Genomic DNA, 42,853 nt, shown 5'->3' with positions numbered 1-42,853 from the left:
AGCGGCGCCACCGGCCAGCGCGCCACCGGCTGCGAGCACGGTTCCCGCTGCGGCCCCTGCGCCAAGCGCCGGGCCGCCGGAGACGATGCCATTGGCGATCGACGGGCCGAAGATGCCGAGCCCGAGCAGGCAGAGCGAGGCAAGCGCGACCGCCATCGCGTCCTCGATGCTCGGCTGCGCGCCGCCGAATCCGGCGCGGAACTCGTCGAACAAGGTCGAGCCGATGCCGACGATGACGGCGAGCACCAACACCTTGATGCCCGACGAGATCACTAGGCCAAGCACGCGCTCGGCCATGAAGGCGGTCTTGCCGAACAGGCCGAACGGGATCAGCACGAAGCCGGCGAGCGTCGCCAGCTTGAACTCTATCAGCGTCACGAAAAGCTGGATCGCCAGAATGAAGAAGGCGAGGATGACCAGCAGCCAGGCAATCAGCAGCACCGCGATCTGGATGAAGTTCTCGAAGAACGCGACCCAGCCCATAAGGTCGGAGATCGACTGGAGGATGGGTTCGCCGGCCTCCAGCCCGACTTGCGCGACGCGGCCCGGCTGGAGCAGCTCGGCGGCGGTGAAGCCGGTGCCGGACGCTTTCAGTCCGAGCCCGGCGAAGCTCTCGAAGACGATGCGCGCCAGGCTGTTCCAGTTGCCGATGATGTAGGCGAAGACGCCGACGAACAGGGTCTTCTTGACGAGGCGCGCAATGATGTCGTCGCCTTCACCCCACGTCCAGAACAGCGCGGCCAGGGTCACGTCGATGACGATCAGGGTGGTGGCGATGAACGCCACCTCGCCGCCGAGCAGGCCGAACCCGCTGTCGATGTAGCGGGTGAAAACATCCAGAAAACGATCGACGACGCCGGTGCCGCCCATGTCAATTCTCCTGCGGGGTAGCGCCATCGGCGCGCGCGCCGGGCGCAAGGAACCGGCGGCGGTTCTCGGCCCAGGCGCGCAGGCAATCGGGGTCACTTGCCCCGGCCGCGCCGATTGACTGGCAGCGGCGCAGCTCGATCAGCAGCGGGTCCGTCGCCGATTTCTTGGCGACGGCCGCCGGCCCCGCGCGCGGTGATTCGGGCGCACGGCTCATCTCGATCGCCGTCATCGTGATGGCGATGGCGATGAAGATGACGGCGCCGATGCGCGCGAGGAGCTTGCTGTCCATGACGATCAGTCGTGGAACATGCGGGCGTTGCCCGGCTGATAGCCGGTGGACCGGGTGAGGAAACGGCGGAGCCGCTCGCGGCTTTCGGCTTCGACGGCGGCGTTGCGCGCCGAATCCAGCGCCTGAGCCCGACCCTGCGCGGCGAGCAGCGCCGTCAGGTCTGCGAGCTGCTGCGATTGCAGCGCGAGAAGTTGATTGCCGGCCTGCGCGGCCTGAAGCGCGCCCGTCGCCGACTGGCTCGACGTGACCAGGCCGTCCATCGTCGTGCGCGCGCCGTCGATATTGCCGACGACGCCGGCCTGAACGCGAAGCGCGTCCTCGAACGCGCCGACGCTATCCTCCCAACGCGCATTGGCGTTGGCGACCATCTCCGCATGGGTGCCGGTGAGCGCCGCGCCCTTGTAGCGGCCGTTGAAGACCTGCTGGACGTTCTGCACATCATAGGCGATGCGCTGCGCCTCGCCGAGAAGCTGCTGGGTGCGCTGCACCTGCTGCTGCAACTGCTGGAGCGAGTTGAATGGCAGCGACGCCAGATTGCGCGCCTCGTTGATGAGGCTGGTCGCCTGCTGCTGGATTTGCTGAATCTGATTGTTGACCTGCTGGAGCGACCGCGCGGCCGTCAGCACGTTCTGCGCATAGTTGGTCGGGTCATAGACGATTCCGCCGAACTGAGCGTGCGCCGGCGTGGCGGCAGTGATGCCGATCATGCTCGACGTGGCGATGGCGCCGGCCAGCATGGCACGGCGCAGGATGGAGGTCTTCATGGGGTCATGTCCTTCAAGGCAAGGGGGAACTGGCCGGGTTCTTCCCGGCGGCCGGCCAGCGGATCGGATTGGGGATCGGGAAGAAGCTCGACCGCCCAAGCGCAGCCGCGACGACGCAGCCACTCGGCCGCGAACTCCGACTGCCCGTGGGCGGCGATGATTTCGGCGATGGCGAGCTGGTCGGTTTTGGCCGAGGCGGCGGCGAACGCCAGCGCGACCTCGCCCAGCCCTAGCTCGAACAGGCGATTGCCCCGCCGGCTCTGGCAGTAATAATCCCGCTTGGGCGTTGCCCGGCTCAGTATCTCGATCTGGCGGGCGTTGAGTCCGAACCGCTCATAGATGGCGGCGATCTGCGGCTCGGCGGCCCGCTCGTTCGGCAGGAAGATGCGCGTCGGGCAGGACTCGATGATGGCCGGCGCGATGTCGCTCGTCTCGATGTCAGCGAGGCTTTGCGTGGCGAAGACGACGCTGGCGTTCTTCTTGCGCAGCGTCTTCAACCATTCACGGAGCTGCGCGGCGAAGTCGGGGCTGTCGAGGACCAGCCAGCCCTCGTCGATGATGATAAGCGTGGGCGAGCCGTCCAGCCGATCGCCGATGCGGTGGAACAGGTAGGACAGAACCGCGGCGGCCGAGCCGGCGCCGACCAGGCCCTCGGTCTCGAACGCCTGCACGTCGGCTTCGCCGATCCGCTCGGCCTCGGCGTCGAGCAGCCGGCCCCATGTCCCGCCGATACAGTATGGCGCGAGCGCCTGCTTGAGTTGCTGGCTTTGGAGCAAGACGGCAAGGCCGGTGAGCGTCCGTTCGGTGGGCGGCGCGCTGGCGAGCGAGCCAAGTGCCGACCAAAGATGCTCCTTGGCCTGCGGATCGACCGCGACGCCTTCGGAGGCGAGGATCGCCGCCAGCCATTCCGCCGCCCAGGCGCGCTCCGCCGGATCGTCGATGCGCGCGAGCGGCTGGAGCTGCACGCCGTCGCCGGCCTCGTCGGCGAGCATCCCGCCGAGATCCTGCCAGTCGCCGCCCATGCCGATCGCGGCGGCGCGGATGCTGCCGCCGAAGTCGAAGGCGAAGACTTGGCTGCGTTCGTAGCGGCGGAACTGCATCGCCATGATCGCGAGAAGCACCGACTTGCCGGCGCCTGTCGGGCCGACGATCAGCGTGTGGCCGACGTCGCCGACGTGAAGGGAAAACCGGAACGGGGTCGAGCCTTCGGTTCTTGCGTAGAGCAAGGGGGCTGCACCGAAATGCTCGTCCCGTTCCGGCCCCGCCCATACTGCTGACAGGGGGATCAGGTGGGCGAGATTGATGGTGGAAATCGGGGACTGGCGGACGTTAGCGTAGGTGTGGCCGGGGAGACTCCCCAGCCACGCCTCGATCGCGTTCATGCCCTCGGGGATGACGGTGAAGTCGCGGCCCTGGATGACCTTCTCGACCAGCCGCAGCTTCTCGTCGGCGATGGCGGGATCGCGATCCCACACCGTCACGCTGGCGGTGACATAGGCCATGCCGGCATAGTCTGCGCCCAGCTCCTGCAGGGCGGTGTCGGCGTCGGCGGCCTTGTTCGATGCGTCGCTGTCCATAAGGGCCGACGCTTCGTTGGTCATCACCTCTTTCAAGATCGCCATGACGCTCTTGCGCTTGGCGAACCACTGACGTCGGATGCGGCTCAGCAGCTTGGTCGCGTCGGTCTTGTCGAGCATGATCGCGCGGGTTGACCAGCGATACTCGAAGGCGAGCCGGTTCAGCTCGTCAAGCAAGCCGGGAAAGGTCACGCTCGGGAAGCCAACGACAGTAAGCGTCCGCAGATGATGCTCGCCGAGCTTTGGTTCGAGCCCGCCGGTCAGCGGCTCGTCGGCCAGCAGCGCGTCGAGTTGCATCGGCGTTTCCGGCACGCGAACGCGCTGGCGGCGCGTCGAAACCGTGCTGTGCAGATAGGTCAGCGTCTCGGCATCATCGAGCCAGCGGACCTCGGGCACGAAGCCTTCGACCAGGTTGAGCACGCGGTCGCTGCGATCTGCGAAGCCCTTGAGCAGCTCGCGCGGATCGACGCCGGTGGTGGCGCGACCCTCGTAGAGCCAGCCTTCGGCGCGCGTGGCGTCCTCCGCCGGCGGCATCCACAGCAGCGTCAGGAAGTAGCGGCTCTCGAAGTGAGCCCCTTCCTCGCGGAACTGTTCGCGCCGCTCCATATCGACCAGCGCCGACACGGGATCGGGGAATGCGCCGCCGGGATAGTCAAGCGCGGGCGTGCGCTGCGCCTCGACGAAGATCGCCCAGCCCGATCCGAGCCGGCGCAGTGAATTGTTGAGCCGCGATGTTGTCGCGACCAGCTCGGCCGGCGTGGCGCTGTCGAGATCGGGACCGCGGAAGCGGGCGGTGCGCTGAAACGACCCGTCCTTGTTCAGCACGACGCCTTCGTCGACCAGCGCGGCCCAGGGCAGGAAGTCGGCAAGGTACGCCGCCTTGTTGCGGTATTCGCGCAAACTCATCATGGCCGCATCCAGCTCGGGTAACGGAGGTGGCGGCGGGCCACGTCCACGAATTGCGGGTCGCGGCGTGCGGCCCAGACGGACAGCGCATGGCCGATCACCCAGATGACCATCCCGGCGATCCATAGCCGCAGGCCGAGACCGATCGCGCCCGCCAGCGTCCCGTTGACGATGGCGAGCGAGCGCGGGGCGCCGCCGAGCAGGATCGGCTCGGTCAGCGCCCGGTGGACGGGGGCATAGAAACCCGCGATCGGCTCGCCCGCTTCCATCAGACCAGCGCTCCGCCGCCGAACGAGAAGAACGACAGGAAGAAGCTCGACGCGGCGAAGGCGATCGACAGGCCGAACACGATCTGGATGAGTTTCCGCGCACCGCCTGACGTGTCGCCGAAGGCGAGCGTCAGCCCGGTGATGATGATAATCAGCACTGCGATAATCTTCGCCACCGGCCCCTCGATGCTTTCGAGGATCGACTGGAGCGGCGCTTCCCACGGCATCGACGAACCGCCGGCATGGGCGGGAACAGCGAAGGTCAGCGCGATCACGCTGGCGGTGGCGGTAAGCATGGCGCGGTGTGCGCCATGCCGAAGGGCATGGATCATGGCAGGTCTCCGGCTTGGTGGTTGGTAAGGGGTGCGAGGCGGTAGTCGCCGGTCGCGGGGTCGAGCCCTTCGACGCGGGCCAACTCGGTGAGCCGCCGCCCGTGCGCGTCGCGGACCAGCACGGCGATGAGGTCAATGGTCTCGGCGATGAGCGCGCGCGGGACCGTCACCACGGCCTCCTGCACGAGCTGCTCCATGCGGCGGAGCGCGCCGAGCGCGGACCCGGCGTGGATCGTGCCGACGCCGCCGGGATGGCCCGTGCCCCACGCCTTGATGAGATCGAGCGCCTCGGCGCCGCGCACCTCGCCGATCGGGATGCGATCGGGGCGCAGGCGCAGCGACGAGCGCACCAACTCGGCAAGCGTCACCACGCCGTCCTTGGTCCGCATGGCGACGAGGTTGGGCGCGGCGCATTGCAGCTCGCGCGTGTCTTCGATCAGCACGATGCGATCGGTGGTCTTCGCCACCTCGGCGAGCAGCGCGTTGACCAGCGTGGTCTTGCCGGCGCCGGTGCCCCCCGCGACGAGAATGTTGGCGCGCGTCTCGACGCCGTGGCGCAGCGCCTCGGCGTGCCCCGCCGACATGATGCCGGCCGCCGCATAGTCGCCAAGCGTAAAGACGGCGACGGCGGGCTTACGGATGGCGAAGGCGGGTGCTGCGACGACGGGCGGCAACAGCCCCTCGAACCGCTCGCCTCCTTCCGGCAGCTCGGCCGACACGCGCGGGGAGCGGTCATGCACCTCGACGCCGACGTGGTGTGCGACCAGGCGAACGATGCGCTCGCCATCGGCGGCGCTCAGCGACTCGCCAGTGTCGCTGATCCCGTCACCGAGCCGATCCAGCCAAAGCCGACCGTCCGGGTTCAGCATCACTTCGATGACTGCCGGGTCGTCGAGCCAAGCCTCGATTGACGGGCCGAGCGCGGTGCGAAGCATCCGCGCGCCGCGTGACCTCGCTTCGGAACGGATCGGGTAAACGGTCAAGGATCAACCCCATAGATGGGCCGGGGCGAACCGCCGCTCGGCTGTCGGGGCACAGCAAGAGACGCAGAAATATTGGTGCAGCAATAGCTAGTTGCGGGCGTAGTAGAGAGGGCGGTAGATACGGTGCCGAAGGCGAGTTTTGTTCCGCTCGAGTGGAGTCCGCGCTTAGCTCATTCGCGCTTTATGCTGCAGTTGATTCGCCAGCGCGGCGGACGCTGCCAGCCGCGCTGAAGCGATCGATTCGTACCGAAGCGCGTTGACGATGAGGCTTGTAAGGGCCCCGATAGAAAGGATTACCCGTGAGCTTGATTATGGCGGTCGCGTTTCTTGCGGTGGGAGTTGGGGTCGTTCTTTTGATTAACCGGCGAGTATTCAACCGCCGCAATGTCGCGGGAGTTCAGGAGTTCAGCTCTTACGGTCACTCGCTTTTAGTCCGAATTTTCGAGATGATCGGCCGGATTGCGGCTTGGCTGTTCATACTGGCCGGGATAGGTGGTATCCTCTCAACATTCTTGGCTCAGCCACGCTAAGTGTCTGTTGAAGACTGCGATGAGACTTCTTCTGGAATTTCATCGAGCAAGCTCTTGCCACTGGCGAGGCGGCGGCCGAGTGTTTCCACGAAGCCCTCATAGCGCTGGCGCCCCTTCACCTGCGCTGCGGCCTGATCCTCCTCAGGTAGCGGTGGCGTCACCGCCAACCAGAATCTAACGAACAACGTCAGCGCCTCGGTCGTCAGGCCGGTGTTGCGCTCCAGGCGCTGCACCTGACGCGACAACCGATCAAGCCGGCGCGCGAATGCTGCCTCCATGCGGTCGGCGCCGTCTGGCGACAGGTATGACGACACCGCCGCCTCTACGATCGCCGACCGCGAGATGCGTCTTCGGATCGCCAACTCGTCGACCTGCTTGGCAAGCGCGGGCGGGAAATAGACGTTAAGCCGGGTTCGCATGGGCGTTGCTCCTACAGCTCGATGCCGTCGCCGGGATCGAGCGACGCCTGCCGCGCGAGCCCTTGCATCCGCCGCCGGACTGTCGCCTGACGCGCGGCGTCGTCCTGCTCGTCATCGACGATCGCAAACTCTTGGCTCGGGGGCGTCGTCTTCTCCGGCGCTATGGCGACGTGCTCGGGTAGCTCCGGCTCCCGGCGCAGTCCGCCGTTGGCGGCATCCTCCTGCGCGCGCACGATGCGCGCCACATCGGTGGGATCAGCGGCGGCGGCGCGCCCGGTCCAATCGTCGGGCCGCACCGCATCGACGGCAGGCATCGGCGCATCCATGATCCGCTCGGCGAGACGCCGATCACGGAAGTAGCGCGCCTTCTTCGCGCGGATCGGATGAACGCCCGCGACCATTACGATCTCATCGTCGGGTGGGAGCTGCATCACTTCGCCAGGGGTGAGGAGCTGCCGGGCCGTCTCCGACCGCGACACCATCAAATGCCCCAGCCACGGCGACAGGCGGTGGCCGGCATAGTTTTTCATCGCGCGCATCTCGGTCGCTGTTCCGAGCGCGTCCGACACGCGCTTGGCGGTGCGCTCGTCGTTGGTGGCGAAGCTCACGCGGACATGGCAGTTGTCGAGGATCGCGTTGTTAGGACCGTAAGCTTTCTCGATCTGATTGAGCGACTGAGCGATCAGGAATGCCTTGAGCCCGTAGCCGGCCATGAACGCCAAAGCGGACTCGAAGAAGTCGAGGCGGCCGAGCGCCGGAAACTCGTCCAACATCAACAATACGCGATAGCGGTTGCCCTTGGGGGTCAGCTCCTCAGTCAGCCGGCGCCCGATCTGGTTGAGGATGAGGCGGATCAGCGGTTTGGTGCGGGATATGTCGCTGGGCGGCACGACCAGATACAAGGTCGCCGGCCGATCGCCCTCGACCAGATCCGATATGCGCCACTGGCACGCCCGCGTCACCTGCGCGACGACGGGATCGCGGTAAAGGCCGAGGAACGACATGGCGGTCGAGAGCACGCCCGATCGCTCGTTGTCCGACTTGTTCAGAAGTTCGCGGGCGGCGCTGGCGACAACGGGATGCACGCCGGCTTCGCCCAAGTGCGGCGTGGCCATCATTGCCGCCAGCGTCTGCTCGATCGTCCGGCAGGGATCGGAGAGGAAGGAGGCGACGCCGGCGAGCGTCTTGTCGGGCTCGGCGTAGAGGACGTGCAGGATCGCGCCGACCAGCAGCGAGTGGGAGGTTTTCTCCCAGTGGTTCCGGCGCTCTAGCGAACCCTCGGGATCGACCAGCACGTCGGCGACATTTTGCACGTCGCGCACCTCCCACTGGCCGCGCCGGACCTCCAGCAGCGGATTGTAGGCGGCCGACGCGGCGTTGGTCGGATCGAACAGCAGCACGCGCCCGTGCCGGGCGCGAAAGCCGGCCGTGAGCGTCCAGTTCTCACCCTTGATGTCGTGGACGATCGCCGAGGCCGGCCAAGTCAGCAGCGACGGCACGACCAAGCCGACGCCCTTGCCGCTCCGGGTCGGCGCGAAGCACAGCACATGCTCGGGACCGTCGTGGCGCAGATAGTCGGCGGCGAGCTTGCCGAGCACTACGCCGTTCGCCCCCAGCAGCCCGGCCGCGCGCACCTCCCGCTCGGTCGCCCAGCGAGCGGAGCCGTAGGTCTCGGCGTTCTTTAATTCACGCGCGCGCCACACCGACATGCCGATGGCGACCGCGATCGACACGAACCCGCCCGACGCGGCGATGAACCCGCCGGTCTTGAAGATGTCGGGCGCATAGGCGTCGAACGAGAACCACCACCAGAAGAAGGCCGGCGGCGGATAGACCCGCCACTCGCCGAGTATGAACCAGGGCGGCCCCAGCTCGAGCTGATAAGCGAGCGCTGCGGCGGTCCACTGTGTCGCGCCCCACACGGCGGCCAGCACGATCAGGAACACGATGATGATCTGGCCCCACAATATCTTGGTCGCAGACATGGATTCTCCTGTCGTCAGAGGCCGAGGCCGCGCTTGCGGCCGAGCGTCCAGTCGACGCCGCCACCGGCGCGGACGACGCCCGCGACCTGCCGGCCGAGCTGTTGTTCGAGCGTGCTGGCCCAGGGCACGAGGCGGAAGCCTAGGCCGTCGTCGATCATCGCGAAGCGGCCCGAGGCGAGCGCGAGGCGTTGGCGGACAACGCCGGCGATCCTTTCGCCAGTGGCGGCCGGGCGGTAGGCAAGGCCGGTCTCGTCCGCGATCTTCGCGCCAACCGAGTCCAGCTCGCGCTTGCGGAGCGTGTCGAGCATCCCGCGCTCGAACACCGTCCGCTCGCCGAAGCGACGGGCGAGCCCTTCCTTGACAAGATGGTCGGTGCGCGCGTCCATCGCGCGGCGAACCTCGACGCCGAACCCGCCATCGGCGACGCTTGCGCCGCGCTCGATCAGCCGGTGGTCGAGCCACGTCGCGCCGGGCGCCCTGATCTGAGCGGCGAGGTCGAGATCCGAGCGCGCGGCGAGGATAAGGGCAGGCTTCTCCTCGCCGGCCCTTCCGATCGCGCGCAGCTCGACGATACCGCCGACCTTGGGGCTATGCTCCAGCGTCTCGATGCCGGGGAGCCGGACATGATGGGTGCGGCCATCGGTGCCGTCGATCACGGCGTAGGCCGTGCCGGTTAGCTCGTCGTGCAAGCCCTTGTCGATCAGCCTACCGGCGATCGGCTTCTCGGGCGCGCTGGTGACGACAGCGTAGCTGTCGAGCGGCCGGTCCTGCCCTCGATCCTTGAGGGCCGCGCTGATCGTGCGGATGATGTCGCTGCGCGTGCCCAGCTCGCGCAGCTTCGCCGCCGCGCCTTCGGCCACCGCCCACTGGCCGGTATCCCCTTCGGCCGCGAGCCCCATCGTTTCCAGATGCTGCAAGCGGCCGACCATCAAGCGGCGGAGCCGCGGATCGTCCGGGCCGGGCCGCTCGGGTCGTAGGTCGATGATTCCCATCTCGTCGGCGGAGCGCTGGATCTCGGTGTCGAGCCGGGTCCAGCGCTCCGCCGTCACCTCGCGGTCGAGCGCATGCTGCACCTCATGCTCGGGCTTCGGCCCAAGCTCGGCGAAGGCCAAGTCTTGCGCGCGCGAGCGGAGATTGTGGCTGATGTAGTCGCGGGAGATGACGAGATCGGCGCCCTGATCGGTAACGCCGCGCACAAGCAAGTGGACATGCGGATTGTCGGTGTTCCAGTGATCGACCGCGACCCAATCGATCCGCGTTCCCAGGTCTGTCTCCATTTGGCGCATAAGGTCGCGGGTGTATTCGCGCAGGTCGGTCAGCTCGGCGGCGTCCTCGGGCGAAACAATCACCCGGAAATGGTGCCGGTCATCCTTGCACCGCTCGGTGAAGCCGCGGTCGTCGGCGTTGTCCCCAGCCGCATCGAACATGCACGTAGGCGAGCCGTCGCGGGTAACGCCGTCGCGCTTCAAATAGGCGACGTGCGCGGACAGCGGCGCGGAGCGTCGGCCGCCCCGGTTGCGGGTGGTCACGGGTAGCATCTTGACCATGACGCGACGGCCGGAGCCGAACAGGCGGCTGCGGGCAAACGCGGTGCGTCCCCGCCCGAAGGTCGATTGCACACCCCGGCGCGCGCCGCCGGCGCCGCCACGTCGGCCGCCGCTGTGGATCGCGGCAACCCGCAGCACCTCCGCAACCAGACCGCGCGCGTTGCGGCCCTGCGACTTGCTGCGCTTGGACTTGCCTGGCCGGACGCGGAACTCGCCGTCCTCGCTCATGGCCGGGGCGCTTTCGGCCGAAAATGGCCTGTGGTGCCGTTCGAGGCGTTGATATTGCTGGCATTTCCCTTCCGCGCGGCACGCGCGCCGACCGATGCCCCCGCGTGAAGCCACGGAAAAGCCTCGGCTTTTCGGCTAAACGGGGCGCTGCTTATATCTTGCCCTCGTCTGTCCCTGCCGTATTCCTCCTCTCCAGCGCCTTTACTGCTTCGGACGGATGAAGGGAGCGACAGGCCGATCATTGCGGTCGGCCCGCGCGGGCGCGGGACACGAACAGCGTGTCGCGCGCCTCATTGGCCGGCGGATCAGCAGCGCGAACGTCGCCCGATGTCGGTCGATCGGTCGGCAGCTCGGACGCAGGTTCTTCGCCGTCCGACTGCCTGATGACAGCTTCCGAAGCGGCGCTGGCGGTGCGGACGAACAGTGTCGCATGACGCCATGCGAACGGATCAGGCTTAGCGATCGCCCTCACCTCCACCGCGCCCGATGCGCCCGTGATCGGTGCGAGCTGGGCGAGATAGCCGACCGTCTCGGGCGGCAGCGGACGGCCGCGCGACATGAAGGCGTCGTAGCGGCCCGGCCCGGCATTATAGGCCGCCAGCATCGCGCTCGCGTTGCCGTAGCGGTCGTGCATCGCGCGCAGATAGGCCGCGCCCGCCATGATGTTGTCACGCACGTCGAAGGGGTCAGCGCCAAGGCCATGCCGGATGCGAAGATCAGCCCAGGTCGCGGGCATGATCTGCATCAACCCCATCGCACCCGCGCTTGAGACGGCGCGCGCGTTGCCGCCGCTCTCGACGCGCATCACCGCCCATATCCATGCCTCGGGGATGCCGAACCGCCGCGCGGCATCGGCGACGTGGCCGGCGTAGGGATGAACCGCGGCCGATCGCGCGGCCGGCAAATCCTGCGCCGTCGCCGCGACCGGCGCAGCCCCGCCGGACAGCAGCGCGACAGCTAACGCCAACGCCGATCCGACTCCACTCCGCCGCCAGCCTGCCAGCGTGCTCGCTACGCTCAAGGGTGCGCGCGCTGCGCCGGCCTGCGGCCGCCCTTGACCTTCGCTGCGCGCCCCGGCCGGCCTGCGACCAAGCGGGACAGAGGGATGAGACGGCTTTCCCGCGAACAAAGGGATGATGGACAAGCGCACCGGATCAGTCCTGCTCGCGCGACTTCGGCTGGCGGTTCCAGCGCAGCGACCAGGCCGACTTGTCGCCGGTGTTCTGGAACAGCGCGGCGCGGAGCGGCTGCGCGAAGGCGGGATCGTCGATGCGCAGCGAGACGTAATCCCCGGCGCGTTCGCCGGTCTCGTTCCAGCCGGCACCGATCTCCGGGCCTTCACCATCGTCGCCGCGATGAACGCGCCAGTCCGGCGCCTTGTCGGCGTCGCTCGCCTCGGCCGGGACGATCGAGATGCGGATGTCGAGCGTCGCCGTCTCGATGATGCCTTCGTAGCCGCTGGCGGTGCGGAAAAAGCTGCCGATCTGCATGGGACTCTCCTTTGGGTTGGCAGAAACAAGCGGGTTCAGCGCCACGCGAGCGGCGCGTTTGGGGTGTCGCGGGTGAGCACGGGCACGGCGCGGCCGAGCACGCTCGAGGCCGGCAGCGGCCCGAAATAGCGGCCGTCCATGCTGTCTGCGTGATCGGGATTGAGCATCAGCAGCTCGCCGGCGCGCAGCGTGCGGCAGCCCTGCCAGACAGGCAGCGACCGGCCTCGTCCATCACTCGCCAAGGCGACGACGACGAGCCGTGCATCGACGCTCACCACGGCGCCGATCCGGCACACGCGCTGTCCGGCTCTTGCCGCGACATGCTTCAACAGCGGCACGCGCTCGCCGAGATAGCCGCGCTCGGCCAGCCACCGCGCCAGCGGCGCGGGCGGCGTCACGGCGACCAGCGCGCCGACTTCGGGATCGTGGTCGGGCTCGATGCGGTAGAGGCCGAGCGGCGCGCTCGCGCTGGCGTTCCAGATGACGCGCGGCAGCGGGTCGAGCACCGCGACGGTGGTGAACGACACGGCGAACAGTGGCGCGGCGAAAGCCGTCGCGATGGTCCAGCCCCGGCGCGTCATCCTTCGATCTCCCGGCGCTTGAGCCAAGCGCGATGACGCTCCAGCGTGTAGGGGCGCGGCTGATGTCCGGCGGCGATGCGGTTGGCGACATGTCGCCAATGATCGGGCGCGGCGTCGCACGGATCTACGCCTGCGGCCTCGGCCGCGTCGATTGCCGCGAGCACTTGGCTGACCTTAGGCCAGCCTTCGATCTTGAGCAGGATGTCGCCGCCGGGCCGCACGAACGGCAGCGTCGTGAACGCCTCGCCGGGCTCGACCGCACCCACGATGTCGATGCGCGAGCTGACCGTGCCGTAGTCGTTGGCGGCCCAGCGGACGAACGCGAAGATGGTGCCGGGACGGAAGCGGACGATGCGGCGGCGGCGGTCGACGATCTCGTCGACGGCGACGCGCCCGAACCTGATCCAATGCTCGACGCGCCTCTCTATCCACGTCAGTTCGACCCGGGTCATGCCGTCGTCGGACGGTTGGCGGTGGCGCATGGGAGACGGCGGGACGGTCATCGCCGGCTCCGGGCGATGACCGAATCCGCGCGCGGCATGAGGTCGTCCTGACCCGGATCGGAGGTCGAGTGCTTGATGCCGATGTCGGCCCAGGCGCGCAGGTCATCGACCGAATAGACTACCCGCCCGCCGATCCGGCGGTAGGCAGGGCCAGTCCCGAAATAGCGGTGCTTTTCGAGGGTGCGGCCAGAGAGGCCGAGGAAGCGTGCGGCTTCCGGCGTGCGCAGGAAGCGAGGCGGCAGATTGGTGGGCGTATCGGACAAGTGACGGCTCCTGCGGGCGGTGGCGGCAGGAGACGTGATTGTCAGAATGGAGGTGGCCGGGTGGGGTATGAAGATCTGCGACCGCACGGATGTGACCACCCCAGGCAGGGCGTGCGTCTCCATCGCGGCGGCCAGCCTCGCAATTCATCAGGATGCTTGGCGTGTAATGTCTAGACTGGCAAAAAAGCCGGGATGGACAGCCTCTTTTGCTTTCCGGCTGCGCGCCGAGATGACCCCGAGGTGGAGGCATGGTTCTCCCACGGCGACGCGCTTCGCGGCTTACTTGCCCCATGGTTTGCTCGGTTGTGTGCCTGTGACGACGAGGTGGGCAGCCTGATTCATGACGGGCGTCCTACCGTGTGTCTGGAAGACGTGGCCTTCGCCTACGTCGACTCTTATGCGCAGCACGCCAATATTGGATTCTTCTTCGGTGCCGATCTCGATGACCCCGCCAGCTTGCTCGAAGGGGCCGGAAAACATATTCGTCACGTCAAGTTGCGACCCAGCCGGATGCCTGATGAGGCTGCACTTGCCCGCCTAATTGCCGATGCCTATCGCGACATTTGTCGCCGGCTCGACGAAGCTCGTGAAGTGTAGCCGCGGTCAAAATTGAAAGGCGCAGCACCAACGCGGATTATTTGGATGGCTGAGATTGAACCCTTCGAGAAGCGTCACAGGAATGGTAGCATCTGGGCCGTTGGTCAGACGCTAGACGGGCAGCCCACTGGATATTGGGAGTGGTTTCGTAAAGATGGATCGAAGCTTCGATCCGGCCATTTCCGAGACGGTGAGCAAGTCGGCGAGTGGACGACCTACGATAGTGCCGGACGAGTCTACAAAGTCACCACGATTAAGCGCGCCGAGTGATGCAGGGGGGATTTCCGGCATCATCTGATGCGGAGTAGTTTTCGGTAATCGCCACCGGCCAGCGCCTTTGCGTCGCGCACCAACCGCACCACGAACGAGCGAGTTGCCGAAACCTTCCACTCGATTGCGGGTAGCTGTGCCGCTTCTTCGCGGCCTAGCTCGACGGCGATCTGGCGGTAAGTCGCGCCGCCGTCGCGCAGGTCGAGCGCCCGAAGCATTAGATCGAGCCGCGCCAGCCGGTAGGCGGTCAGGGGCCAACCGCGCGGCAATGGCCCCGCCGCTCGGCCGAGCAGGCGGCGGTGGAAGCGCAGCAGGCTGGCGATGCGGGTGATGAAATCCTTGTCGAGCGGGACGATTGCCGCGAGCGGCCTGCCCGGTGAGGGCTCGCGGAGCCACAGCCGATGCTCGCCGGCCGCATCGGCGATGATGACATGGCGACCGTCAATCCCTGCCAGGTCGGCGAGCAGCGCGCCGAGCGTGCGCGGATCAACCGGCGAAGCGCTGTCGAATCCTTCTGGTGCTGCGTCGAGGATGACCGTGACGGCGGTCAGTTCCGGGCGCCAGCTTACCGGGTCTGAAAGGTCATCCGGGGCCGTGGCGAAAGGATAACCCCCATCGCCGCGCGAAGGCCGCCTCGGCGACGCTCTGCGCGACGGCGCCGCTCGCGATGCGCTGCTGCATCTGCGTGTGTTCGGCGCGATAGGTGCGGTTTCGCCGCAGGAACTCGGCGGCTAGATCGGCGCGCCCGAGGGCGTCGGGCAGTCCGCCGGCGCGCCACTGGCGACGCCCAGGCGGCGTCGGCATTGCATCCTCCCTACCGCGCCCTGCGCGGATTTCGGAACACCGAACATCCCCGTCGCCATTCACATGCACTAGGGCGAAGATCGCGCACAATCATGCCGCGTGGGCGGGGCGATTGCCTCCAAAATCGGTCCAGACTGGAGTTGAATCTTAACGACTTAGCGGGCGCTGACAGCCGAGAAGATGAGCATAACCGACCTCGGTCATCCAGCGCGCTCGGGCCAAATGGGTGTCGTGCATCGTCTTAGCGCGATCCGGTTCGGACGCTACGTTGATGCCGAAGATTACTCCCGCAGCCTCGCGCCAATCGGCCCCATCGGCGTCGGCATCGAGCAAGCGAAGATAGTCCACTAAATGACCTTCGTCATAAGCGGTGAGCTGCTGCGATTTGGGCGCGAAATCATCGAATCCCATCTTGACCATGATGCCCCCAACTTCTCGCCCGCGTTAACCAATGGGACATTCACCCCGCATTTTCGATGCGCTTGTTCGGCATGACTTCATGCGGATTCCGCATTGCTCAACAACTGCTCGTGGGGCTGCTGGTTTGCGGTGCGCCCCCGCAAACAGCTCCTGACCCGTAGCCGGGGAGTTGGAAAACCGGAATATCTCGGTCCCTATGACCTTTAGCCCGGAAGCCTGTTGTATACGTCACAGGCTCCCCGACCATGTGGTCAAGGATGGCGGCGTCGTCACGGCCGACGCCCAACCGAATATTCAGGGGTTTCCACGCCCCAGGCCACCGCGTAGCGGCCCGCCCGCTTCATAGAGCAGCGCAGCCGTTTTTGCTACCCAGCGCGAGCCGCGCGCCCCTGCGGCCGCGCGCCCCTGCGGCCGCGCGGACCTCTGGGACGCGCGGCCGCCGCCGATCCGGGGCAGCGGATCGGCGCGAAAATGGCGAAACCGCAGGGGCGGAAGCCCGGCCCTGCGGCGTGGATGGGTCAGGCGGCCTTCAGGCGCTGCATTCCCTCGGCCAGCGTCCAGAGCGCGCGATTGAGGGTCACATTCTGATCGATACCGTTGATGGCGCGGGTCTGCGCCCGGCGGATACGGCCCTCGGCATTACGCTTGCGGCCCTGCAACCCGCCACGAACCACATTCTCCTGAATGACGTTGAACGTGGTCCACAGGCTGCGGTCCACATCCTCACGGCGGCGCGGCTCGATGATCTGCTCGGGCCGAACCGGGCTTTCGTCCTCGTCATAGCGGGCGACAAGGCTGACCTCGCCGAGCAACCGTCGCTCGTCTTCGGAAAGCTGGATGGACTTCATCGACTCGCTAGCGTCAATCAGCCGGGGGAAATCCTCGGCGACGGTGAACACGCCCTCAATAATGTCGTGCTCGATGTTGCCCTTGTGCGGCACGCGGACTTCCTCGAACCGCTCACCCGCGATCATGCTGTTGGTGCAGACGAACCGCAGCATCCCGGCGAACATCTGATAGGCGCTGGTCCCGTCATGGCTGTTGACGATGATGACTTCGGCAGCCTCCGGCTTGCCGATGCCGTCATCACGGCGCAGGCGGAGCATATGCTTGGCGTGACCGTGTCGGCTGCCGTCGCGGGGGACCGACTGGACGGCGAAGAACGGCGACCATCCCTCCCGGCGAAGCCCATCTACGATGTCGATGGTGGGGACGTAGACGTAGCGATCCGAACGGCTGTCGTGCGCCTCGCGGGCGAAGATGGACGGGACGTGCCGATACAGCGCCTCGTTGTCGAGTGGCTCCCGGCCGCTGATCTGATGGGCGTTCCGGCCGAACCGGGTGGCAAGCTGGTAGTGCATTTGGGCCTCCTTGGGCTTGGGTTTCCGCGCAGCGGAGCGCCGCGCTGAAACCCTGCCCGTCGGCGAGACCGGGGGTGCAAACGGAAGGCGGCTTCGCGGGGAACCGGCTGCACTGAGCGAAGCGAGGGAAGCTGGGCGGAAGCCGCTTGAAGTGCGCCGGGGGCTGGCCCCAAGCGCCGCGCCGCCCTGCGGCGCCCACAAACAATCCTTGCCATTTGTTCCTGTTTTGATCCAAACCGGAAGCAAGGAGTCGGTATGAGTATCACGATCAAAGGACAGCCGGGCCAGCGCATCGCTGTCGCGGGCGACATCACCAAGACGCTGCGCGTTCCCTATCACGAGGCAGAGGAACGCTTTCTGCTGGCGGCGAGCGACGGTTCGCTGATCGAAGGCCGCCTCGGAGCCGAGGAGGATCGCTTCGATTTCCGGGTCGTGGTCGACGGTGCGGGGATCTCGCATGTCGGTCCCGGTGTGCTGACGCTGGACTGGCAGGTCGAATGGGTGACGATCGCACCCTATGACGCCGGCGCGCTGCCAGAGCGCGGCCCGATGCCTCTGCCTCTGTTTGACTCACTGTCCGGCTAGTCGCCCCCTCCAACGCGAGAGGCGCCCCCGCTCCGGTGGAGCGGGGGCGCCGCGTCGGGTCAGCGGGACCAGATGAGCGCGTATTCGCCGACGGTGTCGGTTTCGGACAGGGTGGCGTAGATCGGAGCCGGGAAGGTCGGATCGTCCAGCTTGACCGAGATGTAATCGCGGCCTTCGCGGCTGGTCTTCTTCCATCCCGCGCCGCACTCGACGGAGCCGACTGCGAGACGGTAGTCGGGCGCCTTGTCGCTCTCCTTGTCGACCGGCCGGAGGGTCGCCTTCGCGTTGAGGGTCAGAGTCTTGATGGTTCCGGTGAAGGAGCCGTTGCCTGCCTGAGTGAAAGTGCCGATGGTCGCCATGTCGAAGTTCCTTTCGTTTTCGAGCCACGACCGCCGCGGCCTCGATGGCGATCGGTGAATCGGGGACGATCGGACGCGCACCGCTTGCGGCCGGAGCACAGCGGAGGATGGCGACGCGCGGCTTTTTTGCTTCGCGATGCAAAGCCGAAGGCGGCGGAAAAAAGCCGCGCGGCGGCGTTGCGCCAGGCCGAGCGAGGCGAAGCCGGCCCCGGTTAGATCAAGCCAATCGAGAGGCCGCGCGATCGTGGCTGGCGCGAGGATAAGTTATGGCGACGACGCTGCACTCACCTCAAATCCACAGCAAGCGACCTAGTACCTCAAACGCCATTTCACGACGTCGGCGCCCACTTGCCGGCGACATTTGCGACCGCAGGCGCATTAAGGACGCGGGAGTGCGTCATTGTCGCGGACGCGATGCGAAGGCCAGCGTCCGTCGCGTGAAATCCGCGAGTTCACGGTCGTTGATGGCCTCTGTCTGATAGGCTGGATTTTCGTCATGGTGATATCGGTTGCCGAAGTCTAGCAACGCTCTCAATTCAGCGGTGTCGATCGGCCCCATCACTTCATCTGCGCTACCGATCCGCTGACGGCAAATATCGGCGAACTGACCCAGCTTTCCGCCGGGCCTGAACTGCGCTGGAAAGGCAACGCGGACAAAGGTTTCGAGCATCGGGCGAAGCGACTCCGCAATTTTGCGCTCGGCGGCCGGGTCCGCCGCCTGGAGATAAGCGAGCGCATCGGCGTGCCTCTTGTCGTGCAGCGTAATCATGTCGCCAGTGACGTCCCAGCCCACCAGCGTAGAGCCTTGCTGCGCGCGCACGACCTGGAGTGAGGCGCGCGGGAGCGCGCCACACTTTTCCCAGACATTGAGAATGAACGGCTTCGAGTGCGAGAGGACGATAACCTGCCCCACAGCGCCCGCGAGGCGGTGAATCTCTTGCACAGTGTGCAGGGTGCGGTGCTCATCAAGGCTGCTCATGGGATCATCGATCACGACAATCTTCTGCGCGAGCGCCTGGTCACGTTCGAGCGTGGCGAAGAAGAAGGCGAGCGCCAAGGTGTTGCGATCGCCCGCACTCAGCGCAGTCCGGAAACTCGGTCCCTCGGCGGCGTTAAGCCCCACGGCGATATTGTTGATGAGCACGTTGTAGTTGGCGGCCGATCCGCCGCGATTGTTCACGGGAGCGACGTTGCCCAAGCGAAAGCCGGCGTTGAAACGACGCAGGTAGTCGTTCACCGCGTCTTGGTAGGCCGGGAAGACGTTCTGACGATATTGGTTCAGCGCCTCGCGGGCTTGGTCCCGCGCGGTCTCGGTCCGGCCCTTCTCATCGCGCTCGTCAACATAGGCGGTGCAGAGCGCCGCCATGTCCGGCTGATGTCGGGCCTCGACGGCGCGAAGCCGCGTTAGATCGGCAGCCAGCGCGGCGACGTTGGCCGCCCGCGCTTCTTCCTTGACGAGCGCCAGAGCCTCGTTCGCCTGCACCAAGATCGCAGCGACGCGGTCAAGGCCAAACCGCTGTTCCTCATACGTCGCGGCGGCGGCGCGCACGTCGTCGCCGAGCACCAAGGGCTCCAGCGGGGCGGCCTGCTTGGCTTTCAAACGCTCCATGATGCCGTCGCGGGCGGCTTTCCAGGCACGCGCAATTTCCGCAGTGTCGATCTGGATGGCGGGAACTTCGGTGAATGCCTGCCAAAACTCGCGGCGTTCGATCGCCTCGCGCACGGTACGCTCGAAGGCGGCGGGCACGTCGCCGGAATGGGTGGTCGTGAGGGCATGGATGGTGTTGGCGATGTCGCGCTTCAAGTCGTTGTAGGCGTCTCCGAAATAAGCGCGGTAGTGCCCGATCACAGGGGAGCCGGCGAGATCCTGGGCGCAGAACGGACAGATGGCCGCGCCTGCTGCCGCGGCATGGTCGGCGTGCGTCAGCCCTTCGCCAATCCAGCGCTCGCCGCCACGGGCAAGCAGCGCGATATGGGCCTGCACCCGCTCGGCCGCCGCCTCTTCCAGACCCGGCAAATCTCGGCCGAGAAGCCCGTCTAGGGCGTCGAGGTCGAAGGCCGGCAGGGAGAGCGCTGGGAATATCGCCGCCGCCGCGACGGCCTCGGACGACCGCGCGGCGGCCAAGCGCTTTTCTGCGTCGGCCAATTCCCGGTCGAGGTCGGGGATCGGCTGCAACGCGCAGAATGCTTCGGCATCGAGCCCGCCGCGCCGCGCGGCGGGGATCGCTTCGGCCTTGGCGCGGAGATCGCGGTTGTGCTGCTCGATCCGATCGACATGCGTTTGCACGGCGGCGTTCAACGCGACACCCTGGCTCCCGACAATCAGCTCATGCAGGTTCTGGCGATTGCCGGGAATAACCTCGATGCCCGAACACACGTTCTGCGCCACGAACTCATCGTCGAAGACGGCGACATTGGGCTCGGTTCGGGACCAGGCGCCGTTCTGGAAGACGGCGGGCGCCCCGGCGGCCAAGCCGATCACCACATGCGGGGGATTGGCGGCGCCGAGACGATGCCGATCGGTGATCGGCGCGGCGGCCCCGGTCGCAAGTGAGCGCAGGATGGCGGTCAGCGTCGTCTTCCCGCGCCCATTTTCGCCATAGACGACCGTGAGCTTCGCGAACGGAATCTGAGCACCAGCGTTCACCGAATCGAATTGGCCAATATTCCGCAGTAGTTGAATTGCCTGGACCACGCCGAATCCCCCCTTGGTCCGCCACTATACTATGGATGGCACAACCATAAGCTGCTCCGTCGCGAGGTCAGTGGTGATTCAGGTCAAAACCACCGGCCTGCGAACTTTGGGTCTGCGCTGCCCGGCCGACATCGCCAGATTGCGGGTCCGGGCCACGATTCTCAGAATAGCGGCGCCATGATGGAATTGCCGGAACGCGGCGACAACGGCCGGATCGACGAATGTCGTCGTGGTTTGGCTGTCTGCCGGGACAGTAACGGTGCCGGGGCGCACTTCATGCTGCCATCCTCGCGCGGCGCGAAAGCTCAGAACCAGTTGGCCGAACGTCGGATAGGCGTGGTCGATATGGGCCGATTCGATAGTGATAAGCTCGTCGGTCAGCTCGCAGGGGACGCGACCGAGTTCATCTCCATAAGTTTTGAAGTGTCGGGCTTTGGCGGCTTTCAAGTCTGCCGCAACCGCCGCCCGGCAGGCGTCATAGAACTCCTGGGCGTTTGATTTCGGCGCTCCACGAACGGCCGCTAGATAGCTGAAATCCGTCTCGCTGCCGTCAACGCGCCGCACCCAAAAGCCGGGTGTCGAGTAGCCGTCGCCGGTGTTCCGGCGCCGGAAGAAAGAATCCACTCCGTTGCCTATCTTCGAGGGGCCATCGACAATGACGGCGTCATAGCGTTCGAGGAGGGCGATCAGGTCGTCATGGTCGACACGGTCTTCGACCACTTCCTCATCGGAATAGCGGGCCAGCATAACCTTGAAATGAGCCAAGGCGGCGCTTTGGGTCTTCCATGCCCTGCCGTTCGACAGATTGATCGCCTTTGCCACCGTTGCCCCGTATCCTCGTTCCGCTTGCCAAGCTGGCTATCGGCGAGGATGGTTCGACGCAAGGTGACACACAACAAGGTCGGCCGCGCGCCCGCGCGCGGCCGAATTTTTCTGGGTGAGAGCAAGGCCGGGACCGCTCGCGCGGCCCCGGCCCGGTGCCGCTACTCGGCGGCGATGGCGTAGGACCTTTCGCCATTCTCCGCTTCGCACGCCTGCTCCACCGCCTCGGCGTCCTCGGCCTCGATGGACGCGGGCTGGTCCGCCTCCGGCTGCGGTGTCCGCAGCGCGGCGGGAAGCCAGCCAGTCCCGGCCAGAAGCTGCTCGGCGGCTTGCGCCATGTCCGGCTTCTTCATGTCAGCGAGACGGCGGGCGGCGTCCTCGGACACGCCCTCGGCCACTGCCTCGACGATATGCGCCTTGGTGACGCGGCCAAGATAACTGTCCACGGTCGGTGTCCAGTCCTTCGCCACGTCCAGCGCCAGCGCACTCGCCAGCCGGTCGGCGGTTTGTAGCGAACGGGGCTTGCGATCCCACGGCAGCCACAGGGAGTTGACCGTGCGAGCGGCGCAATGCGCCAGCAGCGCAATCCGCTTCTCGTCCGTTAGCCCGACGATGAAGCCCCACAGGTCCGTCACGTCGCGGGGCATCCGTTCGGCCCAAGCCTCGTGCTGCTCGCTCGACCGCGCTGCCAAGGGGGTATCCTCGATCCCGTCCGCGTGGCTTCCCAAGGGGGTCACGGTCGGGCGGACCTCAAGGCAACCCGCCTCCGCATAGCTGTAGAACAACTGCGCGGTGAGCGTGTGGGCCAGCGCGATCAACGCCGTATCCGGCTGCTCGGCCAGCGCCACGCGGAGCGCCAGCGTCCGGTAGGCGGACAGGTCGCGAGTGAGGCTGTCAGAAATGGGCTTGCCCGGCTCCTCGTCCTCTTCCTCGTTTTCCTGCACCGCTTCGTCGCCGTCCTCCGGTTGCTCGTCCTGACCGGCCTGCGGTTCGGGCGCATCACCCTCTGCCTTCGGCTCGGGCTGCGGGTCCGCCAGTGCCTCGTCCTCGGCCCGAACGAAACCGCGCTCGACCCTGACACTGCCGTCATGGTGAAGCACGACGAACGCGCCGCCATGCGCGACCACGTTGGCGTCGTAGGCGGAACGCTTCTCGGAAATGGCGTCGATCTCGTCGGACACCGCCTCCAGCTTTGCCGCCACGTCCTCGGGCATTTCGTCATAGGACGAATAGCCTTCGGCAAGCTCGTCATGCTCGGTGGACAGCGCCTCCAGCCGCGCCTCGTCCTCGTCGGACAGGGAAACGGACTGCGGATAGAAACGCCGCATCCCGTGGGCGTGGGGATAGTCGATATGCGCCTCGGCCCATTTCCACCCCTCGGCCTGCACTTGCTCGGCAACCTCCCGCAGCTTCTCGGCGGCAAGAATATCGAGCAAGCCCGCATCCTCGAAGAACCCGCCTCGGTCTTCGCTGAACAGGTCGCGGATGATATGGCCGCCCGCCTCGATATAGGCGTCGGCCCCGACGAACACCGCGCGGCGATCATCGGCAGGCACATTGCTCGCGGTCATGTCTCGCCGGATGATCCACGGTTCGCGGTTGTGATGCAGGTTGGCGAACACCTGCTCCTGCCGGTCATGGTCCTCGGTGATGGCGAAGGCCATAAGCTGGTCCAGCGTAAGCCCGTCCTCTCGATAGACCTGCAACAGCTTGGGACTGACCGCGCCGAGGCGAAGCCGCTGCTTCACCACTGCCGCCGTCTTGCCGAACCGCGCGCCGATTTCCTCCGCGCCCCAACCCTTGCCGTCCGCCAACTCGCGGAACCGCTCGAACTCGTCGGCGGGGTGCATATTGGTCCGGGTCACATTCTCGTCCAGACTGATCTCGGACGGGTCGTTGGCGGTATCGAGCCAGCAGCGCACCGGCTCGGACTTCTTGATCTGCTTACGCTTTGCGCGCAGCAGCATCGCCAGCCTGCGGCCTTCGCCAGCGGTGACGAGATAATAGCCGGTCGGCGTCCCGTCCTCCTTGGTTTCCGGCTCCACGACAAGGTTCTGGATCAGCCCCTTGTGCTGGATCGAAGCGGCCAGCGCCTCGATAGCGGCTTCCCCATGCGGCACCTTGCGGGCATTGCGCGGGGACTTCTTGAGCTTGGCGAGCGGCACGAAAATCTCGATGCCCGACACAGGCTCGGCGGCTGCGGTTTGAGTAACAGCGTTCATCACACTTCTCCGTAAAACCACACTCACCCCGGAATGGGGTGGGCGGCGAAGAAGCGACCGGCAGGCCCGCCGGCGGAGCCGGGCAGCATCCGCAGGACCGGAACGTAGAGGAGGTAAGCGCGCCTGCGCGCGTTGCGGCCCGGCGCGGCGGGCCTAAAGGGAAGCGTCGCCCACCCCATATCGGGAGTGCAACGACCAACAATGCAATCGGGCCGGCGAACGCCCTGGCCCGATCTCCGCAGCAGGAAGAATCGCAATCCGCGCCGCGGATTGACCGACGGGCGCCAGAGCGCCGTACGCCAGTCCGGTCGTCACCCGCATGGGACGAGACCCGTCAGGGGCTCGGTCGAAGCGCAGCGGAGATAGGGCGGCGGTCCCGCCGGGAGGCGCCAACCCTGATCTTGCAATTTTCATCACCATCGACTAATATGCAGTCATTGACTTATGGAGGCGCGCATGGCGGTTATGACGATTCGAAACATCGACGATGCGATCAAAAATCGGCTGAGGCTGCGCGCTGCAATGCACGGCCGTTCTATGGAGGATGAAGCCCGCGACATCTTGCGCTCGGCGCTCTCGACCGAAATCCCGCGCCCTCGCAATCTGGGCCAGGCCATCAACGAGCGCTTCGGCGAGCTGGGCGGCGTCGATCTGCCTGACGTTCCGCGCGAGGCGATCCGGCTGCCCGTGGACTTCGGCGAATGATCGTCCTCGACACCAACGTCATTTCCGAGATGATGCGACGCGAGCCTGACCCGCAAGTCATGGCGTGGATCGCCGATCAGCCTATGGCGGGCGTGTTCACGACTACGTTGACGCAGGCGGAAATCTTCTACGGGCTGGCGCTGCTTCCCGAGGGACGCCGCCGCGATGACCTGCTGGCGGCCGCGCGTCCGATGTTCGAGGTCGATCTGGCCGGGCGTGTCTTGCCGTTCGATACCGACGCGGCCAGCGCCTATCCCGAGATTGCCGCCGGGCGGAAACAGGGCGGCAAGCCGATCAGCCAGATTGACGCGCAGATTGCCGCCATCGTGCGCTCGCGCGGCGCGCGGCTGGCGACTCGCAATGTGCGTGACTTCGCCGAGTGCGGGATCACGGTCGTCGATCCGTGGGGCAAAACATGACGCCCGCCGCCGCACATCCCTATCTGCGCTACGCGGGGATGGAGCCTTTGTGCGAGGCGCAGCGGCGAGGCAGCTTGGCGGGATGGCCCTTCCTCGCAAAGTCCGTCGCCGCACGCCTCAACGCTGGGCCGAGTGCCCGGATGACCTGCACGACTACACCAACCGGGTCGCACCGCGCCGCGCTTCGCGCGGGTCGCGCAAGGATGATGGACCAATCGTCGTCACCGACGATTGGCCGGAGCAAGTTCCCATCGGCGACGCCGAGCTGCGCGCGATCGAAGGCCACATGCGGCAAGAGCTGGACAAGATGTTCGGACCGCTGCCGTGAAGTGAGGAGTGAAGCATCATGACCAGCGCCGCGTTGCGACAGGATGATCATGAGGCGCCGGTCGCCGCGACCGCCCGCGCGGCGCTCTACCTGCGCGTCTCCACCGGCCGCCAAGCCGATAGCGATCTGTCGATCCCCGACCAGCGCCGCCAGATCGAAGGCTATTGCCTGTCGCGCGGCTGGGAGGTGGCGGCGGAGTTCGTCGAGCCGGGCAACACGGCGACCGATGATCGTCGCCCCGCTTTCCAGGCGATGATCGACGCCGCGATGCAGAAGCCGTCGCCGTTCAACGTCATCCTCGTCCACAGCTTCTCGCGGTTCTTCCGCGACCAGTTTCAGTTCGAGTTCTACGTTCGCAAGCTGGCGAAGAACGGCGTTCGGCTGATCTCCATCACGCAGGATTTGGGCGACGATCCGATGAGCGTGATGATGCGTCAGATCATGACGCTGTTCGATGAGTATCAGTCGAAGGAGAACGGCAAGCACACGTTGCGGGCGATGAAGGAAAACGCCCGGCAAGGTTTCTGGAACGGCGCTCGCGCGCCCATCGGCTATCGCGTCGTTGCGGCCGGGGAGCGCGGCGCAAAGATCAAGAAGAAGCTAGAGGTCGATCCGCTCCAAGCCGAGACGGTGCGGCGTATCTACCGCATGGCGCTCAATGGCGTCGATAACCGCGGCCCGATGGGTCTCAAGTCGATCGCCACATGGCTCAACGAGAACAACATCCGCACCCGCGACGGCGGGCGTTGGGGCTTGGGCGCGGTGCATCAGGTGCTCACCCGCACGACCTATATCGGCCAGCACCGCTTCAACACCCGTGATCACAAAACGAAGACGCCGAAGCCGGAGAGCGAGCACGCCGTCATGGAAGTGCCGGCGATCGTTTCGGAAGCCGAGTTCGAGGCCGTCCAGCGTTCGCTCAAGGCGCGCAGCCCGAAGATGATGCCGCCGATGGCCGTGGGCGGCCCGACGCTGCTCACCGGCATCTGCTTCTGCGCGTGCTGCGGCGGCGCGATGACGCTGCGCACCGGCACCAGCAGCGTCGGGCGGGAGTATCGCTATTACACTTGCTCGACGAAGGCGCGGCAGGGTGCGACCGGCTGTCCCGGTATCACCGTGCCGATGGACCGGCTCAACGAGGCCGTGGTCGGTCATCTCGAAGCCCGGCTGCTCGACCCGGCGCGGCTCGAAGTTCTGATGGATCAGATCCTCGAACGGCGCGACGAGTGGGTGAACCAGCGCCGCGAGCATGTCGTCGATCTCGAACGGCGTGCGACCGAGGCGGAAGCGAAGCTCAAGCGCCTCTATGATGCGATCGAGAACGGCGTCATCGACGTGAGCGACCCATCGCTCAAGGATCGCATCGGCGAGCTGACCGCGACGCGGGATCAAGCCAAGGGCGATTCGGAGCGCGCCCTCGCCCATATCGTGAAGATCGGTCCGGCGATCACGCCGGAAAGCCTGCGCGCGTTTGCGGCGGCCCTGCGCAAGAAGTTGCGCAACGGCGACGGGACATTCGCCCGCGACCAGGTTCGCGCCGTCGCGCAGCGCGTGGAAGTCGTCAATCGGAATGAGGTCCGCATCCGTGGGCTGCGGAGCGAGCTGCTCCGAACCCTAACCGCCGCCTCTGGCGTAGAGGCGGCGGTGCTAGGCGTTCGTGCCTTTGAACCGAAATGGCGCACCCGACGGGATTCGAACCCATGGCCCTCAGATTAGGAATCTGATGCTCTATCCTGCTGAGCTACGGGTGCACGCAGCGCCGGCTCTATTATGCGCGGCGCGCGCGGTCAATTCTTCGCTTCGGGCGGAATCACCGGAAAGGGCAGTTGCGCGACATTGATGCCTTCCTCGGCCAGCGCCTTGGCCTCGGCCGGGGCGACCTCGCCATGGATGCTGCCCTTGTCCTGCTCGCCATAATGCATGGCCCGCGCCTGCTCGGCAAAGCCGCGCCCGACCCAGGTCGAGCCTTCCAGCACCTTCTTCTGCGCGTCCGCCAGCGCCTCGACCAGCGCGCGCATCTTCGCCTCGTCCGGCCCGGCCGCCACCGGTGCCGTCTCCGCTTCGGCCGCCGGCTGCTGCTGGACGATCTCGCGCCGCTGGTTGCCCTTGGCCGCCACCGCCGGCGCCATCAGCGCCTTGCCGACACGCGTATCGCCGCACAGCGGACAGGCGAGCAGGCCCCGTTCCTTCTGGTCCGCATAGTCTGCGCTGGAGCCGAACCAGGCCTCGAACACATGGCCCTGGCCCTCGCACTTAAGGTCGAAAACGATCACCTGATCTCAACATCCTGCGGTATCACGCGCCGATTGGCGATGGCGGGCACCCGCCCGCGCACCGCCTCTACGCGGGTCAGGTCAAGATCGGCAAGGGCCAGCCCCGCGCCCTCGCCCATGTCCAGCAGCACATCGCCCCACGGATCGACCACCAGGCTATGGCCATAGGTGGTGCGCCCGTCCTGATGCGCGCCCGCCTGCGCGGCAGCGATCAGGAAACAGCCCGCCTCGATCGCGCGGGCGCGCAGCAGCACATGCCAGTGCGCCTGGCCCGTGGACACGGTGAAGGCGGCCGGTGCCAGCAGCACTGTCGCCCCGGCATTGGTCAGCGCCCGATAGAGATCGGGAAAGCGCATGTCGTAGCAGATGGAAAAGCCCATCCGTGCCCAGGGCGTATCGACCGCCACCACGCTTTCCCCCGGCCCATAGACCGAGGATTCGCGCCAGCTTTCGCCCGATGCCAGGTCGACGTCGAACAGATGGATCTTGTCGTAGCGCGCCCGTATTTCGCCCTGATCGTCGATCATGAAGCTGCGATTGGCCCAGCGCCCGTCGCTGCGTGCCTCTTTCAGCGGCAGCGACCCGATATGGACCCACAGCCCCTCGCGCGCCGCCGCCTCGCGCACCGCGGCTAGCACGATATCGTCCGCCTCGCCGCGCAGCGTTTCCGCCGCGCGCTTGCGATCGCGGTCCAGATAGCCCGCCATTTCCGGGGTGAAGAGCATGTCCGCCCCCTCGCCCTTGGCGCGCGCCGCCGCCTCCTCAATCGCGGCGGCATTGGCGGCCGGGTCGATCCCGGTCGTCATCTGAAGAATCGCGGCGCGCATCGGCCCTACAGCCCCAGCAGCGGGTCGAGCTTGCCCTCGCGGTTCAGCGCGGCGAGATCGTCGCTGCCGCCGATATGCTGGCCGTCGATGAAGATTTGCGGCACGGTGGTGCGTCCGGGCGCCCGCTCCAGCATTTCCTCGCGCCTGGGGCCGCCCAGCGAGATGTCATATTCCTCGAAGGCAACACCCTTGCCCTCCAGCAGTGCCTTGGCCCGCGCGCAATAGCCGCACCAGTCCTTGGTATAGATTTCGACCTTTGCCATTATCTCGGTAAAACTCCTTTGCCCCGAAATTGGGGGGAATGCGCACTTTGTCAATCGTCGCCGGTTCTGGGTAACGCCCGCGCCCAGCACAGCAGATGCACCTCGCGCGCGCCGCCGCCCTTCAGCAGCTTCGCGCAGGCCGCCGCCGTCGCCCCGCTGGTATGGACATCGTCGACCAGCCATATCACCCGTCCCGCCAGCCCGTGCCCCTGCGCCAACGCAAAGGCGCCGCGCACCGCCTGCGCCCGCTGCTTGGGGTTCATGCCCCGCAGCGGCTGCGTCCGCTTCACCCGGCGCAAGCCATGCTTGTCCACCGCCAGCCCCGTCAGCCGCCCCAGATGATCGGCGATCAGCGCCGACTGGTTGAAGCCGCGCCCCCATAGCCGCCAGCGATGCAACGGCACCGGCACGATCAGCGCGTCCTCCATCTCCGGCCGCACATGGCGCAACATCTGCCCCGCCACCAGCCGGGCCAGGCCTATCCGCCGCCCATATTTCAACCGCAGCGCCACAGTCCGCGCGACATCGCCATAGGCCAGCACCGCCCGCGCGCTGTCGAACGGCGGCGGCTGTGCCAGGCAGGCGCCACAGGCCGCGCCCTCGCCCATCTCATGCGCGAACGGCAGGCCGCAGCGCGCGCAGCAGGGTGGCCCCAGAAACCGCATCCCGCTCCAGCAATCGAGGCAGAAACCATGGTCCGCACCGACGATCGCGCCGCATCCGGGGCAGCGTGGCGGAAGGGCATAATCCATGACCGGACGCATCACGGTCTTGAGAAGCGGGACCAGCGACATCATCTGCCTTGTCCCCGCTTCGTCCCCGATGCACAAGGCCCGCCATGACTGCCCCCGAAACCCGCCCCGACATTTTCGACCGCGCTCTGCGCGCCCGCCACCGCGACCGGATGCTCGGCACCTTTGCCGATCATGACTTCCTCCACCGCGCGATGCTGGACGAACTGCTCGAACGGCTGGCCGATGTGCAGCGCGACCTGCCCGAAGTGTTGCTGGTCGGCTGCCCGGACGGCAGCGCGAAGGCCGCGCTCGAAGCCATGGGCAAGCGCGTCGCCTGCGCCGATCCCGGCTTTCTCGCCGCGCAGCGGGCCGGCGGCGTGCAGGCGGACGAGGATGCCCTGCCCTTTGCCGACAATAGTTTCGACCTGGTCATCGCCTGCGGCACACTCGACAGCGTCAATGATCTGCCCGGCGCGCTGATCCTGATGCGCCGCGTGCTGCGGCCCGACGGGCTGATGCTCGCCGCCTTTGCCGGCGCAGGCAGCCTGCCGCGCCTCAAGTCCGCCCTGCTCGCGGCCGAAGGCGACCGCCCCGGTCAGCATGTCCATCCCCAGGTCGATGTCCGCTCGGCCGGCGACCTGCTCAGCCGCGCCGGCTTCGCCATGCCGGTGGCCGATGGCGAGACGCTCAATATCCGCTATGGCGACGTGGTCCGGCTGATGCACGATCTGCGCGGCATGGGCGCGGGCAATGCGCTCGCCACCCGCCCGCCAACCCTGTCGCGCGACGTACTGATGCGCGCCGCCGCCCATTTCGCCGATGCCGCCGATCCCGACGGCCGCACCGCCGAACAGATGGCGCTGATCTATCTCTCCGGCTGGAAACCCGACGCCAGCCAGGCCGCTCCCGCCCGCCGCGGCAGCGCCACCGTCTCGCTGGCCGCCGCCTTGAAGGGCAAGGACTGATCCTCAGGCCGCGACGCTCAGGAAGCGGGATCGCTTGCCCCGATTATAGTCGCGGTAGAAGGCCATGAACTCGTCCGCCGGCAACGCCTTGGCATAATACCAGCCCTGCGCGAACTGGACGCCGGCCTTGCGGACATAGGCATCCTGTTCGCGGGTCTCCACCCCTTCTGCGATCAGGTTCAGCTTCAGCGCCCGCCCCATCCCGATGATATGGGGCGTGACCACGCTGGCCGCCGCATCCCGGCCGATCGCATCGATGAAGCATTTGTCGATCTTGAGCGCGTCGAGCGGCAATGTCTCCAGCAGCGACAGGCTGGAATAGCCGGTGCCGAAATCGTCGATCGCCATCAGATGCCCGGCATCGCGCGCGCGGGCGATGGTCGCGCGGGCCGTGTCCGGGTTGATCAGGCTGCGCTCGGTCACCTCCAGCCAGATCTGGCCCGGCGCGATGCCGGCCTTGGCTATCTCGCGCTCCAGCACGTCCAGGAAGCGGCCGCTTTCCAGGTCGCGCGCGGAAATGTTGATCGCCACATGCACCTGCTGTTCGGCCAGCAGCATGGCGTGCAGGTCCGCCACCACCTGCTCGATCACATGGTCGGTAATGTCCAGGATCAGCCCGCTCTGCTCGGCCAGCGGGATGAACAGGTCGGGCGCTATCCACCGGCCATCGGGCCGCCGCCACCGCACCAGCGCCTCGGCGCCCACGCAATAGCCAGTCGCCAGCTCGATCAGCGGCTGATAATGAACCTGGAACTCGCGCTTGCGGATGGCCAGCTTCAGTTCCTTTTCCGGCGACAGGCGCTGGCGTGACACCCACAGGATCAGCAGCATCAGGATCGCGGACGCCACCAGCCCGATCGGCAATAACAGGCGCATCTCGCTGCCCAGCTTCGCATCGATGGCGCTGCGGTCGGCAATGGCAAAGGCGGTCAGGTCGCCGCGCTGCACCGACGCATAGATGTCCGTCTCGTCCATCCCGGTCATCGCCTGCCGGCTCAATTGTCCCACCAGCCCGTCATTGGCCCGCCCGGTAATGGCGATCAGTGTCCCCTGCCGCGTCGCGATGCCCAGGATCATGTGGCTGTCGGACAAGACATCGACCAGCCGCTGCGGCAGGATCAGCACATTATGGTCACGATAGCCCAGCACCATCACCTCGCGGGCATGGCTGATGCGCGGCTTCACATGCAGATGCAGCGCATAACCGCCCGCCAGCGTCGCCGAAGGCGTCCCGCGCCCGATGACGACATCCGCCGGCACCTTGCCCCAACCGGTGCAGGCCAGCCGATCGCCATCATAATGGCCTACTTCCTCCACTGCCCCGCTGTCGATCGCCAACTGGCGCATCCGCTCGATATGGCCGACGGAACAATCGCCCTTGCCGACCTGCGCCAGCACATCCTTGGCGTCGGTCAGCACCTGTTCGGCGCGCAGCAGCGTCCAGTTGGCATATTCCTGCATATGCGCGCGCTCGGCGGCGATCGCCCGCTCGCGCGAAAAATGGACGGTCAGTGCCAGTGGAATGACGATCGCCAATATCGCCAATATCAGGGCCAGAAAGATAATGATCCGTCGCCGCAAGTCCGGCCCCCATCTTCATTCGCCATCGGAGCAGCAAAACCTGCGCCCTCAGCAGAGCAAAGACGAGTATTTATTTTGTTAACGGCCTGTCCTTGCGCGTGAAAGCCCAACGCCCTGTCGCCCTAATGCTCAGCGCAGGCTCAGATAGAGGGTAATGGTCACCAGCGAGGCGATGGTGGAGACCAGCACCACCCGCGCGGTAATACCCGCTTCCCGGCCATAGAATTCGGCGACCATGAACGGACCGGTGCCGGTCGGCAGCGCCGCCATCAGCACCGCCGTCGCCGCCAGCGCCGGCGGCAGGCGGAAGACCAGCGCCAGCGCCCCGGTCAGCAGCGGCTGCGCCAGCAATTTCATGCCGACCAGAAACCCCACCGCACCCGCCGGCGGCGGGGCGCCCTCCCGCTTCTCGGCAATGAACAGCCCCAGCGCGACCAGCGCACAGGGCGACGCCGCACCGCCCAGCAGCGACAGGAACTTGTCCAGCGGCGCCGGCAGCGGAATGGCAAAGGCCAGGAACAGCCCACCGACCAGCGGCGCGACCAGCAGCGGATTGGTCGCCAGCGACCGTGCGACCTTGGCCATCATGTGCCCCGGCCGCCGCTCGCTCTGCATCCCGATCTCGATCAGGATCAGCGCCACCGCAAACAGCAGGCAGACGGTCATGATCGTCGCCACCAAAGTCGGCGCCAGCGATGCCGGCCCCAATATCGTCGCCGCCAGCGGAAAGCCGATGAAGCCGGTATTGGCATAGCCTGAATTCAGCCCATCGACCGTCGCATCCGCCAGATGCCGCCCTTCGCGTCGCCGCAGCAATAGCGTCGCGGCAAAGCTCAGCCCCGCGCCGATGCCGAAGACGGCGATGAAGCCGGGCTGCCAGATGTCGCTCCACCGCGCCTTGGCAACGATGTCGAACAGCAGCGCCGGCAGCGCCAGCCACACCACGAAGCGATTGATCTCGCCGGTCGCATGCGGCCCCAGCACGCCACTCCTGCGGGCGATCCATCCCGCCCCGATCAGCGCGAAGATGGGCAGGACGATCAGCATTACGGACAACATCGGAGGACTTTCGGGACAGCGGAAACAGCGCTCGCCTACGCCGCCGGATCGATGCATACCAATGCCATTGCATGGAATGATTGATACCGTTTCCGTATGATTGATATTCGCCAGCTCCGCTATTTCGTCGCCGTCGCCGAAACGCTGCATTTTGGCCGCGCGGCCGAACGGCTGCACGTCACCCAGCCGCCGCTCAGCCGCCAGGTGGCTGCACTGGAACAGGAACTGGGCGTCCGCCTGATCGAGCGCCATTCGCGCAGCGCCGTGCTGACCCCGGCCGGCGCCCGCTTCCTGGAGGATGCGCGACAGATCATCGCCGCGCTCGACCGCGCCTGTCGCGATGCCCGCGCCTGGCAGTCCGGCGACCGTGGCGAACTGACGATCGGCTTCATGATGCATGCCGCCTATAGCAGCGTGCCCCTGCTCACCCGCCGCTTCGCCACCGCCCATCCCGACGTGACGTTGCACCTGCGCGAAACACTGCCGATGATGCTGGCCGACGGCGTGATGGAGGGGCGCTTTGACGCCGCCATCGGCTTCGATCCCGGCCCCCGGCGCGGCCTCGTCACCAGCCCGCTCTATCGCGAGCCGCTCGCCGCCGTCGTCCCGTCGGACCATCATCTGGCCAGTGCCAGCGCCCTCACCCCCGACCAGTTGGCCGGCGAACGCTTCATCCTCTCGCCCGCGGATGTGACGCCCACGCTGCGCCGCGCGATCCTGGGCTGGCTGGCCGCGCCACCCGCCATATTGCTCGAAACCCAGTTGCAGCAGACGATCGTCAGCCTGGTCGGCGAAGGGCTGGGCGTCGCGATCGTACCGGAATCGCTGCGACGGCTCGCCATGACCAGCGTGCGCTTCGTGCCGCTGGTCGACGCGCCGATGGTCGAACAGTTGCTGATGGTCCGCCCCGACGCCCGCAATCCGGCGCTCACCCATCTGCGCGCGATCGCCGACAGCCTCCAGCCCGCATGAAACGGTCCGCTGTCCTACAGCGCGCCGAACTGCCATGATCGCGCCCGGCTCTTTCTCAACTCAGGCAAGCTGGACGACGCAAGGAAATTTCCAACCATCGGCATAAAATGTCGAAATGTGCGGGAAATATGCGAAGTTAAGCGGCGACTTTCCTATTTTCCGCCGCCCCTTTCAGGCCACTTTGGTCAGGCTGACAGCGCTTCCGCCCGCGCGTCCAGCACCACCCGGTTTCGCCCCTCGCGCTTGGCGCGATAGAGCGCGGCATCGGCCGCCTTGATCAGTGTCGAGCCGTCGCGCTCCATGCTCTCTTCCCAGGTGGCGACGCCGAAGGACATGGTCGTCGACCCCAGCGTGCGCCCACCCTGGTTGACCATCAGCTCGCTGATCGCCTGGCGGACGATCTCCACCCGGTCGGCCAGCACCACGGCCGACGTGCCCGGCGCGATGATGGTGAACTCCTCGCCGCCAAAGCGGCAGACGACATCGCCGTCGCGGAAGCGGCTGCGCATTTCGGTCGCGACCGCCTGCAACACCGCGTCGCCCGCCTCATGGCCGAACTCGTCATTGAAGCGCTTGAAATGGTCGACGTCGCACATCACCAGGCTCAGCGGGCTACCGGTGCGCGTCGCCCGCGCAATCTCCAGCGCCAGCGTCTCTTCCATGTAGCGGCGGTTGAACAGGCTGGTCAGCGGATCACGGATCGTCTGTTCGCGCAGGCCGCGCTGCAGACGATGGTTGACCAGGGCCGACGCGATATTCTCGGTCAGCACGGTCAGGCGGAACCGGTTCTCGGCCCCCACCACGCCGCGCAGATACAGCACGCCGATCACCTCGCCGCCGGCCAGCAGCGGCTCGCAATGATAATGGTCCGCCTCGGCCCCGACATGGGCGCAGACGATGTCCGATCCCTGCTCGGTCACATAATGGCTCTGCCCGCGCCGCAGCGCCCAGCACTGGTCGGGCGCAAAGCCCGCCTGCTCGACCTCCAGCCCGCCCCAGGCCGCGATCGGCACCAGCAGGTTACGGGAATTATTATGGGCATAGAGGGCGCCGGGAATATCGGGCAGCACGCGTGGCACGAACACCCGGATGATCGACGCCAGTTCCTCGTCGGTGCGGGCCGCCTGCATCCGGTGGGCCATGCCGCCCAGCAGTTCGATCACCTCGCCCCGTTCGCGCAACACCTGCGCATTGGCGCTCAGTTCCTGGTTGGCGACCTTCAGCCGCCCCTCGCTGTCCACCTGGTCGGCGACCGCAGCCTCCAGTTCGCGCGCCATTTCATTATAGCCGCCGGCCAGCCGCTCGAACTCGCTCGACCGCATCTCGACATCGATGCGCGCACTGCGGTCGCCCGCGCCCAGCTTGCCCATCACCGTCATCATCGCATCGACCGGACGGCGGATGCCGCGGATCAGCGCCACGCCCATGATGACGATTATCGCCACCGTCAGCGGCGTGCCCAGCAGCACCAGCCAGCGAATATAGTTGAGCCGCCGTTCCACCGCGCCCATGCGATCGACCGACAGCGCGCGCTCCTCGGCCAGCAGATCGCCGACCCGCGCTTCTACCATCAGCATCAGATAGCGCCCCCGCCCGGTCGCGGTCGATGCCTGCGCCCCGGCAAAGTCGCCCGCGCGGGTCATGGCCGCCGACTTCTCCAGGCTCGCGGCCCGTTCCGTCACCAGCGCACGCACCTGCTGCGCCCGTTCATTCTGCGGCGGATTGTCGGCCGTCAGCCTGACCAGCGCGGCCGCATCATGCTTGGCGGCGGCGATCTCGGCCGCGACGGTCTCGGCAAATTCGGGATTGCGGGTCAGCACATAGCCGCGCTGTCCCGACTCCGCTTCCTGCAGATGACCCAGCGTCCGGTTTGCGGTCTTGAGCACCTGCGAGGAATGAGTCACCCAGCCCAGGCTACCGCGCATCTGCGCCGACCCGTCGAGCAACAACCCGGCGAGCAGCACCATAACCACGCACAATATGCCGCACAGCACCACAATCCGATGGGACAATGATCCGACCAACTGACACTCCCTGGGTCCGCAAGCCCATCGCCTTTGGTCAATCGCTTCGCCGATGCAACATGAATCATTGTTTTTTAGGGAGAATTGCGACCGATCGAAGACTCCTGCCTCAGCCTGTCCCTTGTAGCACAGCCAGGCTGCCAACCGTCGGCGGATCGATAACATCCCGTCCCGTCCATGCGTCGCCTTCCCGCACATAATCGACATGGCTGGCCCGACGAAACGCGTTGCCGTCCCAGACGATCACCTGCAGTTCAATCGCATTGCTGCGCCGGACATGCAGCCAGTTGAAGCTTTGCGGCTCGGCATTGCGCAGCCGGGTCGATGTCGCCGTCCCCGCCTGGATGACCAGGGCCCCGCCGCTATGCGCCACCATCTTCTGCGCGGCCTCCGCATAGGTGCGGTGGAAATGCCCGGCCAGCGCAACATGCACCCCCGCCTCGCACGCCGCCTGCACCGCATCCTCATGCCGCCCCACCGCCTCGCTCAATTCTCCACCGCGGCCGATCGGCATGGCGAACAGCGGATGATGGGTCACCAGGATGCGGGTCTTGGCCTGCGCGACCTGCGCGAAACTCTCGCGCAGCCGGTCCATCTGGTCATGGTTGATCCGCCCGTCCTTGATCGTCAGCGACCGGGCGGTGTTGAGGCCCAGTATCGCGACCTCGTCATCCTCGTAAAAGGGACAGAGGTCGCGGCTGATATAGCGTTTGTAGCGCGCCAGCGGCCGGGCGAAGCGTCGCACCACGTCGAACAGCGGCACGTCATGATTGCCGGGGATCACCAGGATCTTCAGCCCCGCAGCGCGCAGGCGACCCAGCCAGGCCGCCGCCGCCCTGAACTGCTCCACCCGCGCCCGCTGGGTCAAGTCGCCGCTGATGACGACCAGGTCGGGCCGGCGTTCCTCCAGCCAGGCGGTGGCGGCGTCGACGATGCGCGGATCATGCGCGCCGAAATGAATGTCGGACAGATGGGCGATACGGGCCATGCCTCCCCAACGAATCCATCGCTATTCGTTTCCGATGGACCCGAAATCGCCGCACGGTGTTATTGCGGCATGGAAACGAAAACGCTCCCCCGGCAGGCGATCCTGGCCGTCAACGCCCATAGCCGACGCGGCCAGGACAATTTCAATCAGGCAAGGGAAAAGCTCGAAGCCGCCGGCGTCGAGCTGATCGCTGCCCATGCGGTCGATGACCCCGAACAGATGGCCGCAACCGTCCGCCAGGCGGTGGAAAGCGGCGCGCCGATGGTCATCGTCGGCGGCGGCGATGGCTCCATGTCGGGCACGGTCGACGAACTGGTCGGCAAGGATTGCGTCTTCGGCGTGCTGCCGCTCGGCACCGCCAACAGCTTCGCCCGCACATTGGGCCTGCCGCTCGACCTCGATGGCGCGGTCCGCGCCATCGCCACCGGCCAGCGCCGCCGCGTGGACCTCGGCATGATCGATCGCGACTATTTCGTGAATGCCGCCTCATTGGGCCTGTCGCCGATGATCGGCCAGACCGTGCCGCACAAGCTCAAACGCTATCTCGGCCGCATCGGCTATCTCATCTGGGCGGTCAAATGCTCGGTCGGCTTCCGCGCCTTCCGCCTGACCATCGACGATGGCGTGAAGGAACGGCGCCTGTGGTCGACAGAAGTGCGTATCCTCAACGGCCCCTATCACGGCGGGGTCGAGCTATCGGACCATGCTGCCGTCGATACCGGCGAGATCGTGATCCAGGCCGTCGTCGGCCGCTCCAAGCCGCGCCTCGCCTGGGACTGGTATGCCAAATTCGTGAAGCTGCGCGACCGCAATGCCCATACGGAGGAATTTCACGGCCGCCAGTTCAAGCTCGCCTGCCACCCGCCACAGAAGATATCGATCGACGGCGAAGTTCTGGCAAAAACCCCGGTCACGGTAAAGATCGCGCCGGGCGCGGTCGATGTAGCGGTGCCACGCGACTAGGTGGCGAGGACAAGTCTAAATTGTCGTGAAACGATCAGGAGCGGACGTTCCTCCCCGGAACGGGGAGGTGGCAGCGCGAAGCGCTGACGGAGGGGCAGGTGCCTCTTAGCGCTGCGCTATCCGGCCTGTGCCCCTCCACCACTCGCTACGCGAGCGGTCCCCCTCCCCGTGCCGGGGAGGAATGTCTTGTGCCCACCCATCTCAACCATTCAGCGGGCGCCGAAACAGCCCCCGCCGCTCGGCCGATCTCAGGCGGCCAGGCGCAGGAAGGGCACCGGTTCGGTCGAGCGCAGCAGGATCGGCTTGCCTTCCGACGCGCGGAAGATTTCGCCGTCCAGGATCACGCTGCTCTGCGCACCCTCGATGCGGATCGTGTCGCCCTGCTCCAGATGGATTCCCTGCATCTGCTGCTTGCCCATCCGGCGGAAGACGCTGGCCCACACCAGGCGCAGCAGCGCCGACACGCTCTGGTCGACCGCCATCAGCTTCATGTTGCCACGGCGGCTGTCACCCGGATCGACGCCCAGCAGCAGCCGCTCCAGCGTGGTCACGATCAGGACCGAGAAGCGCCCCGCCAACTGCCCCTCGCGCATCAGCGAGATGCTGACCGGGTGGCTGGATTGTGGCAGGAATCGGGCACGAATGCCGAACACCAGCGACGCCAGCACGGCGAGCGCGGTCAGGAAATGGCTGAACCCGTTAGACAGGCCCAGCGGATAGATCTTGTCCCGGCAATAGAGGATATAGTCGGCCAGGCCCGCACCGCCCAGGAACATGCCCAGCACCGGACGGGTCGTCTGCCCGTCGGTCAGCGCGATCAGCTCGCGCTGCACGACATGGTCGCCCAGCCCCGACTTGGCGATCTCGACAATGCGCTCCAGCGCCTTGATCGGGTCGCCATGGATGCCCAAGTCCAGCGCGATCAGATTGGTCTTGCCATTGGGCAGCACCGCGATCGGCGGCACCCGACCGCAGAAATGCTCGCCCTGATAGAGTTCGGTCAGCGCCGCCTGCACCGTCCCGTCGCCGCCATTGATGACGATGACGGCCGGATCGACCCGCGCAATCGTCTGCAGCGCGCGGCCGATCTGGTCGACATGCTCGACCTCATAATGGAAGATGTCCGGGTTGTTGGCACAAAAACTGCGCACGCGCGGCAAGGTCTGCCGGTTGCCCGTGGACTTGGGATTGGACAGGAGCGCGACGCGAACCATGACGACCTTACATATATTTGAGGTTGATGGTGATCCGGGTCACGCCCGGTCCAGCATAGAAGGCGGCCTTGTCGACCGACGGCTTGCCCAGATTGAAGATGTTGATCGACGGATTGTTCGAAAAACCGCCGCCATCCCGCGAAATGTCCGTCTTGCCATTGCCGTCCCGGTCGTGCCGCACGGCGATGCCATATTTGCCCGGCTCCGGGATCGGCATGCAGAATCGCATGCCGCCTTCGGACGGGCGGACCACGGTGTCGATCCGGTTCAGCCATTCGCCCTTGGTCAGCCAGCTCGCCTTGGTGGCGTGATAGGACTGCATGCGCACGCGGCCGGTCGCCTCGGCAAAGCCGCGCACATCGACCAGCACCGCCGGCCCCTTGGCCGACGCGGCGCAACGGGACAGATCGTTCGTGATTTCCTGACCATGGGCCAAGGCAGGCGTTGCGGCCAACAGAACCGCCACCGGCATCAGACCCATTGCAACTTTCAACATGACCATCAGACTCCTGGAAGCTATAGCCGCCCGATGTGATCGGACGGCGAGCCCCTGTTCGCCCCGCGACTCTTTTATTAGCTGACTCGCATATGGGCGGGGTTTGCGGCCAAAACATGGTGATGGGACGACGACATAGAGAAATGCTGACTGCCATCGACCGATATCTCGCCCGCCTGATCGCGCTGCCATTGCTTGGCACCCTGGTGATCGCCGCGATGCTGCTGGTGCTCGACAAGATGTTGAGCCTGTTCGATTTTGTCGCGGCCGAAGGCGGCCCCGTCAGCGTCGTGTGGCGCATGCTCGCCAACATGCTGCCCGAATATCTCTCGCTCGGCATTCCGATCGGGCTGATGCTCGGCATCCTGCTCGCCTTCCGCAAGCTTGCCACCTCGTCCGAACTCGACGTGATGCGCGCCGTCGGCCTCTCCTATGGCCGGCTGCTGCGCGTCCCCTACATGTTCGCCTTCGCCCTCGCCCTGCTCAACCTCGGCATTGTCGGCTGGGTCCAGCCCTTGTCCCGCCACGCCTATGAGGCATTGCGCTTCGAACTGCGCTCGGGCGCGCTGGGCGCGTCGATCAAGGTCGGCGAGTTCACCAGCCTGGGCAAGCGCATGACCCTGCGGATCGAACGCAGCCTGGACGAAGGACGCAACCTGCGCGGCATCTTCGTCCGCGCCGTCGGCAAGGATGGCCAGTCGGTCGCGGTCACGGCTGCCCAGGGCGCCTTCCTCGCCACCGACGATCCCGACACCATCATCTTCCGCCTGCGCGACGGCGTGCTGGTGAACGATGCACCCAAATACAAGACACCGCGCATCCTCTCCTTCTCCAGCCACGATCTGCCGATCGACCTGCCGCAGATCGAGAATTTCCGCGGCCGCGACGTCGACCGGGAAAAGACCCTGCCCGAACTCTTCTCGATGGGGCGTGATCCCGCCACGCCGACCAAGCTGCGCAACGAGGTCCGCTCCAACTTCCATTTCCGCATGGTCGAAGTGGTGATGATGATGCTGCTGCCGATGGCCGCGCTCGCCTTCGCGATCCCGCCCAAGCGCTCGACCTCGGCGCTCGGCGTGTTCCTCTCGATCGTCTTCATCGTCACCTATCACAAGATCAACCAATATGGCGAAAGCATCGGCTCGCTGGGCAAGATCGATCCGATCATCGCGCTATGGGGGCCGTTCCTGCTGGCGTCCGGGCTGATCTTCTGGATGTATCATGTCATCGCCCACCGCCCCGGCGGACAGCCGATCGCGGCGCTGGAATATGCCTTCGCCAAGCTCGGCAAGCAGATCGGCCGCCTGCTGCGCTTCGTGACGCGGCGTGGCGAGCCGGCGCAAGGAGCAGCCTGACCCCATGCAGTTCGATTTCTTCCCCTCGCGCCAGGTCAGCTGGTACATGGTGCGGCTGTTCCTGACCCGCACCCTTGCCGTGCTAGCGATGCTGGTGGTCGTGCTGCAGATGCTCGACCTGCTCGGCAATTCGGGCGACATCCTCGCCTATCCGGGCAATGGCGATGCGCAGCTCTGGCATTATGTCGGCCTGCGCGCGCCCCAGATCGTCGCCCGCTTCCTGCCCTTCTCGGTGCTGCTCGGCACCCTCATCATGCTGGCGACGCTCAACCAGAATAGCGAGATCATCGCGATGAAGGCGGCGGGCCTCTCCGCCCAGCAGATCCTCGCCCCGCTGATCGCCGCCGCACTCGGCGTCTCGGTCCTCAGCTACGCCTTCAACGAACGGATCGTCGCCCGCTCGACCGCGATGCTCAGCGCCTGGCAGGCGGTCGACTTCGGCCCGGTGCCCGCGGACAGCGGCATCAAGACCAATCCCTGGGTGCGTGACGGCAATAATCTCGTCACCGCGGCAATCGTCGCGGGCCATGGCCAGGACGTGCAGCTGCGCAAGGTCGAGATCTTCAACCGCATCAACAACAGCCTCACCACCATCATTACCGCGCCCAAGGGCCATTATGACGCCGCCAGCAAGAGCTGGGTGCTGGAAGGCGCGCGCCAGTTCGACGTCGCCCGCGGCACGCTCCAGAATGTCGGCACCGTGCGCTTCGGCAGCGACATCCGTCCCGACCAGTTCACCTTGGCCAAGGTCGATCCCGACGCCCTGACCTTCAGCGAGTTGCAGGCGGCGATCGGCGACCTGCACGATGCCGGGCGGCCGACCGCAGAACTGGAAGGCAGCCTGTGGCACAAGCTGTCCGGGCCGCTCTCGGCCGTGCTGATGCCGATCCTCGGCTCCGTCGCCGCCTTCGGCCTCGCCCGCTCGGGCCAGCTCTTCCTGCGCGCGGTGATGGGCATGGCGCTGGGCTTCGCCTATTTCGTCGCCGACAATTTCTCGCTCGCCATGGGCAATCTGGGCGCCTACCCCCCCATTCTCGCCGCCTGGGCGCCCTTCCTCCTCTTCCTGCTGCTCGGCGAGACGGTGCTGTTCAGAACCGAGGAATAAGCGTGGTTAAGGGCTGGCAAATCCCGTCATGCCAGCGAAGGCTGGCATCTCAGGCATGCGCACGCCACGTCAACGAATAGCGAGACGGCCGGCCTTCCTTCTACCGCCGCCTTGAGTTCACGGAACAAGTGCAACAACTGTTAGAATGTTGCCGCGATGGGAGAAAATCATGGCCACTTCAGCCTTGAAGAGCGGATCGAGATTTACCGGCTGCATGCAGCCGGTAAATCTCGAAAAAGCATAGCGACACGCCCAGGACGGTCAGCGTTCACGATCAGTCACGAACCGCGGCGCAACAGCGCCAAGACAAAGGCGCGGCCTGACGGCTACGAGCCAGTGCGTGCCCATCATCTTGCCGAGCGCCGACGGCGATGAGATTACCGCTTCAAGCTGGGGGAATAGCAGGCCCTCGCTGATATGTTATGAAGCTGACCTATGAGCCAGCGCTGCTGCAATTCAACAACCCATTTTGCGATACCGCCTGAGCAGAAAATCAAGATCGAGCAAAGCCTCTATACCTTCACTGGCATTGACCGACCTAAACCGCACTCAGCATTTGTTGACTATTATCTTGCCGTGCCAGTTTATTGTACACAGTCAGTCGCATTCCGTTATTACCCTTGGTTCGGCGCAGAACACCCCTTACCTGATCCGTCGGATGATCCCATCTGGCGACATAACGCTCATGGGCATTGCCTCGCGGCAGGGCATCGATCCGACCTCTCGGTCTGAATCGCCGTAGCAATGCGTCCACCAATTCTATCACGCTGGCAGCGCATTGATCGATAAGGAAGCGTTGCAGCAACGTCTGCCTTCTAGGCCGGATCGCCATTCAGGATTCACAAACGGCGTGATGTCTGATTCATGTGGCTCCGTGTTGAGGCGCGGAGCGGATGGATGGGGATCAAGCG

The 42,853-nt window shown here is 66.2% G+C and carries 45 protein-coding genes and 1 tRNA gene; 12 read left to right on the top strand and 34 right to left on the bottom strand.

Features of this window, described 5'->3' with window-relative positions; all coding sequences use genetic code 11:
• The 7 genes from trbL to trbB all read right to left on the bottom strand — a co-directional run.
• Positions 1-870, bottom strand: an 870-nt coding sequence (gene trbL, locus A0U87_RS15675; protein ID WP_137405677.1) for a P-type conjugative transfer protein TrbL, incomplete at its 3' end; no start/stop codon positions are given.
• A gap of 1 nt (position 871) precedes the next feature.
• Positions 872-1,159, bottom strand: coding sequence for a putative entry exclusion protein TrbK-alt (gene trbK-alt, locus A0U87_RS15670; RefSeq protein WP_061937655.1), 288 nt, complete (start codon positions 1,157-1,159; stop codon positions 872-874).
• A gap of 5 nt (positions 1,160-1,164) precedes the next feature.
• The gene (trbJ, locus tag A0U87_RS15665) at positions 1,165-1,923 is read right to left on the bottom strand and encodes a P-type conjugative transfer protein TrbJ (RefSeq protein WP_061937658.1); all 759 of its coding nucleotides are present in this window, start codon (positions 1,921-1,923) and stop codon (positions 1,165-1,167) included.
• Complete coding sequence (gene trbE, locus A0U87_RS15660) at positions 1,920-4,409, bottom strand: conjugal transfer protein TrbE (RefSeq protein ID WP_061937661.1); 2,490 nt, start codon at positions 4,407-4,409, stop codon at positions 1,920-1,922. The genes trbJ and trbE overlap by 4 nt, the downstream gene beginning before the upstream one ends.
• Positions 4,406-4,675 (bottom strand): VirB3 family type IV secretion system protein, encoded by a 270-nt coding sequence (locus A0U87_RS15655; RefSeq protein WP_061937664.1) that lies wholly within the window; start codon positions 4,673-4,675, stop codon positions 4,406-4,408. Before A0U87_RS15655 ends, trbE begins: the two co-directional genes overlap by 4 nt.
• Positions 4,675-4,971, bottom strand: coding sequence for a TrbC/VirB2 family protein (locus A0U87_RS15650; RefSeq protein WP_235600767.1), 297 nt, complete (start codon positions 4,969-4,971; stop codon positions 4,675-4,677). Before A0U87_RS15650 ends, A0U87_RS15655 begins: the two co-directional genes overlap by 1 nt.
• A 32-nt stretch (positions 4,972-5,003) precedes the next feature.
• The gene (trbB, locus tag A0U87_RS15645) at positions 5,004-5,990 is read right to left on the bottom strand and encodes a P-type conjugative transfer ATPase TrbB (protein ID WP_061937669.1); all 987 of its coding nucleotides are present in this window, start codon (positions 5,988-5,990) and stop codon (positions 5,004-5,006) included.
• 299 nt (positions 5,991-6,289) lie between these two features.
• On the opposite strand from trbB, the gene A0U87_RS15640 reads away from it, so the two are divergent.
• Positions 6,290-6,520: a hypothetical protein gene (locus A0U87_RS15640; protein WP_061937672.1), complete on the top strand. Its 231-nt coding sequence runs from the start codon at positions 6,290-6,292 to the stop codon at positions 6,518-6,520.
• Here the strand turns inward: A0U87_RS15640 and A0U87_RS15635 are convergent.
• From A0U87_RS15635 to A0U87_RS15600, 8 genes are all read right to left on the bottom strand, one after another.
• Positions 6,517-6,939, bottom strand: a complete 423-nt coding sequence (locus tag A0U87_RS15635; protein ID WP_061937675.1) for a CopG family transcriptional regulator — start codon at positions 6,937-6,939, stop codon at positions 6,517-6,519. The genes A0U87_RS15640 and A0U87_RS15635 overlap by 4 nt on opposite strands.
• An 11-nt stretch (positions 6,940-6,950) precedes the next feature.
• Complete coding sequence (locus A0U87_RS15630) at positions 6,951-8,924, bottom strand: conjugal transfer protein TraG (protein WP_061937678.1); 1,974 nt, start codon at positions 8,922-8,924, stop codon at positions 6,951-6,953.
• A 14-nt stretch (positions 8,925-8,938) separates the two neighbouring features.
• Positions 8,939-10,699, bottom strand: coding sequence for a DUF3363 domain-containing protein (locus A0U87_RS15625; protein WP_061937681.1), 1,761 nt, complete (start codon positions 10,697-10,699; stop codon positions 8,939-8,941).
• 238 nt (positions 10,700-10,937) lie between these two features.
• A complete protein-coding gene (locus A0U87_RS15620) occupies positions 10,938-11,666 on the bottom strand; it encodes a lytic transglycosylase domain-containing protein (protein WP_346763662.1) in 729 nt (242 codons plus the stop codon).
• A 187-nt stretch (positions 11,667-11,853) separates the two neighbouring features.
• On the bottom strand, positions 11,854-12,189 hold the full coding sequence (locus A0U87_RS26455; RefSeq protein ID WP_061937687.1) for a DUF736 domain-containing protein: 336 nt from the start codon (positions 12,187-12,189) through the stop codon (positions 11,854-11,856).
• 35 nt (positions 12,190-12,224) lie between these two features.
• Positions 12,225-12,770, bottom strand: coding sequence for a S26 family signal peptidase (locus A0U87_RS15610; RefSeq protein WP_061937690.1), 546 nt, complete (start codon positions 12,768-12,770; stop codon positions 12,225-12,227).
• Positions 12,767-13,273 carry a DUF2840 domain-containing protein gene (locus tag A0U87_RS15605; RefSeq protein WP_061937693.1) on the bottom strand — a complete coding sequence of 169 codons (507 nt, stop codon included), beginning with the start codon at positions 13,271-13,273 and terminating at the stop codon, positions 12,767-12,769. The genes A0U87_RS15610 and A0U87_RS15605 overlap by 4 nt, the downstream gene beginning before the upstream one ends.
• Positions 13,270-13,536 carry a helix-turn-helix domain-containing protein gene (locus A0U87_RS15600; protein ID WP_061937696.1) on the bottom strand — a complete coding sequence of 89 codons (267 nt, stop codon included), beginning with the start codon at positions 13,534-13,536 and terminating at the stop codon, positions 13,270-13,272. Before A0U87_RS15600 ends, A0U87_RS15605 begins: the two co-directional genes overlap by 4 nt.
• Positions 13,537-13,728: 192 nt before the next feature.
• Here A0U87_RS15600 and A0U87_RS15595 point away from each other — a divergent pair, with 192 nt between their 5' ends.
• Complete coding sequence (locus A0U87_RS15595; RefSeq protein WP_061937699.1) at positions 13,729-14,133, top strand: DUF1801 domain-containing protein; 405 nt, start codon at positions 13,729-13,731, stop codon at positions 14,131-14,133.
• Between the two features lie 290 nt (positions 14,134-14,423).
• Here the strand turns inward: A0U87_RS15595 and A0U87_RS15585 are convergent, their stop codons facing one another.
• A complete protein-coding gene (locus A0U87_RS15585; protein WP_268873864.1) occupies positions 14,424-14,759 on the bottom strand; it encodes a DUF2285 domain-containing protein in 336 nt (111 codons plus the stop codon).
• A 45-nt stretch (positions 14,760-14,804) separates the two neighbouring features.
• Between A0U87_RS15585 and A0U87_RS26230 the strand changes: the two genes are divergently transcribed.
• Positions 14,805-14,981, top strand: coding sequence for a hypothetical protein (locus tag A0U87_RS26230; RefSeq protein ID WP_158298496.1), 177 nt, complete (start codon positions 14,805-14,807; stop codon positions 14,979-14,981).
• A gap of 4 nt (positions 14,982-14,985) precedes the next feature.
• Here the strand turns inward: A0U87_RS26230 and A0U87_RS15580 are convergent, their stop codons facing one another.
• The 3 genes from A0U87_RS15580 to A0U87_RS15570 form a co-directional block, all read right to left on the bottom strand.
• Positions 14,986-15,207, bottom strand: a complete 222-nt coding sequence (locus A0U87_RS15580; protein WP_061937705.1) for a DUF6499 domain-containing protein — start codon at positions 15,205-15,207, stop codon at positions 14,986-14,988.
• A gap of 147 nt (positions 15,208-15,354) precedes the next feature.
• Entirely contained in the window at positions 15,355-15,627 is a 273-nt protein-coding gene (locus tag A0U87_RS15575) for a DUF2285 domain-containing protein (RefSeq protein ID WP_061937709.1), read from the bottom strand.
• A gap of 518 nt (positions 15,628-16,145) precedes the next feature.
• Positions 16,146-16,988 carry a DUF932 domain-containing protein gene (locus tag A0U87_RS15570; protein WP_061937711.1) on the bottom strand — a complete coding sequence of 281 codons (843 nt, stop codon included), beginning with the start codon at positions 16,986-16,988 and terminating at the stop codon, positions 16,146-16,148.
• A 255-nt stretch (positions 16,989-17,243) separates the two neighbouring features.
• On the opposite strand from A0U87_RS15570, the gene A0U87_RS15565 reads away from it, so the two are divergent.
• Entirely contained in the window at positions 17,244-17,573 is a 330-nt protein-coding gene (locus tag A0U87_RS15565; protein WP_061937714.1) for a hypothetical protein, read from the top strand.
• Positions 17,574-17,632: 59 nt separating this feature from the next.
• On the opposite strand, the gene A0U87_RS15560 is transcribed toward A0U87_RS15565, so the two are convergent.
• The 4 genes from A0U87_RS15560 to A0U87_RS15545 form a co-directional block, all read right to left on the bottom strand.
• On the bottom strand, positions 17,633-17,932 hold the full coding sequence (locus tag A0U87_RS15560) for a DUF736 domain-containing protein (RefSeq protein WP_061937717.1): 300 nt from the start codon (positions 17,930-17,932) through the stop codon (positions 17,633-17,635).
• A 397-nt stretch (positions 17,933-18,329) separates the two neighbouring features.
• Positions 18,330-20,627: an AAA family ATPase gene (locus A0U87_RS15555; protein ID WP_137405676.1), complete on the bottom strand. Its 2,298-nt coding sequence runs from the start codon at positions 20,625-20,627 to the stop codon at positions 18,330-18,332.
• A 78-nt stretch (positions 20,628-20,705) separates the two neighbouring features.
• The gene (locus A0U87_RS15550; RefSeq protein WP_061937724.1) at positions 20,706-21,449 is read right to left on the bottom strand and encodes a DUF3223 domain-containing protein; all 744 of its coding nucleotides are present in this window, start codon (positions 21,447-21,449) and stop codon (positions 20,706-20,708) included.
• A gap of 161 nt (positions 21,450-21,610) precedes the next feature.
• The gene (locus A0U87_RS15545) at positions 21,611-23,671 is read right to left on the bottom strand and encodes a ParB/RepB/Spo0J family partition protein (RefSeq protein ID WP_061937727.1); all 2,061 of its coding nucleotides are present in this window, start codon (positions 23,669-23,671) and stop codon (positions 21,611-21,613) included.
• 444 nt (positions 23,672-24,115) lie between these two features.
• Between A0U87_RS15545 and A0U87_RS15540 the strand changes: the two genes are divergently transcribed.
• The 3 genes from A0U87_RS15540 (at position 24,116) to A0U87_RS15530 (ending at position 26,839) form a co-directional block, all read left to right on the top strand.
• Positions 24,116-24,376: a hypothetical protein gene (locus A0U87_RS15540; RefSeq protein WP_061937730.1), complete on the top strand. Its 261-nt coding sequence runs from the start codon at positions 24,116-24,118 to the stop codon at positions 24,374-24,376.
• Positions 24,373-24,795: a type II toxin-antitoxin system VapC family toxin gene (locus tag A0U87_RS15535; RefSeq protein ID WP_061937733.1), complete on the top strand. Its 423-nt coding sequence runs from the start codon at positions 24,373-24,375 to the stop codon at positions 24,793-24,795. The genes A0U87_RS15540 and A0U87_RS15535 overlap by 4 nt, the downstream gene beginning before the upstream one ends.
• Positions 24,796-25,141: 346 nt before the next feature.
• Positions 25,142-26,839 (top strand): recombinase family protein, encoded by a 1,698-nt coding sequence (locus tag A0U87_RS15530; RefSeq protein ID WP_137405678.1) that lies wholly within the window; start codon positions 25,142-25,144, stop codon positions 26,837-26,839.
• Here the strand turns inward: A0U87_RS15530 and A0U87_RS15525 are convergent.
• The 5 genes from A0U87_RS15525 to A0U87_RS15505 form a co-directional block, all read right to left on the bottom strand.
• Positions 26,798-26,874, bottom strand: a tRNA-Arg gene (locus A0U87_RS15525). The two genes, A0U87_RS15530 and A0U87_RS15525, sit on opposite strands and share 42 nt — an antisense overlap.
• Positions 26,875-26,910: 36 nt before the next feature.
• On the bottom strand, positions 26,911-27,396 hold the full coding sequence (locus A0U87_RS15520) for a DUF1178 family protein (protein ID WP_048938293.1): 486 nt from the start codon (positions 27,394-27,396) through the stop codon (positions 26,911-26,913).
• Positions 27,393-28,223, bottom strand: a complete 831-nt coding sequence (locus A0U87_RS15515; RefSeq protein WP_048938292.1) for a carbon-nitrogen hydrolase family protein — start codon at positions 28,221-28,223, stop codon at positions 27,393-27,395. Before A0U87_RS15515 ends, A0U87_RS15520 begins: the two co-directional genes overlap by 4 nt.
• A 5-nt stretch (positions 28,224-28,228) precedes the next feature.
• Positions 28,229-28,486: a glutaredoxin 3 gene (gene grxC / locus A0U87_RS15510; protein ID WP_017500202.1), complete on the bottom strand. Its 258-nt coding sequence runs from the start codon at positions 28,484-28,486 to the stop codon at positions 28,229-28,231.
• Between the two features lie 50 nt (positions 28,487-28,536).
• Complete coding sequence (locus tag A0U87_RS15505; RefSeq protein WP_048938291.1) at positions 28,537-29,283, bottom strand: ComF family protein; 747 nt, start codon at positions 29,281-29,283, stop codon at positions 28,537-28,539.
• 41 nt (positions 29,284-29,324) lie between these two features.
• Here A0U87_RS15505 and A0U87_RS15500 point away from each other — a divergent pair, with 41 nt between their 5' ends.
• The gene (locus tag A0U87_RS15500) at positions 29,325-30,185 is read left to right on the top strand and encodes a methyltransferase domain-containing protein (protein ID WP_048938290.1); all 861 of its coding nucleotides are present in this window, start codon (positions 29,325-29,327) and stop codon (positions 30,183-30,185) included.
• A 3-nt stretch (positions 30,186-30,188) separates the two neighbouring features.
• On the opposite strand, the gene A0U87_RS15495 is transcribed toward A0U87_RS15500, so the two are convergent.
• Positions 30,189-31,766: an EAL domain-containing protein gene (locus A0U87_RS15495; RefSeq protein WP_122928226.1), complete on the bottom strand. Its 1,578-nt coding sequence runs from the start codon at positions 31,764-31,766 to the stop codon at positions 30,189-30,191.
• A 129-nt stretch (positions 31,767-31,895) separates the two neighbouring features.
• Positions 31,896-32,825, bottom strand: a complete 930-nt coding sequence (locus A0U87_RS15490) for an AEC family transporter (RefSeq protein WP_048938288.1) — start codon at positions 32,823-32,825, stop codon at positions 31,896-31,898.
• Positions 32,826-32,921: 96 nt separating this feature from the next.
• Between A0U87_RS15490 and A0U87_RS15485 the strand changes: the two genes are divergently transcribed.
• Positions 32,922-33,797, top strand: coding sequence for a LysR substrate-binding domain-containing protein (locus A0U87_RS15485; RefSeq protein ID WP_048938287.1), 876 nt, complete (start codon positions 32,922-32,924; stop codon positions 33,795-33,797).
• A 185-nt stretch (positions 33,798-33,982) separates the two neighbouring features.
• On the opposite strand, the gene A0U87_RS15480 is transcribed toward A0U87_RS15485, so the two are convergent.
• Together A0U87_RS15480 and A0U87_RS15475 are read right to left on the bottom strand one after the other, a co-directional pair.
• Positions 33,983-35,764, bottom strand: a complete 1,782-nt coding sequence (locus A0U87_RS15480; RefSeq protein WP_048938286.1) for a diguanylate cyclase — start codon at positions 35,762-35,764, stop codon at positions 33,983-33,985.
• Between the two features lie 166 nt (positions 35,765-35,930).
• Positions 35,931-36,809, bottom strand: coding sequence for a metallophosphoesterase (locus A0U87_RS15475; protein ID WP_048938285.1), 879 nt, complete (start codon positions 36,807-36,809; stop codon positions 35,931-35,933).
• A 69-nt stretch (positions 36,810-36,878) separates the two neighbouring features.
• Between A0U87_RS15475 and A0U87_RS15470 the strand changes: the two genes are divergently transcribed.
• Positions 36,879-37,772 carry a YegS/Rv2252/BmrU family lipid kinase gene (locus A0U87_RS15470; RefSeq protein ID WP_137405675.1) on the top strand — a complete coding sequence of 298 codons (894 nt, stop codon included), beginning with the start codon at positions 36,879-36,881 and terminating at the stop codon, positions 37,770-37,772.
• 248 nt (positions 37,773-38,020) lie between these two features.
• Here the strand turns inward: A0U87_RS15470 and A0U87_RS15465 are convergent, their stop codons facing one another.
• Positions 38,021-38,986: an acylglycerol kinase family protein gene (locus A0U87_RS15465; RefSeq protein ID WP_010337966.1), complete on the bottom strand. Its 966-nt coding sequence runs from the start codon at positions 38,984-38,986 to the stop codon at positions 38,021-38,023.
• A gap of 7 nt (positions 38,987-38,993) precedes the next feature.
• Positions 38,994-39,488 (bottom strand): DUF2141 domain-containing protein, encoded by a 495-nt coding sequence (locus tag A0U87_RS15460; RefSeq protein WP_010337967.1) that lies wholly within the window; start codon positions 39,486-39,488, stop codon positions 38,994-38,996.
• Between the two features lie 137 nt (positions 39,489-39,625).
• Here A0U87_RS15460 and lptF point away from each other — a divergent pair, with 137 nt between their 5' ends.
• Together lptF and lptG are read left to right on the top strand one after the other, a co-directional pair.
• Positions 39,626-40,837, top strand: a complete 1,212-nt coding sequence (lptF, locus tag A0U87_RS15455; protein WP_004211025.1) for an LPS export ABC transporter permease LptF — start codon at positions 39,626-39,628, stop codon at positions 40,835-40,837.
• Positions 40,838-40,841: 4 nt separating this feature from the next.
• Positions 40,842-41,942 carry an LPS export ABC transporter permease LptG gene (lptG, locus tag A0U87_RS15450; protein ID WP_004211023.1) on the top strand — a complete coding sequence of 367 codons (1,101 nt, stop codon included), beginning with the start codon at positions 40,842-40,844 and terminating at the stop codon, positions 41,940-41,942.
• Positions 41,943-42,853 lie beyond the last annotated feature (911 nt).

The organism is Sphingobium sp. MP9-4, assembly GCF_005281675.1.
Taxonomy (GTDB): Bacteria; Pseudomonadota; Alphaproteobacteria; order Sphingomonadales; family Sphingomonadaceae; genus Sphingobium; species Sphingobium yanoikuyae.
The sequence above is the reverse complement of the archived record's forward strand: the minus strand, read 5'-3'. Positions and strand labels throughout refer to the sequence as shown.

What these genes read in the sequence shown, in the direction of transcription:
- trbK-alt (WP_061937655.1), bottom strand. Translation starts at nt 1,159, where the DNA reads ATGGACAGCAAGCTCCTCGCGCGCATCGGCGCCGTCATCTTCATCGCC.
- trbJ (WP_061937658.1), bottom strand. Translation starts at nt 1,923, where the DNA reads ATGAAGACCTCCATCCTGCGCCGTGCCATGCTGGCCGGCGCCATCGCC.
- trbE (WP_061937661.1), bottom strand. Translation starts at nt 4,409, where the DNA reads ATGATGAGTTTGCGCGAATACCGCAACAAGGCGGCGTACCTTGCCGAC.
- A0U87_RS15655 (WP_061937664.1), bottom strand. Translation starts at nt 4,675, where the DNA reads ATGGAAGCGGGCGAGCCGATCGCGGGTTTCTATGCCCCCGTCCACCGG.
- A0U87_RS15650 (WP_235600767.1), bottom strand. Translation starts at nt 4,971, where the DNA reads ATGCTTACCGCCACCGCCAGCGTGATCGCGCTGACCTTCGCTGTTCCC.
- A0U87_RS15635 (WP_061937675.1), bottom strand. Translation starts at nt 6,939, where the DNA reads ATGCGAACCCGGCTTAACGTCTATTTCCCGCCCGCGCTTGCCAAGCAG.
- A0U87_RS15630 (WP_061937678.1), bottom strand. Translation starts at nt 8,924, where the DNA reads ATGTCTGCGACCAAGATATTGTGGGGCCAGATCATCATCGTGTTCCTG.
- A0U87_RS15625 (WP_061937681.1), bottom strand. Translation starts at nt 10,699, where the DNA reads ATGAGCGAGGACGGCGAGTTCCGCGTCCGGCCAGGCAAGTCCAAGCGC.
- A0U87_RS26455 (WP_061937687.1), bottom strand. Translation starts at nt 12,189, where the DNA reads ATGCAGATCGGCAGCTTTTTCCGCACCGCCAGCGGCTACGAAGGCATC.
- A0U87_RS15610 (WP_061937690.1), bottom strand. Translation starts at nt 12,770, where the DNA reads ATGACGCGCCGGGGCTGGACCATCGCGACGGCTTTCGCCGCGCCACTG.
- A0U87_RS15605 (WP_061937693.1), bottom strand. Translation starts at nt 13,273, where the DNA reads ATGACCGTCCCGCCGTCTCCCATGCGCCACCGCCAACCGTCCGACGAC.
- A0U87_RS15595 (WP_061937699.1), top strand. Translation starts at nt 13,729, where the DNA reads ATGGACAGCCTCTTTTGCTTTCCGGCTGCGCGCCGAGATGACCCCGAG.
- A0U87_RS26230 (WP_158298496.1), top strand. Translation starts at nt 14,805, where the DNA reads ATGCTCGCCGGCCGCATCGGCGATGATGACATGGCGACCGTCAATCCC.
- A0U87_RS15580 (WP_061937705.1), bottom strand. Translation starts at nt 15,207, where the DNA reads ATGCCGACGCCGCCTGGGCGTCGCCAGTGGCGCGCCGGCGGACTGCCC.
- A0U87_RS15575 (WP_061937709.1), bottom strand. Translation starts at nt 15,627, where the DNA reads ATGGTCAAGATGGGATTCGATGATTTCGCGCCCAAATCGCAGCAGCTC.
- A0U87_RS15570 (WP_061937711.1), bottom strand. Translation starts at nt 16,988, where the DNA reads ATGCACTACCAGCTTGCCACCCGGTTCGGCCGGAACGCCCATCAGATC.
- A0U87_RS15565 (WP_061937714.1), top strand. Translation starts at nt 17,244, where the DNA reads ATGAGTATCACGATCAAAGGACAGCCGGGCCAGCGCATCGCTGTCGCG.
- A0U87_RS15560 (WP_061937717.1), bottom strand. Translation starts at nt 17,932, where the DNA reads ATGGCGACCATCGGCACTTTCACTCAGGCAGGCAACGGCTCCTTCACC.
- A0U87_RS15545 (WP_061937727.1), bottom strand. Translation starts at nt 23,671, where the DNA reads ATGAACGCTGTTACTCAAACCGCAGCCGCCGAGCCTGTGTCGGGCATC.
- A0U87_RS15540 (WP_061937730.1), top strand. Translation starts at nt 24,116, where the DNA reads ATGGAGGCGCGCATGGCGGTTATGACGATTCGAAACATCGACGATGCG.
- A0U87_RS15535 (WP_061937733.1), top strand. Translation starts at nt 24,373, where the DNA reads ATGATCGTCCTCGACACCAACGTCATTTCCGAGATGATGCGACGCGAG.
- A0U87_RS15530 (WP_137405678.1), top strand. Translation starts at nt 25,142, where the DNA reads ATGACCAGCGCCGCGTTGCGACAGGATGATCATGAGGCGCCGGTCGCC.
- A0U87_RS15515 (WP_048938292.1), bottom strand. Translation starts at nt 28,223, where the DNA reads ATGCGCGCCGCGATTCTTCAGATGACGACCGGGATCGACCCGGCCGCC.
- grxC (WP_017500202.1), bottom strand. Translation starts at nt 28,486, where the DNA reads ATGGCAAAGGTCGAAATCTATACCAAGGACTGGTGCGGCTATTGCGCG.
- A0U87_RS15505 (WP_048938291.1), bottom strand. Translation starts at nt 29,283, where the DNA reads ATGATGTCGCTGGTCCCGCTTCTCAAGACCGTGATGCGTCCGGTCATG.
- A0U87_RS15500 (WP_048938290.1), top strand. Translation starts at nt 29,325, where the DNA reads ATGACTGCCCCCGAAACCCGCCCCGACATTTTCGACCGCGCTCTGCGC.
- A0U87_RS15490 (WP_048938288.1), bottom strand. Translation starts at nt 32,825, where the DNA reads ATGTTGTCCGTAATGCTGATCGTCCTGCCCATCTTCGCGCTGATCGGG.
- A0U87_RS15485 (WP_048938287.1), top strand. Translation starts at nt 32,922, where the DNA reads ATGATTGATATTCGCCAGCTCCGCTATTTCGTCGCCGTCGCCGAAACG.
- A0U87_RS15480 (WP_048938286.1), bottom strand. Translation starts at nt 35,764, where the DNA reads ATGGTGCTGCTCGCCGGGTTGTTGCTCGACGGGTCGGCGCAGATGCGC.
- A0U87_RS15475 (WP_048938285.1), bottom strand. Translation starts at nt 36,809, where the DNA reads ATGGCCCGTATCGCCCATCTGTCCGACATTCATTTCGGCGCGCATGAT.
- A0U87_RS15470 (WP_137405675.1), top strand. Translation starts at nt 36,879, where the DNA reads ATGGAAACGAAAACGCTCCCCCGGCAGGCGATCCTGGCCGTCAACGCC.
- A0U87_RS15465 (WP_010337966.1), bottom strand. Translation starts at nt 38,986, where the DNA reads ATGGTTCGCGTCGCGCTCCTGTCCAATCCCAAGTCCACGGGCAACCGG.
- A0U87_RS15460 (WP_010337967.1), bottom strand. Translation starts at nt 39,488, where the DNA reads ATGGTCATGTTGAAAGTTGCAATGGGTCTGATGCCGGTGGCGGTTCTG.
- lptF (WP_004211025.1), top strand. Translation starts at nt 39,626, where the DNA reads ATGCTGACTGCCATCGACCGATATCTCGCCCGCCTGATCGCGCTGCCA.
- lptG (WP_004211023.1), top strand. Translation starts at nt 40,842, where the DNA reads ATGCAGTTCGATTTCTTCCCCTCGCGCCAGGTCAGCTGGTACATGGTG.